General features: G+C 64.4%; 55 protein-coding genes and 1 tRNA gene. 18 read left to right on the forward strand and 38 right to left on the reverse strand.

Going from position 1 to position 56,325, the window contains the following annotated elements; genetic code table 11:
• The first annotated feature begins 433 nt into the window (after positions 1 to 433).
• From WS46_RS03925 to WS46_RS03940, 4 genes are all read left to right on the forward strand, one after another.
• A complete protein-coding gene (locus WS46_RS03925; protein WP_059689367.1) occupies positions 434 to 1,651 on the forward strand; it encodes a DUF2863 family protein in 1,218 nt (405 codons plus the stop codon).
• Between the two features lie 209 nt (positions 1,652 to 1,860).
• Positions 1,861 to 2,697: a response regulator transcription factor gene (locus tag WS46_RS03930; protein WP_059689368.1), complete on the forward strand. Its 837-nt coding sequence runs from the start codon at positions 1,861 to 1,863 to the stop codon at positions 2,695 to 2,697.
• A gap of 75 nt (positions 2,698 to 2,772) precedes the next feature.
• Positions 2,773 to 3,447 carry an energy-coupling factor ABC transporter permease gene (locus WS46_RS03935; protein ID WP_059533167.1) on the forward strand — a complete coding sequence of 225 codons (675 nt, stop codon included), beginning with the start codon at positions 2,773 to 2,775 and terminating at the stop codon, positions 3,445 to 3,447.
• Between the two features lie 135 nt (positions 3,448 to 3,582).
• Positions 3,583 to 4,236 carry a BspC domain-containing protein gene (locus WS46_RS03940; protein ID WP_059689369.1) on the forward strand — a complete coding sequence of 218 codons (654 nt, stop codon included), beginning with the start codon at positions 3,583 to 3,585 and terminating at the stop codon, positions 4,234 to 4,236.
• 82 nt (positions 4,237 to 4,318) lie between these two features.
• Here the strand turns inward: WS46_RS03940 and WS46_RS03945 are convergent, their stop codons facing one another.
• Both WS46_RS03945 and yaaA read right to left on the reverse strand, forming a co-directional pair.
• Positions 4,319 to 5,473, reverse strand: a complete 1,155-nt coding sequence (locus WS46_RS03945; RefSeq protein ID WP_059689370.1) for a M14-type cytosolic carboxypeptidase — start codon at positions 5,471 to 5,473, stop codon at positions 4,319 to 4,321.
• Positions 5,474 to 5,561: 88 nt separating this feature from the next.
• Positions 5,562 to 6,344, reverse strand: coding sequence for a peroxide stress protein YaaA (gene yaaA / locus WS46_RS03950; RefSeq protein ID WP_059689371.1), 783 nt, complete (start codon positions 6,342 to 6,344; stop codon positions 5,562 to 5,564).
• Positions 6,345 to 6,401: 57 nt separating this feature from the next.
• Here yaaA and WS46_RS03955 point away from each other — a divergent pair, with 57 nt between their 5' ends.
• Entirely contained in the window at positions 6,402 to 6,899 is a 498-nt protein-coding gene (locus WS46_RS03955; protein WP_059689372.1) for a putative toxin-antitoxin system toxin component, PIN family, read from the forward strand.
• A gap of 33 nt (positions 6,900 to 6,932) precedes the next feature.
• Positions 6,933 to 8,105: a pyridoxal phosphate-dependent aminotransferase gene (locus WS46_RS03960; protein ID WP_059689373.1), complete on the forward strand. Its 1,173-nt coding sequence runs from the start codon at positions 6,933 to 6,935 to the stop codon at positions 8,103 to 8,105.
• Positions 8,106 to 8,154: 49 nt separating this feature from the next.
• Here the strand turns inward: WS46_RS03960 and WS46_RS03965 are convergent, their stop codons facing one another.
• Positions 8,155 to 8,811 (reverse strand): glutathione S-transferase, encoded by a 657-nt coding sequence (locus WS46_RS03965; protein WP_059689374.1) that lies wholly within the window; start codon positions 8,809 to 8,811, stop codon positions 8,155 to 8,157.
• A gap of 210 nt (positions 8,812 to 9,021) precedes the next feature.
• Between WS46_RS03965 and WS46_RS03970 the strand changes: the two genes are divergently transcribed.
• Complete coding sequence (locus WS46_RS03970; RefSeq protein WP_059689375.1) at positions 9,022 to 9,813, forward strand: oxepin-CoA hydrolase, alternative type; 792 nt, start codon at positions 9,022 to 9,024, stop codon at positions 9,811 to 9,813.
• Between the two features lie 150 nt (positions 9,814 to 9,963).
• Positions 9,964 to 10,656 (forward strand): glutathione binding-like protein, encoded by a 693-nt coding sequence (locus tag WS46_RS03975; RefSeq protein ID WP_059689443.1) that lies wholly within the window; start codon positions 9,964 to 9,966, stop codon positions 10,654 to 10,656.
• Positions 10,657 to 10,707: 51 nt separating this feature from the next.
• Here WS46_RS03975 and WS46_RS03980 read toward each other — a convergent pair whose 3' ends face one another.
• The 28 genes from WS46_RS03980 to WS46_RS04115 all read right to left on the reverse strand — a co-directional run bounded on the left by WS46_RS03980 (position 10,708) and on the right by WS46_RS04115 (position 37,409).
• The gene (locus tag WS46_RS03980; protein WP_059689376.1) at positions 10,708 to 11,184 is read right to left on the reverse strand and encodes a MaoC family dehydratase; all 477 of its coding nucleotides are present in this window, start codon (positions 11,182 to 11,184) and stop codon (positions 10,708 to 10,710) included.
• Entirely contained in the window at positions 11,181 to 11,642 is a 462-nt protein-coding gene (locus WS46_RS03985) for a MaoC family dehydratase (RefSeq protein WP_059533186.1), read from the reverse strand. Before WS46_RS03985 ends, WS46_RS03980 begins: the two co-directional genes overlap by 4 nt.
• A 34-nt stretch (positions 11,643 to 11,676) precedes the next feature.
• Entirely contained in the window at positions 11,677 to 12,810 is a 1,134-nt protein-coding gene (locus WS46_RS03990) for an acyl-CoA dehydrogenase family protein (protein WP_059689377.1), read from the reverse strand.
• Positions 12,811 to 12,829: 19 nt separating this feature from the next.
• Positions 12,830 to 14,026, reverse strand: coding sequence for an acyl-CoA dehydrogenase family protein (locus WS46_RS03995; protein WP_059689378.1), 1,197 nt, complete (start codon positions 14,024 to 14,026; stop codon positions 12,830 to 12,832).
• Between the two features lie 54 nt (positions 14,027 to 14,080).
• Positions 14,081 to 14,503: a DUF1178 family protein gene (locus WS46_RS04000; RefSeq protein ID WP_059689379.1), complete on the reverse strand. Its 423-nt coding sequence runs from the start codon at positions 14,501 to 14,503 to the stop codon at positions 14,081 to 14,083.
• Between the two features lie 136 nt (positions 14,504 to 14,639).
• Positions 14,640 to 15,230, reverse strand: a complete 591-nt coding sequence (locus tag WS46_RS04005) for an NUDIX domain-containing protein (protein ID WP_059533190.1) — start codon at positions 15,228 to 15,230, stop codon at positions 14,640 to 14,642.
• A gap of 41 nt (positions 15,231 to 15,271) precedes the next feature.
• On the reverse strand, positions 15,272 to 15,568 hold the full coding sequence (locus WS46_RS04010; protein WP_059533192.1) for a DUF2818 family protein: 297 nt from the start codon (positions 15,566 to 15,568) through the stop codon (positions 15,272 to 15,274).
• The gene (gene nuoN, locus WS46_RS04015; RefSeq protein WP_179949126.1) at positions 15,568 to 17,022 is read right to left on the reverse strand and encodes an NADH-quinone oxidoreductase subunit NuoN; all 1,455 of its coding nucleotides are present in this window, start codon (positions 17,020 to 17,022) and stop codon (positions 15,568 to 15,570) included. Before nuoN ends, WS46_RS04010 begins: the two co-directional genes overlap by 1 nt.
• A gap of 36 nt (positions 17,023 to 17,058) precedes the next feature.
• Positions 17,059 to 18,549, reverse strand: coding sequence for an NADH-quinone oxidoreductase subunit M (locus WS46_RS04020; RefSeq protein ID WP_059533196.1), 1,491 nt, complete (start codon positions 18,547 to 18,549; stop codon positions 17,059 to 17,061).
• An 18-nt stretch (positions 18,550 to 18,567) separates the two neighbouring features.
• Positions 18,568 to 20,622, reverse strand: a complete 2,055-nt coding sequence (gene nuoL, locus WS46_RS04025) for an NADH-quinone oxidoreductase subunit L (RefSeq protein ID WP_059533198.1) — start codon at positions 20,620 to 20,622, stop codon at positions 18,568 to 18,570.
• Between the two features lie 17 nt (positions 20,623 to 20,639).
• The gene (gene nuoK / locus WS46_RS04030) at positions 20,640 to 20,945 is read right to left on the reverse strand and encodes an NADH-quinone oxidoreductase subunit NuoK (protein ID WP_004185739.1); all 306 of its coding nucleotides are present in this window, start codon (positions 20,943 to 20,945) and stop codon (positions 20,640 to 20,642) included.
• An 18-nt stretch (positions 20,946 to 20,963) separates the two neighbouring features.
• Positions 20,964 to 21,614 (reverse strand): NADH-quinone oxidoreductase subunit J, encoded by a 651-nt coding sequence (locus WS46_RS04035; protein WP_059533200.1) that lies wholly within the window; start codon positions 21,612 to 21,614, stop codon positions 20,964 to 20,966.
• Between the two features lie 114 nt (positions 21,615 to 21,728).
• Complete coding sequence (gene nuoI, locus WS46_RS04040; protein ID WP_011885529.1) at positions 21,729 to 22,217, reverse strand: NADH-quinone oxidoreductase subunit NuoI; 489 nt, start codon at positions 22,215 to 22,217, stop codon at positions 21,729 to 21,731.
• 15 nt (positions 22,218 to 22,232) lie between these two features.
• Positions 22,233 to 23,300 carry an NADH-quinone oxidoreductase subunit NuoH gene (gene nuoH / locus WS46_RS04045; protein WP_059533202.1) on the reverse strand — a complete coding sequence of 356 codons (1,068 nt, stop codon included), beginning with the start codon at positions 23,298 to 23,300 and terminating at the stop codon, positions 22,233 to 22,235.
• Complete coding sequence (nuoG, locus tag WS46_RS04050) at positions 23,301 to 25,631, reverse strand: NADH-quinone oxidoreductase subunit NuoG (protein ID WP_059533204.1); 2,331 nt, start codon at positions 25,629 to 25,631, stop codon at positions 23,301 to 23,303.
• A gap of 84 nt (positions 25,632 to 25,715) precedes the next feature.
• Complete coding sequence (gene nuoF, locus WS46_RS04055; protein WP_006756904.1) at positions 25,716 to 27,026, reverse strand: NADH-quinone oxidoreductase subunit NuoF; 1,311 nt, start codon at positions 27,024 to 27,026, stop codon at positions 25,716 to 25,718.
• Positions 27,023 to 27,508, reverse strand: a complete 486-nt coding sequence (nuoE, locus tag WS46_RS04060; protein WP_006478266.1) for an NADH-quinone oxidoreductase subunit NuoE — start codon at positions 27,506 to 27,508, stop codon at positions 27,023 to 27,025. Before nuoE ends, nuoF begins: the two co-directional genes overlap by 4 nt.
• Before the next feature lie 168 nt (positions 27,509 to 27,676).
• Positions 27,677 to 28,930 (reverse strand): NADH-quinone oxidoreductase subunit D, encoded by a 1,254-nt coding sequence (locus WS46_RS04065; protein WP_012364320.1) that lies wholly within the window; start codon positions 28,928 to 28,930, stop codon positions 27,677 to 27,679.
• 9 nt (positions 28,931 to 28,939) lie between these two features.
• On the reverse strand, positions 28,940 to 29,542 hold the full coding sequence (locus WS46_RS04070) for an NADH-quinone oxidoreductase subunit C (RefSeq protein ID WP_059689381.1): 603 nt from the start codon (positions 29,540 to 29,542) through the stop codon (positions 28,940 to 28,942).
• Positions 29,543 to 29,563: 21 nt separating this feature from the next.
• Positions 29,564 to 30,043 carry an NADH-quinone oxidoreductase subunit B family protein gene (locus WS46_RS04075; protein WP_006398799.1) on the reverse strand — a complete coding sequence of 160 codons (480 nt, stop codon included), beginning with the start codon at positions 30,041 to 30,043 and terminating at the stop codon, positions 29,564 to 29,566.
• A gap of 62 nt (positions 30,044 to 30,105) precedes the next feature.
• Positions 30,106 to 30,465, reverse strand: a complete 360-nt coding sequence (locus WS46_RS04080) for an NADH-quinone oxidoreductase subunit A (RefSeq protein WP_006398798.1) — start codon at positions 30,463 to 30,465, stop codon at positions 30,106 to 30,108.
• A gap of 154 nt (positions 30,466 to 30,619) precedes the next feature.
• Positions 30,620 to 30,704: transfer RNA gene (locus tag WS46_RS04085), tRNA-Leu, on the reverse strand.
• 111 nt (positions 30,705 to 30,815) lie between these two features.
• Entirely contained in the window at positions 30,816 to 31,193 is a 378-nt protein-coding gene (gene secG, locus WS46_RS04090; RefSeq protein WP_059533209.1) for a preprotein translocase subunit SecG, read from the reverse strand.
• A 72-nt stretch (positions 31,194 to 31,265) separates the two neighbouring features.
• Positions 31,266 to 32,021, reverse strand: a complete 756-nt coding sequence (tpiA, locus tag WS46_RS04095; RefSeq protein ID WP_059689382.1) for a triose-phosphate isomerase — start codon at positions 32,019 to 32,021, stop codon at positions 31,266 to 31,268.
• 141 nt (positions 32,022 to 32,162) lie between these two features.
• The gene (locus WS46_RS04100) at positions 32,163 to 33,182 is read right to left on the reverse strand and encodes an NAD(P)H-quinone oxidoreductase (protein ID WP_059689383.1); all 1,020 of its coding nucleotides are present in this window, start codon (positions 33,180 to 33,182) and stop codon (positions 32,163 to 32,165) included.
• A gap of 140 nt (positions 33,183 to 33,322) precedes the next feature.
• A complete protein-coding gene (pnp, locus tag WS46_RS04105; RefSeq protein WP_059533215.1) occupies positions 33,323 to 35,470 on the reverse strand; it encodes a polyribonucleotide nucleotidyltransferase in 2,148 nt (715 codons plus the stop codon).
• Positions 35,471 to 35,760: 290 nt separating this feature from the next.
• Positions 35,761 to 36,030 carry a 30S ribosomal protein S15 gene (rpsO, locus tag WS46_RS04110; protein ID WP_006398792.1) on the reverse strand — a complete coding sequence of 90 codons (270 nt, stop codon included), beginning with the start codon at positions 36,028 to 36,030 and terminating at the stop codon, positions 35,761 to 35,763.
• A 119-nt stretch (positions 36,031 to 36,149) separates the two neighbouring features.
• Positions 36,150 to 37,409 (reverse strand): branched-chain amino acid ABC transporter substrate-binding protein, encoded by a 1,260-nt coding sequence (locus WS46_RS04115; RefSeq protein WP_059689444.1) that lies wholly within the window; start codon positions 37,407 to 37,409, stop codon positions 36,150 to 36,152.
• A gap of 190 nt (positions 37,410 to 37,599) precedes the next feature.
• Here WS46_RS04115 and WS46_RS04120 point away from each other — a divergent pair, with 190 nt between their 5' ends.
• The 3 genes from WS46_RS04120 to WS46_RS04130 all read left to right on the forward strand — a co-directional run bounded on the left by WS46_RS04120 (position 37,600) and on the right by WS46_RS04130 (position 40,726).
• Entirely contained in the window at positions 37,600 to 38,112 is a 513-nt protein-coding gene (locus WS46_RS04120; RefSeq protein WP_059533217.1) for a hypothetical protein, read from the forward strand.
• A gap of 385 nt (positions 38,113 to 38,497) precedes the next feature.
• On the forward strand, positions 38,498 to 39,139 hold the full coding sequence (locus WS46_RS04125; RefSeq protein WP_059689384.1) for a carbonic anhydrase: 642 nt from the start codon (positions 38,498 to 38,500) through the stop codon (positions 39,137 to 39,139).
• Positions 39,140 to 39,175: 36 nt separating this feature from the next.
• Entirely contained in the window at positions 39,176 to 40,726 is a 1,551-nt protein-coding gene (locus WS46_RS04130) for a SulP family inorganic anion transporter (RefSeq protein WP_059689385.1), read from the forward strand.
• Between the two features lie 80 nt (positions 40,727 to 40,806).
• Here the strand turns inward: WS46_RS04130 and WS46_RS04135 are convergent, their stop codons facing one another.
• The 7 genes from WS46_RS04135 to WS46_RS04165 all read right to left on the reverse strand — a co-directional run bounded on the left by WS46_RS04135 (position 40,807) and on the right by WS46_RS04165 (position 50,694).
• Positions 40,807 to 42,351 (reverse strand): 2-isopropylmalate synthase, encoded by a 1,545-nt coding sequence (locus WS46_RS04135; RefSeq protein ID WP_059533224.1) that lies wholly within the window; start codon positions 42,349 to 42,351, stop codon positions 40,807 to 40,809.
• Between the two features lie 323 nt (positions 42,352 to 42,674).
• Positions 42,675 to 43,547 carry a CDP-diacylglycerol--serine O-phosphatidyltransferase gene (pssA, locus tag WS46_RS04140; protein ID WP_059533226.1) on the reverse strand — a complete coding sequence of 291 codons (873 nt, stop codon included), beginning with the start codon at positions 43,545 to 43,547 and terminating at the stop codon, positions 42,675 to 42,677.
• 15 nt (positions 43,548 to 43,562) lie between these two features.
• Positions 43,563 to 44,207 (reverse strand): phosphatidylserine decarboxylase, encoded by a 645-nt coding sequence (locus WS46_RS04145; protein ID WP_059468119.1) that lies wholly within the window; start codon positions 44,205 to 44,207, stop codon positions 43,563 to 43,565.
• Positions 44,208 to 44,323: 116 nt separating this feature from the next.
• Positions 44,324 to 46,036: a group II intron reverse transcriptase/maturase gene (gene ltrA, locus WS46_RS04150; protein ID WP_059689445.1), complete on the reverse strand. Its 1,713-nt coding sequence runs from the start codon at positions 46,034 to 46,036 to the stop codon at positions 44,324 to 44,326.
• A gap of 1,179 nt (positions 46,037 to 47,215) precedes the next feature.
• Positions 47,216 to 48,232, reverse strand: a complete 1,017-nt coding sequence (gene ilvC, locus WS46_RS04155) for a ketol-acid reductoisomerase (RefSeq protein WP_059533228.1) — start codon at positions 48,230 to 48,232, stop codon at positions 47,216 to 47,218.
• Positions 48,233 to 48,327: 95 nt separating this feature from the next.
• On the reverse strand, positions 48,328 to 48,819 hold the full coding sequence (gene ilvN / locus WS46_RS04160) for an acetolactate synthase small subunit (protein WP_034207977.1): 492 nt from the start codon (positions 48,817 to 48,819) through the stop codon (positions 48,328 to 48,330).
• Positions 48,820 to 48,930: 111 nt separating this feature from the next.
• Positions 48,931 to 50,694, reverse strand: a complete 1,764-nt coding sequence (locus tag WS46_RS04165) for an acetolactate synthase 3 catalytic subunit (protein ID WP_059689386.1) — start codon at positions 50,692 to 50,694, stop codon at positions 48,931 to 48,933.
• Between the two features lie 352 nt (positions 50,695 to 51,046).
• Between WS46_RS04165 and WS46_RS04170 the strand changes: the two genes are divergently transcribed.
• The 7 genes from WS46_RS04170 to WS46_RS04200 all read left to right on the forward strand — a co-directional run bounded on the left by WS46_RS04170 (position 51,047) and on the right by WS46_RS04200 (position 56,145).
• A complete protein-coding gene (locus tag WS46_RS04170; protein WP_059468121.1) occupies positions 51,047 to 51,610 on the forward strand; it encodes an RNA polymerase sigma factor in 564 nt (187 codons plus the stop codon).
• Positions 51,607 to 52,032 carry a DUF3619 family protein gene (locus WS46_RS04175; protein WP_059533231.1) on the forward strand — a complete coding sequence of 142 codons (426 nt, stop codon included), beginning with the start codon at positions 51,607 to 51,609 and terminating at the stop codon, positions 52,030 to 52,032. Before WS46_RS04170 ends, WS46_RS04175 begins: the two co-directional genes overlap by 4 nt.
• A 26-nt stretch (positions 52,033 to 52,058) precedes the next feature.
• Entirely contained in the window at positions 52,059 to 52,820 is a 762-nt protein-coding gene (locus tag WS46_RS04180; RefSeq protein WP_059689387.1) for a DUF3106 domain-containing protein, read from the forward strand.
• A 78-nt stretch (positions 52,821 to 52,898) separates the two neighbouring features.
• Positions 52,899 to 53,339 (forward strand): RDD family protein, encoded by a 441-nt coding sequence (locus WS46_RS04185; protein ID WP_373558352.1) that lies wholly within the window; start codon positions 52,899 to 52,901, stop codon positions 53,337 to 53,339.
• Between the two features lie 269 nt (positions 53,340 to 53,608).
• A complete protein-coding gene (locus tag WS46_RS04190; RefSeq protein WP_059533236.1) occupies positions 53,609 to 54,547 on the forward strand; it encodes a UDP-2,3-diacylglucosamine diphosphatase in 939 nt (312 codons plus the stop codon).
• Positions 54,548 to 54,577: 30 nt separating this feature from the next.
• Complete coding sequence (locus WS46_RS04195) at positions 54,578 to 55,612, forward strand: glycosyltransferase family 1 protein (protein WP_059533238.1); 1,035 nt, start codon at positions 54,578 to 54,580, stop codon at positions 55,610 to 55,612.
• Positions 55,609 to 56,145 (forward strand): diacylglycerol kinase, encoded by a 537-nt coding sequence (locus WS46_RS04200; protein WP_059689389.1) that lies wholly within the window; start codon positions 55,609 to 55,611, stop codon positions 56,143 to 56,145. The genes WS46_RS04195 and WS46_RS04200 overlap by 4 nt, the downstream gene beginning before the upstream one ends.
• Positions 56,146 to 56,325 lie beyond the last annotated feature (180 nt).

Here is a 56,325-nt window from a genome sequence, read left to right on the forward strand (position 1 = left end):
TCAGCTCGCGGCCATCAAGCGCCCACACTTATCGGCTGTTAATTTTTAAAGAGCATTTCTGCGAGAAACCTGGAGTTTCTCAGCAGCGCTGCGTTTTCAGCAGCAGAGAAGCGAAATTATGAACCATCTTTTTCAGCTCGTCAACAACTTTCTGAACTACTTCGTTGCGACGACTGGGGTTCAACTTCGTGTGCGCCCGGGCTCTACCACCGCCCTCGACCGCACCGCTTCCCTTCTTCCTCCGCGCTGCGTTTCCGTTAGCGCGAAAGAGGCGTGATTCTAAGCAGCTCCCGGCGATCGCGCAAGGGTTTGGTGGATTTTTCTTCATCCTCGCCGATTCTGCCTTCCGGCCATGCCGGAGCACGAGACCGCTTATGGTGCAAAGAACGGACTAGAATGTGAGGTTCTTCGCCCCTTTCTATACGTATTTAATATGCGCCAGCGAATCGCCAAACGCCTCCCCCCCGACGCCGACAAACTGGTCGGCCTGTCGCTTGCGCTCTTCGCCTCGGGCAGCCGCATCGAGGATCGCTTCTGGGAAGCGAAGCTCGATGCGCTACTCGCCAAGATCGTTCGCAACGGCAACCAGACCACGCTCGACGCAGCACTCGACCATCTGCAGCAGAACCACCCTGATGCCTATGGCGCGCTCGCCGACATGGCCGAGACGCATAGTGAATCGATGGTGGTCGAGCACGACGGCCAGCCGTACGATGCGCTGCTGGTCGCCGTTCCCGTTCTTGCCTGGACGCGCTACATGATTCCGTCGGGCCCGCTGAAAGGCGACGTCGCCGACGCACTGCGCACGCACCTGCAAGCGCACGTGCTCGCCACCGGCACGCTGGTCGGCCTGGCCCCGTTCCTGTACAGCATCGACCAACTGCCGCGCCACCACGTCGAGACTTACCGGCTCGCCCAGCAGCTCGCGCACGCGGCGCTCGGCCAGCACGCCGCCAAGCTCAGCTTCGGCGACTTGCCCGAAACCTCGCCGATCCTGGCAGACCCACGCTTCCTCCTCGCCGTCGTCGCCGCGCCGGCCGGCGCACCGCTGTTCCGCTGGCAGGAAGAAGAGCACGGCAATCGGATCGAACGCGGCCAGTGTCTCGAGCAATGGACCGCGCAGGGCGGTCCGAACCTGTCGATTGCCCTCCCCGGCTGCGAGTTCGAATGCCTGCTCCCGGACGCATACTATTCGGCCTGCCGTGATGCGGACGAGCGCATCCGTCCGCACACGGTCCGAACGGCAATCCGTTATCTTTTCGACACACTTGGTACGGCACCGCAAGAGCTGCGCGCCGTGGTCGCAGGCTTCGGCGAGCGACGGATCGACGAGTATCGCGTCGGCTTCACGCGACGCGCCAGCAACGACGTGATCTATGGCGTCGTGTGGCCGCTCTACGGCCGCGAAAACGGCGACGTGTCGATCGACAGCGCGACGCTCGAAGGCGAAGCACCGATCGAAGGGCCGCTCGAGGAGATAGTGAGTCTGCTGAAGGAATGCGGCGTAACCGACGTCCGCCGGCACGCGGGCCGCTTCGAGCCGGAATATTGCGACGACTGCGGCGTGCCGCTCTATGCGGATCCGCTCGGCGAAATCGTCCACGCGGAAATGCCAGAAGACGCCTCGCCCGCCCAACCGCACTTTCACTGATCGTACATCGCAGGCCCGCAGTGCCTGCCCGACGAAGCCGCTCCCGGTTCCAGCCGGAGCGGCTTTTTTCTCGTCCGCATTTCCGTCATTCGAAATTTCAGATTTCTCCTAAGCCTTTCAGCCAAGCAGACTTCGTGTAAGGTTTTTGTCATTATCGGACCCAACGCATGCCAACGGCAGCTCAATGACTCACCTTACGGAGGTTGAATATGCGGTTCCTGGTGCTGAACTCAGACGCCGAAAGGCGTGACGGACTGAAGGCCCTGCTGCGACAGATCGACCGTCACGCCAGCATCAACGATGCGCCCGATGGCTTCCAGGCGCGCCGGCTGCTGCGCACTCAGCGCTTCGACCTCGTTGTTATCGACTGGCTGGACGTCGGCCGCCTCTGCGAACTCCAGGCGCTCTGCAGCGCCTGCTCGCCGACACCCGTCGCGGTACTGATCGACGAATCCACGCCGGAAGCCATCCAGCGCTTCTACAACTATGGCGTCGCGGGTGTGATCCCGCACTCCACACGGCCGCACCTGATCGTGCGGGCGCTCGAAATGGTTCTGCTGGGCGGCCATTACATCCCGCCCATCGCACTCAGCCTGCTGCCCTCCACTGCCGCGGTACGCCACGACGCCCATTTCCAGACGCTCGCCGGATCGCTGCCGCGCCGCCCGCCAAGTGGTCTCCTGTCGCCCAGACAGGCGCAGATCATGCGGTTCGTCCATATGGGCAGCACCAACAAGATGATCGCTCGCACGCTCGGCATCAGCGAAGGCACCGTAAAGATCCACCTCGCCAGCATCTTCCAGCAGCTGGGCGCGGCAAACCGCGCCGCCGCAGTCGCGATCTACAACGGGTGGCTGTCGCCGCATCTCGAGGTGTTGCTGGCGAACCGCGATCGTGCAAGCAAGCCCGTCATCGGCGAACGCGGCCGGGTTCCGCTGCGCATGCAACGGAACGACCGTCCATACCCGCTGCCCGCCGCGAACACCGATACCCGGGACCTGCCGCTCGCGGCCGAACCGCCAGCTCGGTTTCGGCGCGAGCGCTGATCGGACAGTATCGATATTGCGACGGTCGACATGTGCGGATTCCCACCTTCGATGCTCAACGAGTAATATGGACGCATGGGTTTTCTTTTCACACCGCTTCCGCTCTGGGTTGGCATCGGTGGCTGGATCGCCGCCGTGGCATTGCTCGCGCTCGCGCTCTGGAATCGTCCCTTCGTCCGTCTCCAGGACGCAACGCTCCAGCACGTGTGGCTCGCGCTCGTCACCGCGATCACGGTGCTCTGGGCCTCGAATGCATGGCTCGAGGACGGCATCGTCATGCACCTGCTCGGCGCGACGCTGCTCGTCACGCTGTTCGACTGGACGCTTGCGCTGATCGCGATGGGCGCCGTCACAGCCGTCGCCGCTATCGTCTTCGATGCGCCGTGGCAAGGCATCGGCGTGACCTATCTGATCTACGGTGCGCTACCGGTCGCCGTGTCCGCGTTGCTGCAACGCGCCGCGATCGCGTGGCTCCCGCACAATCTCGCGTCGTTCATCACCGGTCAGGGATTCCTGTCACCGGCCATCGCGATCGTCGCAGTCGCAGCGGCCGCAGCCGGAGTCCAGCTCGCTCTCGCGGACGGCGTGCCCGTCGTCATTCCCGCAGGCTATCTGCTGAACACTGCGCTCCTCGCGCTCGGCGAAGCGTGGTTCACCGGCATGGCCACCGCGCTCATCGCCGTCTATCGTCCGGCGTGGGTCACGACGTTCGACGTTCGGCGCTATCGCCTCGGCGGTCCGCGCGCCTGAACGTGCCGGTCCGGTACGATCGGCGCGCGTGACGATCCGCTTCCGCAGCGCGGGAGAGTGCGACATCTACTGCCGCACAACTTTTTTACGCTAAGATTGAACTCCTGATCTTCATCGGACATCTATACGTGCCCGATGTCTCATTCGCTCCTCACCAATAACCAGATGGACAGCTCACCTGCCTCGCTCCGGATCTTCCGGGCGTTCGGCAAGCTGGCAGCCTGTGTCGCGGGCCTGTCGCTTGCGCTTCCGGCACCGGTATTCGCCGACCTCCTCGACCAGCGCTCCGAACTGATCAACAAATTCGTCAACGAGATGCATGCCGATCCGATCGTCGCCGATTGTGCGGCGCACGGCAGCTTCATCGCCAGCACATCGACGGCCTTCGACCGCGTCGACTTCGCACCGAACGCGTTCGAAAGCGGCAACGCGACAATTACGCCGTGGAACGATTCGTTCGATCAGGGCAAGCAGCGCGTGAAGGTCGACAACATCGTCACCGTGGACGGCCTCGGCGTCCACAGCGACGGCAGCGACCCGACACCGCTGAAATTCCGCTGTGGCTATGTCGGCCAGCAAATGCTGGCGTTCAGCTGGAACGATCCGGTGCCGCCACTGAAGCCGCTTGTCGAACGCCCGTCGTCGTCGACGAAGAAGTTCAAGGGCAAGTCGCACCGCGGCAAGGTCAAAGCCAAGGCATCCGGCCGCACCGGCAAGAAAGCCGTCGCAACGCAGAAATCAAGCGGCCAGAAGAAAGCCGTGAAGAAGAAAACCGCGAAGAAGTCCTGATTCGACAGAGCGGCAACGACAAAAGCAAAAAAGCCGGCGCATCGCACGATGCGCCGGCTTTTTCATATCGACGACGGTACGTTTACGCGAACGTCTCGACGTGCACCAGGATTGCCGCCAGCATCGCCGCGCCAAGCGCGGCGCTCCGCTCGCCGTTCCAGCCGACCCGCTCGTCCGGAAGGTTCGCATTGTCCTTGAACGGCATCTCGAGCGTCAGTGACAAGCAGCCGAACTGATGACCGATGTACTTCGACGCAAGCTTGAGCGCGTCTTCCTTGTACTTGCTCGCCGCATAACCGTGCTCGGTCTGGAAATCCGGGCTCGCGACCTTGAACGCATCGATGAATGCGGTTTGCTCCTTGCCCTGCTGCTCCGTGAAGCTCGGCAGCATTTCCGAACCCGCGACGAACACGTACGGCAGATCCTCGTCACCATGAATGTCGAAGAACATGTCGCAGCCGATCGAATGAATCGCATCGCGCACGGCCAGCACTTCGGGGCTGCGCTCGGCATCGGGCGCCATCCACTCGCGGTTCAGGTTCGCGCCCGCCGCGTTGGTGCGCAGGTTGCCGTGCACGCTGCCGTCCGGATTCATGTTCGGGACGATGTAGAACGTCGCGCGGTCGTACAGCTTGCGCGCCACCGCATCGCCCGCCCAGTCGCCCCACCCGGCCAGCCGCTTGACGAGCCCTTCGACGAACCACTCGGCCATCGTCTCGCCCGGATGCTGGCGTGCGATGATCCACACCTTCTTCTTCGGTGCGCCGTCGACCTCCGGCGTACCGAGCGTCAGCAGCGACATCGGACGGCCTTCAACCGTTCGGCCGAGCTCGACGACGCTCGCCTGCGGCAATTGCTGGACCGCGCCGAGGAACGCGGCATGCCGCTCTTCCGAGTACGGCTCGAAATACGCGTAGTAGATGCTGTCGAACTCGGGCGTGTGGTCGATGGTCATCGTCTTGCCGTCGAACGTCGTCGGCACGCGGAACCAGTCGACCCGGTCGTAGCTCGCGACCGCACTGTAGTTACGCCATCCTGACGGATACGCGCATTCGGCCGCATTCTCGAACGACATCACGCACCGCTCACCGCGTGCGCCCGTCAAACGGAAGTAGAACCATTGGGCGAATTCCGAGCGGTTGTCGCCGCGTACGCGCAGCCGGATCGCGTCGGGGCTGTCGCACGACACGACGTCGATGGCACCCGCGTCGAAATTGCTGGTGATCGAAAGGGTCATCTATCTCTCCAGTGTCGACCGGAACCGGCGGTTTGCCGCGCGTCCGGCCTCATGCATGCGCCGGCCGTCTCGTGAACGGCCGGCTTGGTCACTCGCCGATTCGCCGGCGATATACGTAAGTCGAATCGTTCGACGCAGCGGCGTCGAACGCGTAGTCTTCCACCGCGAAATCCTTCAGCGCCGCCGGTTCGGCGATGCGGTTCTCGACGATGTAGCGCGCCATCAGGCCACGGGCGCGCTTCGCATGGAAGCTGATGATCTTGTAGCGGCCACCCTTCCAGTCCTCGAACACCGGCGTGACGATCGGCGCGGCCAGCAGTTTCGGCTTGACCGACTTGAAGTACTCGGTCGACGCGCAGTTGACCAGCACGCGCGCCGCGCCGCTACGCGTCTCGAGCTGCTCGTTCAGCGCCCGCGTGATCCGGTCGCCCCAGAACGCATACAGATCCTTGCCGCGCGCGTTCGCGAAACGGGTACCCATCTCGAGCCGGTACGGCTGCAGCAGGTCGAGCGGTCGCAGCAGCCCGTACAGGCCCGACAGCACGCGCACGTGCTGCTGCGCATAGTCGAGATCGGCGGCCGACAGCGATTTGGCATCGAACCCTTCGTACACGTCGCCGTTGAAGGCGAGCACCGCCTGCTTCGCGTTGGCCGTCGTGAAGGTCGGCGACCAGTCCGCATAGCGCTGGAAGTTCAGCCGCGCGAGCGGGTCGGAGATATCCATCAGCGTCGAGATGTCCTGCGGCGACAACTTGCGCAGGCCGTCGATCAGTTCCGACGCATCGTCGACGAATGCAGGCTTCGTGTAAGACGGGACGTGGGCGGGCGTATCGTAGTCGAGGGATTTGGCTGGGGAGAGAACGATTATCATAGAGGCTCGCTGGCACGCCGTGCCTTGCGGTCAGACGAAAACCACCGATTGTAACGAATGACCCGCTCTCTCGCCCCGCATGCCGCACATCGCGTCGTGCTCGACTCGAACGTCTGGATCGACATACTCGTATTCGACGACCCTGCCACACGCCCGATCCGGGCGGCGCTCGAACGCGGCACGCTGGCCGCCGTAATCGACGGCCGCTGCCTGAACGAACTCGAGCTCGTGCTCGACTATCCGCAGTTTCAGGCGCGCGCGATCGACAAGGCCGAAGCGCTCGCGACGGTCGCCCGCCTGACGAGCCTCGTCGAGCCGCCGCCCGTCGACGCCGACGCGCCGCCCCTGCCGAAGTGCAAGGACCGCGACGACCAGAAATTTCTCGAGCTCGCGCGCGCCGCGCAGGCCGACTGGCTCGTGTCGAAGGACCGTGCGCTGCTCAAGCTCGCGAAGCGCACCGCGCGCGACTTCGGCTTCCGGATCGCGCAGCCCGCGCCGTTCACCGAAGCCTGCGCGCTCGATGCCGCATTGGCCACCACTCCCACGCCGGCCTGACGGGCCTGGCGCCACCCGCTTGCGACCGTATCGATGAACGCTCCTTCCGACATGCCTACGACTCCCGTTTTCCCCTCGCGCCTGCCGAACGTCGGCACGACGATCTTCACGGTCATGAGCGCGCTCGCCGCCGAGAAAGGCGCCGTGAACCTCGGCCAGGGCTTCCCGGATTTCGACTGCGACCCGCGCATCGTCGACGCGGTCGCGGCCGCGATGCGCAACGGTCACAACCAGTATCCGCCGATGGCCGGCGTCGCGCCGTTGCGCGACGCGATCGCCGACAAGATCGCGCAGGTCTACGGCCGGCGCTACGATCCGGCCACCGAGATCACGGTCACGGCCGGCGCGACGCAGGCCCTGCTGACGGCGATCCTGTGCGCGGTCCATCCGGGTGACGAGGTGATCGTCGTCGAACCGACCTACGACAGCTATCTGCCGTCGATCGAGCTAGCCGGCGGCAAGCCCGTGTTCGTCACGCTGGAAGCGCCCGACTATGCGATCCCGTTCGATCGCCTGGCCGCCGCGATCACGCCGAAAACGCGGATGATCATGATCAACACGCCGCACAACCCGACCGGCACCGTGTGGCGCGAGGCCGACATGCGCAAGCTAGAGGAGATCGTGCGCGGCACCAACGTGCTGATCCTGTCGGATGAAGTGTACGAACACATGGTCTACGACGGTGCGCGGCATGAAAGCGTCGCGCGCTACCCGGAACTGGCCGCGCGCAGCTTCATCGTGTCGAGCTTCGGGAAGACCTACCATGTGACGGGCTGGAAGGTCGGCTATGTCGCGGCGCCCGCCGCGCTGACCGCGGAGTTCCGCAAGGTCCATCAATTCAACGTGTTCACGGTGAACACGCCGATGCAGATCGGGCTTGCCGACTACCTGCGCGATCCGGCACCGTACCTGACGCTGCCCGACTTTTACCAGAAGAAGCGCGACTTCTTCCGCGCCGGCCTCGAGCGCACGCGCTTCAAGCTGCTGCCGTGCCCCGGCACGTACTTCCAGTGCGTCGACTATTCGGCGATCAGCGACCTGTCCGAAGCGGAATTCTCGAAGTGGCTCACGTCGGAGATCGGCGTGGCGGCGATTCCCGTGTCGGCGTTCTATCACGAGCCGCACGAATCGGGCGTCGTGCGCTTCTGCTTCGCGAAACAGGAAAGCACGCTCGCATCCTCACTCGAACGGCTCGCACGCCTGTAAGTCCTGCATGGGCGGCCGGGCACGGTACGACACCGCGCCCGCGCCGCGCTCACGAACGCGCGGCGCTCGTCGCCTCGACATAGGCCTTGCGATCGGCCGCCACGCGCTGCGCGACCGGCCGCTCACCGACCAGCTTCGCGTGCGCCTTCCAGTCGATGCCGGCGTCGAGCAGGAAATCGCGGCCGAAGATGGCCTTCGTCGCCATTCCGATCACCGGCAGATGGATCGCCGCGGCAATGTCCGCCAGCGTGAACGTGTCGCCGAGCACGTAGGGCGAAAACTGCGTCATCCGCTTGAATGCATCGATCGCGCGCGGCAGGCGCTTCTCGACGTGCGCCTTCATCCCGTCGCTGACCTTGCCGCCGAAAAACGCTTCCGTATAGACCTCGCGCGCGGTCCATTCGAGATACAGTTCGAGCGTCTCGACGAGTTCGCGCACCTTCGCGGCCGCGAACGGTGCGACCGGAAAAATGGCCTTGTCGGGATAACGCGCCGCCAGATACTCGATGATCACCTGCGATTCGAACAGCGCGCCCTCTTCCGTCTTCAAGAACGGAATCTTGCCGAGCGGCGAATCGGCGAGCAGTGCCGGATCGCTGATCGGCAGACTGCATGCCGATTCCTCGAACGGGATGTCATGTTCGAGCAGGACGAACTTCACCTTGTTGTAATAGTTGGACAACGGAATACCGCACAGCTGTAGCATCGGAGTCTCCTTCGTTGCTGAAGCGCGCCGCGGCGATGCCGGCGGCATCGGGATACGTCGCGCTGAAAAGCACGTTCGTGCTAGTCTAAAGCAGTTTCGCGTCCGTCATGACAACAATACATCCGCTGCGACAGCGCCCTCACGGGTATGCGTATGCGCCCGCGCAACATGCGGCGCCGCAGCCTCGCCATCCGATGGAGACACCTTCGCATGAGTGCTGAACTGCTGGCCTCGCGTCCACCCGAGAGCGAATCGACGCTCGTCCTCACGCTGTCCAATCCCGGCGCACGCAACGCGCTGCATCCCGACATGTATGCGGCCGGCGTCGAGGTGCTCGCCACCGCCGAGCGCGACCCCGCCATTCGCGCTGTCGTGCTCACGGGTGCCGATCGTTTCTTTTGCGCGGGCGGCAACCTGAACCGGCTGCTCGACAACCGCTCGAAGGATCCGTCCTACCAGGCCGACAGCATCGATCAGCTCGCCGCGTGGATCACGGCGATCCGCGCAACGAGCAAGCCCGTGATCGCGGCAGTCGAAGGCGCGGCGGCCGGCGCGGGCTTTTCGCTCGCGCTCGCATGCGACCTGATCGTTGCCGCGCACGACGCGAAGTTCGTGATGTCGTACGCACGCGTCGGCCTCACGCCCGACGGCGGCGGCTCGTGGTTCCTCACGCGCGCACTGCCGCGTGCGCTCGCCGCCGAAATCCTGTTCGAGGGCAAGCCCGTCGTGGCCGACCGCCTGCATGCGCTCGGCGTCGTCAATCGGCTCGCCGTGCCCGGTGCCGCGCTGTCCGACGCGCTCGCATGGGCCGACTCGCTTGCCGGCATCTCGCCGAACGCGCTCACGCGCATCAAGTCGCTGCTCGACGATGCGACCGCACAGCCGCTCGATGCGCATCTGGGCACCGAGCGCGATCACTTCGTCGCATCGTTGCATCATGCGGATGCATTCGAAGGCATTACCGCGTTCCTCGAGAAACGCCAGCCGCGCTACAAGCGCTGATCCGCACGCCGTCGCTGCGACGACACGCACGCGCAGGCGCGCGGCCGCACGTTTCCGTCGCCTGCAGCCCGCATCGATCCATGCTCTAATGACCGCCTGTTGCGGCGCCCCGCCGGCGCCGTTTTCGCGCATGCCATAAAGGAGTTGACGATGATCGACGTCTACAGCTGGGCGACCCCGAACGGCCACAAGATACACATCATGCTCGAGGAAACGGGCCTCGCGTATCGTGCGCATCCGGTCGATATCGGCGCGGGCGATCAGTTCAAGCCCGAATTCCTGAAGATCAGCCCGAACAACAAGATCCCTGCGATCGTCGACGCGGACGGCCCCCGCGGCAAGCCGATCTCGCTGTTCGAATCGGGCGCGATCCTCGTGTACCTGGCGGAAAAGACCGGCAAGTTTCTGCCGACCGAGCCGGCCGAGCGCTACGCGACGCTCGAATGGCTGATGTTCCAGATGGGCGGCGTCGGCCCGATGCTCGGGCAGGCGCACCACTTCCGGCTGTACGCGCCGGAGAAGATCGACTATGCGATCAATCGCTATACGAACGAAGCGAAGCGCCTGTACAACGTGATGGAAAAGCGTCTCGGCGAATCCGAATATCTCGCCGGCGACACGTACACGATCGCGGACATCGCGACGTTCCCGTGGACGCGCTCATGGCAGAACCAGGGCATCGTGCTCGACGAACTGCCGAACGTGAAGCGCTGGCACGAAACGATTGCCGCGCGTCCGGCCGTGCAGCGCGGCGTCGAAGTCCTCGCATCGCTGCGCAAACCGCTGCAGGACGACAAGGCACGCGAAATGCTGTTCGGCGCGACGCAATACGCAAAGCACTGACGAACCACGCGCCGTGCGACGCGGCGGCATCCGTCGATGCCGCCGCGCGCATCAGAAGTAGTGCAGCGTAATGAATTCCGCCGCGCAAACGAGCAACGGCACGTCCGGACGCTCGACCTGCATCGACACCGACCACGTCACCTGCACACCGCCCCGCGCGGCCTCCGCGGCTTCCTTCACCGCGAACAGCGCGCGCACGCGTGCGCCGACCGGCACCGGCTTCAGGAACCGCACGCGATTCAGTCCGTAGTTCACGCCCATCTTCTGCTCGAAGCACATCGCATCGGTCATCAGCGCGGGAATCAGCGACAGCGTCAGGAATCCGTGCGCGATCGGGCCGCCGAACGGCGACTCGCGCCTCGCCCGCTCGGGATCGACGTGAATCCATTGGTGATCGCCGGTGGCGTCGGCAAAACCATCGACGCGACGCTGATCGATCTCGACCCAGCCGCTCGCGAGCGGCTCCGCGCCGACGCGCTCGTGCAGCGCTTGCGCAGACGCGATCAGCGGCAATGTCACGTCCGTCATGCGCCCGCTCCTTGCGGATGACGCAGTCCGAAGATCACCTTGGTATGCACGGTGATCACCGTGTCGCCGGCGCCGTTGACGCCGATCCACTCCGTCGACACGATGCCGCGATCGGGCTTGCTCTCCGACACGCGCTTGTCGTGGACCTTCTGGTACATCGTGATCGTGTCGCCGGCACGCACGGGCTTGAGCCAGCGGATCGAGTCGATGCCGGGCGAGCCCATGCTGGTCGAATCCGGTCCCAGCTTCTTGATGAGCAGGCTCATGAACACCGAACACGTATGCCAGCCGCTCGCAACGAGTCCGCCGAACGGCGATGCCTTGCCAGCCTCCTCGTCGAGGTGGAACGGTTGCGGATCGTAGCGTTGCGCGAACGCCTTGATGTCGTCCGATTCGAACGTATAGCGGCCGATTTCGGTCGTACTGCCGACTTCCAGATCTTCGTAGCTGATACCCACTGTCTATCTCCTATGGCGCGCTCGCGCGTCGCCGTCATGCCGCGTCGGTCTGCGCGAAATCCGGCAGGGCCGCGATGCGCGCAAGATGATGATCGGTGTCGCCGAGTGTCGTCTCGATGATCGACAGCCGCTTGAACAGGTGTGCGGCGGCAACCTCATTGGTCACGCCCATGCCGCCGTGCAGTTGCACCGCCTGCTGGCCGACGAAGCGTGCGGCCGCGCCGACCCGCGCCTTCGCGGCCGACACCGCCTTGCGACGCGCATCGGCATCGCCGCCCGCGTAACGCACCGCGGCCAGGTAAGTCAGCGAGCGCGCCTGCTCCGCGTGAATCAGCATGTCGACCATGCGGTGCTGCAGTGCCTGGAAACGTGCAATCGGTACGCCGAACTGTTCGCGCGTCTTCGTGTATTCGACCGTCGCGCGGTTCAGCTCGTCGAGTGCGCCGACCGCTTCCGCGCAGAGCAGGAAGGTCGCGTAGTCGGCAACCTGCTCGAGTGCGGCCGCATCGCGTGCGCCGCCCGTCAGCTGCCGCGCGGGGGTGTCATGCAGCTCGATCGTCGCGGCGCGCTGGCCGTCGATCGTCCGGTAGTCGACGAACTTCGCCCCCGCGGCATCGCGCTCGACGACGAACAGGCCGATGCTGCCGCCATCGACACGCGCGGGCACGATCCACGCATGCGCCTGGGCGCCGTGCTGAACGACCGATTTGGTGCCGGTCAGCCGATACGTGCCGCCGTGATCGCGCGCGTGCGTATCGAGTTCGTACAGGTCGTAGCGCGCCCGTGGTTCGTGGAATGCAACGGCCAGGCGCTTCTGCCCTTGCGCGACCGCTTCCAGCAGCGCGGCATCGTCGCCCGTGCCGGACCCGGCGACGCGCAGCGCCTCGACGCCGACCGCCGTCGCCCAGTACGGCTCGACCACGAGTGCACGGCCGAGTTCCTGCATCGCGACCAGCATGTCGACCGGGCCGCCGCCGAAGCCGCCCTGTGCATCCGGCACGGGCAGCGCGGTCAGGCCCAGCTCCGCGAATGCGCTCCATTGCGCGTCCGACACGCCGGCATCGCTTCGCACGATGGCCTGGCGCGCGTCGAAACCGTATTGCTCGCCGAGATAACGGCGCAGCGCGTCGGCAAACTGTTGCTGCTCATCGGTAAAGCTGAAATCCATGGTTGTCTCCGTTCCCTGATCACAGCCCCAGGATCATCTGCGCGATGATGTTCTTCTGAATCTCGTTCGAACCGCCGTAGATCGACGTCTTCCGGTAATTGAAGTAGTAGGCGGCGAGCGGCGCGGCATCGTCGTCGCCCGCGCTGCTGTGTTCGCGTTCGCCCTCGAGGAACGGGACGTCGAACGGCGCGGCGAGCGGGCCAATCGCCTCGAACATCAGCTCGGTAAGCGCCTGCTGCACCTCGGTGCCCTTGATCTTCAACATCGATGCCTCGGGGCCCGGCCCCTTGCCGCTCGTCTCGCGGCTCACGACACGCAGCACCGTCACCTCGAGCGCCATCAGTTCGACTTCGAGCGCCGCGACCTTCGCGGCAAACACCGGATCGGCGAGCAGCGGCTTGCCGTTCTTGCGCTGGTTCGACGCCACGCGTTTCAGGAATGCGAGTTCGCGCTTCGACGCGCCGACGCGTGCGATGCCGGTGCGCTCGTGGCCCAACAGGTATTTCGCGTAAGTCCAGCCGCGGTTTTCATCGCCGACGAGATTCTCGACGGGCACCTTCACGTCCTCGAAGAACACCTCGTTGACTTCGTGATCCTCATCGAGCGTGATGATCGGGCGCACCGTGATGCCGGGCGTCTTCATGTCGATCAGCAGGAACGAGATGCCCTCCTGCTTCTTCGCCGCCGGATCGGTGCGCACGAGACAAAACATCATATCCGCGTACTGGCCCAGCGTCGTCCATGTCTTCTGGCCGTTGACGACGTAGTGGTCGCCGTGACGTTCGGCACGCGTGCGCAGCGATGCGAGATCCGACCCGGAGCCCGGCTCCGAATAACCCTGGCACCACCAGTCGGTGCCGTCCAGGATGCGCGGCAGATAGTGGCGCTTCTGCGCTTCGCTGCCGTATTTCATCAGCACCGGCGCGACCATCGATACGCCGAACGGCAGCACGGTCGGCGCGCCGATGCGTGCGCACTCCTCATCCCAGATGTGGCGCTGCGTCGCGTTCCAGTCCGGACCGCCGTATTCGGCCGGCCATGCGGGCGCGGACCAGCCGCGCTGGCCGAGAATCCGGTGCCAGCCCGCGAAATCCTCGCGGTCGAGTCGTTTGTGATCGAGTACCTTGGCGCGCAGTGCATGAGGCAGGTTGGCCTCGAGCCAGGCGCGAACGTCGACGCGGAACGCGTCGTCGGCGGGGGAATAATCCAGATCCATGCGCAGTGTCTCCTGACCGCGGCCGTCCGGCCCGGCAAGGACACACTGCGTACGTCATTGCAGCGGTTCTTTCAGCGCGGCAGGAATCGGCAGCGGCATCACGTCGATGCCTTCTTCGACCAAGGATTGCGCATCCTCCGGCGTCGTGACGCCACGAATGCTGCGCGCCGGCGCCTCGTTGTAATGAATGCGCCGCGCTTCCTCGGCGAAGCGCTCGCCCACGTTCTCGGTCTTCTCCAGCACCTCGCGCAGCGCGCGCATCACCTGCGCCTGCAGCGCGCGCGGATCGGTCGGCTGTGCCTGCGTCGTGCCCGACAGGTTCAGGCGCGGCGCCGACGGCATCCGGTTGATCTCGGTCGTCCCGCACACTGGACATTCGACCAGCTTGCGGGACAACTGCGCTTCGAACTCATCGGCGGAAGCGAACCAGCCTTCGAACCGATGACCGTGCGGGCACTGTAAATCGAGGACCTTCATGCTGAATCAGGGCGTGTGGCGAGTGTAGCGCAAAACGCGCTTTTGTGAACGATCGTGCTAAACCAGGATCGCGCGGCCGGACAGCGGCCGCGTCACAGGATTGTAACGCGGCGCCCCACCCGCCGCTGACGCGCCGTCAGGGCTTCTCGACCGGGCCGAGCGGCCAGGCGCCGGACAGGACCTTGTCGAGCCACATCGTGCCGATGATCGTCTTCACGTCGGTGATCTGGCCGGTGCGCACCCACTCCTGCAGGTCGGGCAGCGTCGCCGTGAAGGTTTCGAGGAATTCGCCTTCGTCGAGCTTGCGCTCGCCCGCCGTCAGGCCGCGCGCGAGATACAGGTCGATGAATTCGGTCGAATAGGAAATGATCGGGTGAATCCGGGCCAGGAACACATATTCGCGTGCCGTGTAGCCGGTTTCCTCGCGCAGTTCGCGCACCGCGCAGGCAAGCGCGCCCTCGTTCGGATCAAGCTTGCCGGCGGGGAATTCGGCCATGACCTTGCCGATCGGATAGCGATACTGGCTTTCCATCAGCACGCGGCCGTCGTCGAACAGCGGGATCACCATCACCGCGCCGGGGTGCTGGACGTATTCGCGCGTGGCCTGCTTGCCGTCGGGCAAACGAACGGTATCGCGCTTCAGCTTGAGGAACGAGCCGTCGAAAATCGCCTCGCTCTCGAGGCAGGTTTCGGTCAGTGCGGCGTCGTGATTGGGTAGTTCGGCCATCGGCGGGCTCCGGAGGAATGAGCACGCGACGGCCGAAGCCGTCAGCGTCGTTTGACGAGATACTGGAACGTGAAGCCGGGAAACGCGAACACAACGAAGAGACTGAACGTGATCGCGTAGAACTGCCAGCCCTGTTCGAAGCGGTTGCCGGCGCGCGACTCGAGCCAGAAGCCGAGCGCACCGACGACGAAATACAGCACGATCAGCTCGCCGATCCGAACCCACGCGTTCTTCTTCGTCGCACCGATCGGGACGACGGCGAAGAGGCGTTGGTTCAGGAACGGCACGTTGGCGCATACGAGCGCCAACAGCACGATGAACCAGCCAGCTGCCGACATTACAGCGGCAGCGTGTGACGGATCGCCTGCAGGCAGGCCGTCAGCAGCGGGCTCGGGATCAGGCCGAGCACCACCACTGCAATACCGTTTAGCACGAGGATCGTGCGCTTGCAGAAATCGCCGGTAACCGGGGTCGCGTCGTGCGGTGCATCGAAGTACATCAGCTTGACGATGCGCAGATAGTAGAACGCGCCGAACAGCGACGTGATCACAGCCAGCACGGCCAGCCACGTGAGACCCGCGTTGACGGTCGCCTCGAGCACCGCGAGCTTCGCGTAGAAGCCGACGGTCGGCGGGATACCGGCCAGCGAGAACATCATGACCATCATCACGAACGCGAACACCGGGCTGCGCTTGTTGAGGCCCTTGAAGTCGTCGATCGTTTCCGCTTCGAAATCGCGGCGTGCGAGCAGCATCACCACGCCGAACGAGCCGAGCGTCGTGATCAGATAGACGATCGCGTAGAACATCGCGGAGCTGTACGCGTTCGCCGGTGCGGTCGCGTCGCCCTTCACGATGCCGGCGAGCAGGCCGAGCAGCACGAAGCCCATGTTCGAAATCGCCGAGTACGCGAGCATCCGCTTGATGTTGCGCTGGACAATACCGGTGATGTTACCGACGATCAGCGACAGCGCCGCGAGGATCACGAGCGCGGTCTGCCAGTTCTGTGCGAGCGGCAGCAGGCCCATCACCAGGAAACGCAGGCCCCACGCGAACGCGGCAACCTTCGGGCCACCGCCGACGAACAGCGTCATCGCGGTCGGTGCGCCCTGGTAGACGTCCGGCACCCACATGTGGAACGGCACGGCGCCGAGCTTGAACGCGATACCGGCGACGATGAAGACCACGCCGAACATCAGCACGGCCGCGTCGGTGTTGCCGCCGACCGCCTTGTACACCTCGCCCAGCTCGAGCGAGCCGGTCGCGCCGTAGAGCATCGAAATGCCGTACAGCACGAAGCCCGACGCGAGCGCGCCCAGCACGTAGTACTTCATCGCGGCTTCGCTCGACTGCGCGGCATCGCGGCGCAGCGCGATGACGGCGTACAGCGACAGCGACATCAGTTCGAGGCCGAGGTACAGCGTCAGGAAGTTGTTGCCCGACACCATCACCAGCTGACCGAGCAGCGAGAACATGCCCAGCAGGAACACGTCGCCGCGGAACATGTCACGGTCTTCGAGGTACTTGCGCGAATAGACGAGCGAGACCGCGAAGCCGAGCGACACGACGGCCTTCATCATGCTCGCGAACGAGTCGACGACGACCATCCGCGAGAAGAAGTAATACTGCTGCGGGTCCAGCGCCTGCACCGCAAACCACACGCCGGCGACGACCGACGAAACCACCGCGATCAGATAGGTCAGGCGGCGGCCAGCGGCACCGGTAAAGGTGTCGTTCAGCCATGCGACGACGATGGCGACCATCACCAGCGCGTCAGGCAACAGGACATTCATAGGTGCGTTCATGATCTTGATTTCCTCCGCTCGCGATTACTGGGCCAGCGGCAGCTTCGACTGCGCGACGTGGGAGAGGAGGTTTTCCACGGAAACGTGCATCACGTCGGTGAAAGGCTTCGGATACAGACCCATCAGCAGCGTGAACGCGGCGAGCACGGCCAGCATCACGAATTCGCGACGGCCGATATCCTTCAGCTTGGCAACGTGATCGTTCGCGACCGCGCCGAAGTACACGCGCTTGTACATCCACAGCGTGTAGGCGGCGCCGAGGATCAGCGTGAATGCCGCGCCGAATGCGATCCAGAAGTTGTACTGGACAGCCGCGAGAATCACCATGAACTCGCCGACGAAACCCGAGGTGCCCGGCAGGCCGCAGTTGGCCATCGAGAACAGCATCGCGAATGCCGCGAACTTCGGCATCACGTTCACGACGCCGCCGTAATCGGCGATCTGACGCGAGTGCACGCGGTCGTACAGCACGCCGATGCACAGGAACATCGCGCCCGACACGAAGCCGTGCGAGATCATCTGGACGATCGCGCCTTCGACGCCGAGCTGGTTGAAGATGAAGAAGCCGAGCGTGACGAAGCCCATGTGCGCGATCGACGAATACGCGACCAGCTTCTTCATGTCGGCCTGCACCATCGCGACGAGGCCGATGTAGATCACCGCGATCAGCGACAGCGTGATCACGACCGGTGCCAGGAAATGGCTTGCGTCAGGCGTGATCGGCAGCGAGAAACGCAGGAAACCGTACGCACCGAGCTTCAGCATGATCGCCGCCAGCACGACCGAGCCGCCCGTCGGCGCTTCCACGTGCGCATCCGGCAGCCAGGTGTGCACCGGCCACATCGGCACCTTCACCGCGAACGCGAGGAAGAATGCAATGAACAGCAGGATCTGCGGCGTCATCGCGATCTTGGCGTTCTGCCACGTCGCGAGGTCGAACGAATGCGTCTGCGTGTACAGGTAGATCAGCGCGACCAGCATCAGCAGCGAGCCGGCCAGCGTGTACAGGAAGAACTTGAACGCCGCGTACACGCGGTTCGGGCCGCCCCACACACCAATGATGATGTACATCGGGATCAGGGTCGCCTCGAAGAACACGTAGAACAGCAGGCCGTCGGCCGCCGAGAACACGCCGATCATGATCCCGGACAGGATCAGGAAGGCCGCGAGGTACTGCGCGACGTTCTCGGTGATCACCTCCCACGCGGCGATCACGACGATCACCGTGATCAGCGCGGTCAGCACGACGAACCACATCGAGATGCCATCGACGCCGAGGTGGTACGAGATGTCGAAGCGTTCGATCCAGGTCGACTGCTCGACGAACTGCAGCGCAGCCGTGCTCGAGTCGAAGCCCGTGATCAGCGGAATCGTGACCGCGAGACCGAGCAGCGAACCGATCAGCGCGACCCAGCGGGCCGTCCCCGGATTTTTGTCGTTACCCACCGCGAGCACGAGGAGGCCGAAAACGATCGGCAGCCAGATCGCGGTACTGAGAATCGGAAAAGCGTGCATTAGTGTTGTCCCCCCGCCTTATTTGCCGCCGAGCGTTACAAACAGGGTCAGGAGCCCCAGCATGCCGATGATCATGGCGAACGCGTAGTGATAGATGTAACCGGATTGGAGGAAGCGGATCACGCCGGCGAACCAGCCGATGAACCGCGCGCTGCCGTTGACGAGACCGTCGATCACGACGACGTCGCCTTCCTTCCACAGGCCGCGGCCGATCGCCACCGAACCACGGGCGAACACCACTTCGTTGATCTTGTCCATGTAGTACTTGTTGTCCAGCAGCGTGTAGATCGGACCGAACGCGCGGCGGATCGACGCCGGCAGCTCCGGACGCTTCAGGTACAGGAACCACGCAACGACGACACCGGCGAGCGCCAGCCACACCGGCAGGCCCGACACCGAGTGCAGACCCATGCCCACCCAGCCGTGGAACTCTTCGGCCATCTCGGCCAGTGCCGGATGGTTTTCGCCGATGAAGATCACCTTGTCGAACGCGACGCCGTGCTGGAAGAAGTCGCCGAACAGCATCGGGCCGATCGCGATCGCACCGATGATCACCGACGGAATTGCCAGCAGGACCAGCGGCACCCACACGACCCACGGGGTCTCGTGCGGCTCGTGCGCGTGGTCGTCATGACCGTGGCCATGGCCGTGATCGTCGTGGCCGTGCGCGGCCGCCATGCCCATCGGCGATTCCGGATGCTTCGGCTTGCGGAAACGCTCTTCGCCGTGGAACACCAGGAAGTACATGCGGAACGAGTACAGCGCCGTGACGAACACGCTCGCGACGACCGCGAAGTACGCGAAGCCCGAACCCGGCAGATGCGACAGCTTCACCGCGTCGATGATCGAGTCCTTCGAGTAGAAGCCCGAGAAGAACGGCGTACCGATCAGCGCCAGCGAACCGACGAGCGACGTGATCCACGTGATCGGCATGTACTTGCGCAGGCCGCCCATGTTGCGCATGTCCTGGTCGTGGTGCATGCCCATGATCACCGAACCGGCGCCGAGGAACAGCAGCGCCTTGAAGAACGCGTGCGTCATCAGGTGGAACACGGCGACCGGGTAAGCGGACACGCCGAGCGCGACGGTCATGTAGCCGAGCTGCGACAGCGTCGAGTACGCGACGACACGCTTGATGTCGTTCTGGACGATCCCGAGGAAGCCCATGAACAGTGCCGTGATCGCACCGATCACCGTGATGAACGACAGCGCGGTATCCGACAGTTCGAACAGCGGCGACATGCGCGACACCATGAAGATGCCGGCCGTCACCATCGTCGCCGCGTGAATCAGCGCGGAGATCGGGGTCGGGCCTTCCATCGAGTCGGGCAGCCACACGTGCAGCGGGAACTGCGCCGATTTACCCATCGCGCCGATGAACAGGCAGATACAGGCGACGGTCAGCAGGCCCCAGTCGGTGCCCGGGAAGTGCAGGCTTGCGAGCTCGGCGCGCTTCGCGAACACTTCGCCGTAGTTCATCGAACCCGCGAACGCCAGCAGCAGGCCGATGCCCAACAGGAAGCCGAAGTCGCCCACGCGGTTCACGAGGAACGCCTTCATGTTCGCGTAGATCGCGCTCTCACGCGTGAAGTAGAAGCCGATCAGCAGGTACGACACCAGACCCACCGCTTCCCAGCCGAAGAACAGCTGCAGGAAGTTGTTGCTCATCACGAGCATCAGCATCGAGAACGTGAACAGCGAGATGTACGAGAAGAAGCGCTGGTAGCCGTCTTCTTCCGACATGTAGCCGATCGTGTACACGTGCACCATCAGCGAGACGAAGGTCACGACGACCATCATCATCGCGGTCAGCGAATCGACGAGGAAGCCGACTTCGAGTTTCAGCGAGCCGACGTTCATCCATTCGTAGACGGTCGCGTTGAAGCTCGCGCCGCCCATCACGTCGAGGAAGACTTTCGCCGACAGGAGGAACGCGATCAATACGCCGAGGATCGTGATCCGGTGTGCGCCCTTGCGCCCCACTGCGTTCCCGAACAGCCCCGCAATCAGCGAGCCGGCCAGCGGAGCGAGCGGAATCGCCAGCAGCAGGTTTTCATTGAGTGTCGTTGACATAACAGCGTTGCCTGAAATTAACCTTTGAGCTGATCGAGATCCTCGACATTGATCGTGTCGAGCTTACGGAACAGGGTCACCAGAATCGCGAGACCGATCGCGGCTTCCGCTGCGGCGACGGTCAGCACGAAGAACACGAAGATCTGGCCGTGCACGTCGCCGAGGTAGTGCGAAAACGCGACGAAGTTGGTGTTCACCGCCAGCAGCATCAGTTCGATCGCCATCAGGATGATGATGATGTTGCGGCGGTTCAGGAAGATCCCGACGATCGCGATCGCAAAGAGGATCGCGCCGAGCACGAGGTAATGAGCAAGAGTCAGCATGGTTTTCTTTTCCTCCGCTTAGCCGTTGGTGCTCGTACCGGCTTCGCTCTGCGCCGTTTCCGGCTGCGGCTTGTCCGCTTCCATCTTCACGAGGCGCACGCGGTCATTGCGGCGCACCTTGACCTGATCCGACACGCGCTGGCGCTTGCTGTCCTTGCCCTTGCGCTCGGTCAGCCCGATCGCGGCGATGATCGCGACCAGCAGCACCAGGCCGGCGATTTCAAACGCGAAGATGTAGTCGGTGTAGATCACCTTGCCGATCAGGCGCGTGTTCGACCAGTCGGCCATCGCGCCCGTCGCCATTGCGTGCACCGTGTGCGTGTCGCCGTAGCCGCGCCACAGGATCAGCGCGGTCTCGACCACGATGATCGCGCCGACGACGGTCGCCATCGGTACGAAGCGCTTGAAGTCGCGGCGCAGGTAATCGATGTTGATGTCCAGCATCATCACGACGAACAGGAACAGCACCATCACGGCGCCCACGTACACCAGCACCAGCAGGATCGCGAGGAACTCCGCTTCCAGCAGCATCCAGATCGCGGCGGCGTTGAAGAACGCCAGCACAAGGAAAAGCGCAGACGCCACCGGGTTGCGCGAAGTGATCACCTTCAGCCCTGATACCACCAGGAGCAGCGCGAAGATGTAGAACAGTACGGTCGTGAATTCCATGATTACCGGTTCATCGTTAGGCCATAGTCAGGCGCGGCTTGCGGGACACTCTCGCGTGCCGCACCCGTCGCGGCGGCTCGGCCCGTTCATGCCGGGCCGGCACTGCAAACACAATCAACGATACGGCGCGTCGGCGGCCTTCGCCGCAGCGATGTCCTTCTCGTAGCGATCGCCCACCGCGAGCAGCATTTCCTTCGTGAAATACAGGTCGCCGCGCTTTTCGCCGTGATACTCGAGGATCTGCGTCTCGACGATCGAATCGACCGGGCAGCTTTCCTCGCAGAAACCACAGAAGATGCACTTCGTCAGGTCGATGTCGTAGCGCGTCGTGCGGCGCGTGTTGTCCGCGCGCGTTTCCGACTCGATCGTGATCGCCATCGCGGGGCACACGGCCTCGCAGAGCTTGCACGCGATGCAGCGCTCTTCGCCGTTTTCATAGCGGCGCAGCGCATGCAGCCCGCGGAAACGCGGCGAAATCGGGGTCTTCTCTTCCGGGAACTGCACGGTGAACTTGCGCCGGAACGTGTAACGACCGGTCAGCGCGAGCCCCTTCAGCAGTTCCGTCAGGAAGAAGGTCTTAAAGAAGTGTTGGATTGCCGTCATGATTTCGTCCGATCTTTACTTCACCCAGATGTTGAGCGGCGACATCATCCAGAAGCCGACCACGACCACCCAGATCACCGTGACGGGCAGGAACACCTTCCAGCCCAGACGCATGATCTGGTCGTAACGGTAGCGCGGGAACGTCGCGCGCACCCAGATGAACACCGACAGCAGCGCGAATACCTTCAGCACCAGCCAGAAGATGCCCGGAATGAACGACAGGAATTCGAACGGTGCGTCCCAGCCGCCGAGGAACAGCGTCGCGGCCAGCGCCGAGATCACGATCATGTTGATGTACTCGGCGAGGAAGAACAGCGCGAACGCCATGCCCGAGTAATCGATCATGTGACCCGCGACGATCTCCGACTCCCCTTCCACCACGTCGAACGGGTGACGGTTCGTTTCGGCGATGCCGGACACGAAGTAGACGACGAACGCCGGCAGCAGCGGCAGCCAGTTCCACGACAGGAAGTTCACGCCGTGGCCGGCGAAGAAGCCGTGCTGTTGCGAGCCGACGATTTCCGACAGGTTCAGGCTGCCGGCCGTCATCAGCACGAGCACCAGCGCGAAGCCCATCGAGATTTCGTACGAAACCATCTGCGCCGCGGCGCGCATCGCACCGAGGAATGCATACTTCGAGTTCGACGCCCAGCCGGCGAGAATCACCGCGTACACGCCGATCGACGAGATCGCCATCGCATACAGCAGGCCCGCGTTCACGTTCGCGAGCACGGCCTCGGCCTGGAACGGGATCACCGCCCACACGGCAAACGCCGGCACGACGGTCATGACCGGCGCGATCAGGTACAGCCAACGGCTGGCGGCGCTCGGCTGAATCACTTCCTTCAGCAGCAGCTTCAGCACGTCGGCGATCGGCTGCAGCAGGCCGCCGGGGCCGACGCGGTTCGGGCCGAGACGCACGTGCATCCAGCCGATCAGCTTGCGTTCCCACAGAATCAGGTACGCGACGCACAGCAGGATCACGACGGCGACGACGAGGATGCGCACGACGGCCCACACCGTCGGCCACGCGACGCCGAGAAGCTGGGCTCCGCCCGCGTTGATCGTATCGAACAAGCTCATTTACGCCTTCTCCACCACCAGTTCACCGGACAGGCTGCCGAGCGCTGCGCCGGCAGGCGTCGCCGCCGACACGCGAACGACCGTCTCCGCAAGATTCGCGTCGCGCACGGCCGGCAACTGCACCGCACGCTCGCCCTGGCGCACGCGCACCGCGTCGCCTTCCTTCAAGCCCAGCTTGTCGAACAGCGCGGCCGGCAGGGCTGCGGCGTTCGCCATCTTCGCGGCGGCCGTCAGGTGCAGCGCACCGGCGCGGCGCACGAGTGCGTCGGCATGATAGATCGGCACGTCGGCGAGGCGCTCGAAGCCGCCGTTCGCGGCAGCTGCCGCGACGCGTGCCGGCGCGACCGACGCCTGGTTCGACAGACGCTTCGCGACGCCTGCGTCGCCGAGCGCCGCGAGACGCACTTCTTCCGCCGTTTCGTATTCGAAGTTCGGCAGGCCGAGCAGGCTGCCGAGCACGCGCAGCACCTTCCACGCCGGACGCGTATCGCCGAGCGGACGCACGACGCCGTTGAAGCTCTGCACCGAGCCTTCCGCGTTCACGTACGTGCCTGCCGTTTCCGTGAACGGCGCGATCGGCAGCAGCACGTCGGCGTAATCGAGGCCGTGCTTGAACGGCGACATCACGACGACCATTTCGGCCTGGTTCAGCGCGGCAAGTGCCTGCGCCGGATCGGCCGTGTCGAATTCCGGTTCGACGTTCAGCAGCACGTAGCCCTTGCGCGGCTGCGCGAACGCTTCGCGTGCGTTCAGGCCGCCTTCGCCCGGCAGTGCGCCGACGACGTGCGCGCCGACCGTGTTCGCCGCTTCCGTCAGGAAACCGAACGTGGCGCCCGTGTTGTCGGCGATCCACTGTGCGACGGCGTGCAGCTTCGCGAATTGCGGGTGACGGACAGCCGCATTGCCGAGCAGCACCGCGCGGCGCTCGCCGTTCGCGAGCGACTGGGCGACTGCTTGTGCTGCCGGCGATGCGGTGACGCCTGCCAGCGCGTCCGGCAGCGCGACGCCGCGCAGTTGCGCGACGGCGGCGGCGATGCCGGCCAGCTCGTCGAGCCATGCCGACGGCGCGGCGACGATGCGCTTCGCGGTCGGGATCAGCGAGTCGTCGGCGGTCGCGTGCAGGAAGTGCAGCTTCGCGCCGTTCTTCGCGGCCTGGCGCAGGCGCGCGGCGAACAGCGGGTGGTCGCGGCGCAGGAACGAACCGACGACGAACGCGGCATCCACGCTCGACAGATCGGCGATCGGCATGCCGAGCCACGGTGCGCCCTGGACCGGCGCCGAGAAATCTTGCTGACGCAGACGGAAGTCGACGTTCGGCGTTTTCAGTTCGCTGGCGAGCTGCTTCACGAGGAACAGCTCTTCAGCGGTGCTGTGCGCGCTCGCGAGCATCGCCAGCGCGTTCGCGCCGTGATCCGCGGCGATGCCCTTCAGACCCTTCGCGACATATTCGAGCGCGGTCTGCCAGTCGGTCTCGATCCACTGGCCACCCTGCTTCAGCATCGGCTTCGTCAGGCGCTCTTCACTGTTCAGGCCTTCGTACGAGAAACGATCCTTGTCCGAGATCCAGCATTCGTTGATCGCTTCGTTCTCGAACGGCAGCACGCGCATCACGCGGTTGTTCTTCACCTGCACGACGAGGTTCGCGCCGACCGAATCGTGCGGGCTCACCGACTTGCGGCGCGACAGTTCCCACGTACGGGCGCTGTAGCGGAACGGCTTGCTGGTCAGCGCGCCGACCGGGCACAGGTCGATCATGTTGCCCGACAGTTCGGAGTCGACCGTCTTGCCGACGAACGTCGTGATTTCCGAGTGCTCGCCGCGGCCCAGCATGCCGAGCTCCATCACGCCGGCGATTTCCTGGCCGAAGCGGACGCAGCGCGTGCAGTGGATGCAGCGCGACATTTCTTCCATCGAGATCAGCGGGCCCACGTTCTTGTGGAACACCACGCGCTTTTCTTCCGAGTAGCGCGACGACGACTTGCCGTAGCCGACCGCCAGATCCTGCAGCTGGCATTCGCCGCCCTGATCGCAGATCGGGCAGTCGAGCGGGTGGTTGATGAGGAGGAATTCCATCACCGACTGCTGCGCCTTCACGGCCTTGTCGGACTGCGTGCGCACGATCATGCCGGCCGACACGGGCGTCGCGCAGGCAGGCACGGCCTTCGGCATCTTCTCGACTTCGACGAGACACATCCGGCAGTTGGCCGCGACCGACAGTTTCTTGTGATAGCAGAAGTGAGGAATGTACGTATCCGCCTTGTGCGCAGCCTGGATCACCATGCTGCCTTCGGGCACCTCGACCTTCTTGCCGTCTATTTCAAGTTCAACCATGATGGTGAATGGTCCTTAACCTATTTCCGCCCGTTCGCGCCTTCGCCCGACCGTGCGCTCAAATTCCGCAACCGGTGCTTCGCTTCAGGCTGCCGCCGCGTGCGCGTGGCCGCCGACCATGCAGTGCTTGTGCTCGACGTGGTACGCGAATTCGTCCCAGTAATGCTTGAGCATCCCGCGTACCGGCATCGCCGCCGCATCGCCGAGCGCACAGATCGTGCGGCCCATGATGTTCTCGGCAACCGAGTTCAGCAGGTCCAGATCTTCCTGGCGACCTTCGCCGTGCTCGATACGATTCACGACGCGATACAGCCAGCCGGTGCCTTCACGGCACGGCGTGCACTGGCCGCACGATTCCTCGTAGTAGAAGTACGACAGGCGCAGCAGCGAACGCACCATGCAGCGCGTCTCGTCCATCACGATCACCGCGCCGGAGCCGAGCATCGAGCCCGCCTTCGCGATCGAGTCGTAATCGAGATCGGTCTGCATCATGATGTCGCCCGGGATCACCGGTGCCGACGAACCGCCCGGAATCACGGCCTTGATCTTGCGACCGCCGCGCATCCCGCCTGCGAGCTCCATCAGCGTCGCGAACGGCGTGCCGAGCGGCACTTCGTAGTTGCCCGGACGCTCGACGTCGCCCGACACCGAGAAGATCTTCGTGCCGCCGTTGTTCGGCTTGCCGATCTCGAGGTAATTCTGCGGCCCGATGGACAGCAGGAACGGCACTGCGGCAAACGTCTCGGTGTTGTTGATCGTGGTCGGCTTGCCGTACACGCCGAAGCTCGCCGGGAACGGCGGCTTGAAGCGCGGCTGGCCCTTCTTGCCTTCGAGCGACTCGAGCAGCGCCGTTTCCTCGCCGCAGATGTACGCGCCGTAACCGTGGTGCGCGTGCAGCTGGAACGAGAATTCCGAGCCCATGATGTTGTCGCCGAGGAAACCCGCGGCACGCGCTTCATCGAGCGCGGCCTCGAAGCGTCGATACACTTCGAAGATTTCGCCGTGGATGTAGTTGTAGCCGACGGTGATGCCCATCGCGTACGCGCCGATGGCCATGCCTTCGATCAGTGCGTGCGGGTTCCAGCGCAGGATGTCGCGATCCTTGAACGTGCCCGGTTCGCCTTCGTCCGAGTTGCAGACGAGGTACTTCTGCCCCGGGAACTGGCGCGGCATGAAGCTCCACTTCAGGCCGGTCGGGAAGCCCGCACCGCCACGGCCACGCAGGCCCGACGCCTTCACGTCGGCGATCACCTGCTCCGGCGGAATCTTTTCTTCGAGAATGCGGCGCAGCTGCTTGTAGCCGCCGCGCGCAACGTAGTCTTCGAGATGCCAGTTCTCGCCGTTCAGACCAGCGAGGATCAGCGGTTTGATGTGACGGTCGTGGAGGGACGTCATTTCGAGAGCTCCTCAAGCAGCTGGTCGATCTTCTCGCGGCTCATGAAGCTGCACATTCTGTGATTGTTCACCAGCAGCACCGGCGCATCGCCGCACGAGCCCATGCATTCGCCTTCCTTCAGCGTGAACTTGCCGTCGGGCGTGGTCTCGCCGAAGCCGATGCCCAGCTTCTGTTTCAGGTAGTCGGCAGTCGCTTCCGCGCCGCCGTGCGGGCCAAGCTGGCACGGCAGGTTCGTGCAGAGCGTGATCTTGTGCTTGCCGACCGGTTTGAGCTCGTACATCGTGTAGAACGTCGCGACTTCCTGCACGGCGACGGCCGGCATGCCGAGATAGTCCGCGACGAACTGCATCAGTTCGGGCGACAGCCAGCCGTGCTCTTCCTGAGCGACGGCCAACGCCGACATCACGGCGGACTGTTTCTGATCGGCGGGATACTTCGTCAACGCTCGATCGATTTCCTTCAGGCCTTCAGCTGAGATCATTTTCAGACACGACTCTTTCAATTCCTACCGAACGAACAACCTGCCGCACTGCTGTGCAAGGACGGCAGACCTGGCGCTCACTGTTGACAGCTTGCGAAGCCGCGCCGGTTCAGCGCGCATCGCGTGTGACTTACTGCTCGCCGCCCGCTCGCGCGGGCGGCGCGACCATTAGCGATCGATTTCGCCGAACACGATGTCCTGCGTACCGATGATCGTGACGGCGTCGGCAATCATGTGACCGCGCGCCATTTCGTCGAGCGACGCGAGGTGCGCGAAGCCCGGTGCGCGGATCTTGAGGCGATACGGCTTGTTGGCACCATCCGACACGAGGTAGATGCCGAATTCGCCCTTCGGATGCTCGACAGCCGCGTACGCCTCGCCTTCCGGCACGTGAAAACCTTCGGTGAAGAGCTTGAAGTGGTGAATCAAGTCTTCCATGTTGGTCTTCATGCCGACGCGCGACGGCGGCGCAACCTTGTGATTGTCGGTCATCACCGGGCCCGGATTCTTGCGGAGCCACTCAATACACTGTTTCGCGATGCGGATCGACTGGCGCATTTCCTCGACGCGCACCAGATAGCGGTCGTAGCAATCGCCGTTCACGCCGACCGGCACGTCGAAATCCATGCGGTCGTACACTTCGTACGGCTGCTTCTTGCGCAGGTCCCACGCGATACCCGAGCCGCGCAGCATCGGGCCCGTCAGGCCCATCTGCAGCGCACGCTCCGGGCTGACGACGCCGATCCCGACCAGACGCTGTTTCCAGATCCGGTTGTCGGTCAGCAGCGTTTCGTATTCGTCGACGCACTTCGGGAAGCGCGTGAAGAAATCGTCGATGAAGTCGAGCACCGAGCCGCTGCGCGCTTCGTTCATCTTCGCGAGCGCCTTCTCGTTGCGAATCTTCGACGCCTTGTATTGCGGCATTGCGTCAGGCAGGTCGCGGTAGACGCCGCCCGGACGGTAGTACGCCGCGTGCATCCGGGCACCGGACACCGCTTCGTACACGTCCATCAGGTCTTCGCGCTCGCGGAATGCGTACAGGAACACCGCCATCGCGCCGACGTCGAGTGCGTGCGCGCCGATCCACATCAGGTGGTTCAGCACGCGCGTGATCTCGTCGAACAGCACGCGGATGTACTGCGCGCGCTCCGGCACGTCGATGCCGAGCAGACGCTCGATCGCGAGCACGTAGCCGTGCTCGTTGACCATCATCGACACGTAGTCGAGACGGTCCATGTACGGCACGGACTGGATGAAGGTCTTGTTTTCCGCGAGCTTTTCAGTCGCGCGATGCAGCAGGCCGATGTGCGGATCGGCACGCTGGATGACTTCGCCGTCGAGCTCGAGCACGAGGCGCAGCACGCCGTGCGCTGCCGGGTGCTGCGGACCGAAGTTGAGGGTGTAGTTCTTGATTTCTGCCATGACGCCCCCTTAATGTTTCAGACCGCCATAGCGATCCTCGCGGATCACGCGCGGCGTGATTTCGCGCGGCTCGATCGTCACCGGCTGGTAGACGACCCGCTTCTCTTCCGGGTCGTAACGCATTTCGACATAGCCCGACACCGGGAAGTCCTTGCGGAACGGATGGCCGATGAAGCCGTAGTCGGTGAGGATGCGGCGCAGATCGGGGTGACCCTCGAACACGAGGCCGTACAGGTCGAACGCTTCGCGCTCGTACCAGTTTGCGGAGGTCCAGACGTCGACGAGCGATGCCACGATCGGCAGATCATCGTCCGGCGCGAACACGCGCAGGCGCAGGCGCCAGTTGTTCGTGACCGACAGCAGCTGCGACACGGCCGCGAAACGCGGGCCGTCGTAGGCGCCGTCGCCGTAGGTCTGGTAGTCGACGCCGCAGAGGTCGATCAGTTGCTCGAAACGGAGCTTCGGATCGTCGCGCAGCATCTTTGCGACTTCGAGGTAATCGCTCGCCTTCACGACGAGCGTCAGTTCACCGATCGCTTCGGTGAGGCTCACCACGCGCGCGCCGAGCGCGGCTTCGAGGTTTGCCTTGAGGGTCTCGATTTTGCTTGCCATATTGAGGGGACGCTCGGGGCTTTATTGACGGGCGATGGTATTGGTGCGGCGGATCTTCGCCTGAAGCTGGATCACGCCGTAGACCAGCGCCTCGGCCGTGGGCGGACAGCCCGGCACGTAGACGTCGACCGGCACGATCCGGTCGCAACCGCGGACCACCGAGTACGAGTAGTGGTAGTAACCGCCACCGTTCGCGCACGACCCCATCGAGATCACCCAGCGCGGCTCGGCCATCTGGTCGTACACACGGCGCAGCGCGGGCGCCATCTTGTTGCACAGCGTGCCGGCGACGATCATCACGTCCGACTGACGCGGGCTCGGACGGAACACGACACCGAACCGGTCCAGGTCATAGCGGGCCGCGCCCGCATGCATCATCTCGACGGCGCAACACGCGAGCCCGAACGTCATCGGCCACAGCGAGCCGGTACGCGTCCAGTTGATCAGCTTGTCAGCCGTCGTGGTGACAAACCCTTCCTTCAAGACCCCTTCGATACTCATTTGCTTTCCACTCCAGACGAGCGGCCCAGCGTGGCCGCCCATGCAAACCGGCGATTAACCCATCACTCCCAGTCGAGGCCGCCTTTCTTCCAGATATAGGCAAAGCCCAGCAGGAATTCGAGCAGAAAAATCATCATTGCGATGAAACCCGGCCAGCCGATGTCCCGGAGCGCGACGCCCCACGGAAACAGGAATGCGGTTTCGAGATCGAAGATGATGAACAGGATGGCGACGAGGTAGTACCGGACGTCGAATTTCATCCGGGCGTCTTCAAAGGCCTCGAAGCCGCACTCATACGGTGCGTTCTTCTCGACGTCCGGCTTATTGGGACCAAGGAGCTTGCCGATGCTGACCAGCGCTATACCTAAACCAGTGCCCACGAGGAGGAACAACAAGACGGGGTAATAGGCTGCGAGGTTCAAGGCAATCCTCTATCGGTTGGTTCTGAGCGTCCGGAGAATACCACTTCCGGCGGAAGGAATCATTTCGGAGTGCGTGCGATCACAAGACAATCGCAAGGCACACCCCAGAAATGAAAAATGCCAGCCACTAGAAGCGGCTGGCATTGAGTAACTTTGGTGCCGACGGCGAGACTCGAACTCGCACAGCTTTCGCCACTACCCCCTCAAGATAGCGTGTCTACCAATTTCACCACGTCGGCACTGCATGCAACTCGGGTTGTGCTGCTTGTTTCCCGCGAATCGCTTCAAGAATTAAATTCTAACCTGAGTTCCAGATTTGTTCAACGCACAAACGCAAAAAATTCGACTTTTTATTTCGGGACATCCTGGCCCGGAGCGCTCGCCGCCGAACCCGCGGCAGCAGACGCGGCGACGGCCGGCGCCGACGCTGCGGGTGCCGATGCCGGCGCGGTCGCGGCGGTGCCGAGCACGCCAGCCGACGGCGTCGACTTGTACGAACCGAGGTACGTCAGCGCGAGCGTCGCGACGAAGAAGATCGTGGCGAGAATGCCCGTCGTGCGCGACAGGAAGTTGGCGGAGCCCGTTGCACCGAACAAGCTGCCCGACGCGCCGCTGCCGAATGCCGCGCCCATGTCGGCGCCCTTGCCGTGCTGCAGCAGCACGAGTCCGATCACACCGAGTGCAGACAGCACCTGCACGACAATAATCAGCGTCTTGAATAACAGCATCACACCCACCCGATTGGATCAGGCAACCGGACCAACCGGCCGCCATCATGGTTCAATTCGATCCCGGACCGCTCAACGTGCGGCCCGGCAGATCGCCAGGAAATCTTCCGCCTTCAGCGACGCGCCGCCGATCAGGCCGCCGTCGATGTCAGGCTGCGCGAACAGCTCTTCCGCGTTGTCCGGCTTCACGCTGCCGCCGTACAGCACCGATACGTCCGCCGCCCCCTTCGCCGCGAGACGCGCACGCAGGAATGCGTGCACGTCCTGCGCCTGCGCCGACGTCGCGCTCTTGCCCGTGCCGATCGCCCAGACCGGCTCGTATGCGACGACGATGCGTGCGGCCTCGTCAGCCGTCAGCACGGCCAGCACGGCGTCGAGCTGCGCACCGACTACCTGCTCGGTCGCGCCCGCTTCGCGCTCGTCGAGCGTTTCGCCGACGCACACGACGGGCGTGAGGCCCGCCGCAAGCGCGCGCTGCGTCTTGGCGGCGACGGTTTCGTTGCGCTCGCCGTGGTACGCGCGACGTTCCGAATGACCGACGATCGCATACTGCGCGCCAAACTCCGCCACCATCGCGGCCGCCACTTCACCGGTGAACGCGCCCTGCTCGTGCGCGGACACGTCCTGCGCGCCGAACGCGACACGGCCGCCGGCGAGCTGCGCCTGAACCTGCGCGAGATACGGGAACGGCACGCACACGCCGATCGACGTCTCGGCCGCCACCGCGCCCGCGCCCTGCACCACTTCGTTCAGCAATGCCTGGTTGCCGGCCAGCCGGCCGTGCATCTTCCAGTTGCCGATCACTCGCTTCGTTCGTTGTTTCGACATCGTGTCTGTCTCGTCACTATCTTGTCATTAACGCACCGGAAACCGGCCCGTCAGGTTGAATCTGGCGAAGCAAACCCGCGATTTTACTGCGCGCGGCTTGAACCGGTCAAACCGCGCATGTCAAGCCCGCCGCACGGGCCGTCACGCGTTCGCGCCCCAATCAAGCACGATCTTGCCGATGTGCTCGCCGCTTTCCATCAGCGCATGCGCCTGCGCGGCCTCCCCTGCCGGCAGCACGCGGTAGATGACGGGCTTGATGCGACCGTCCGCGAGCAGCGGCCAGACGCGCGCCTTCAGCTGCGCGGCGATGCGCGCCTTGAATTCGACCGGACGCGGACGCAGCGTCGAGCCCGTCACCGTCAGCCGGCGGCGCAGGATTTCATTCAGGTTGACCTCGGCCTTCGCGCCGCCGAGCAACGCGATCAGCACGAGGCGGCCGCCATCCGCGAGCGCGGACAGTTCACGCGGCACGTACGAGCCCGCGACCATGTCGAGGATCACGTCGACGCCGCGATCGTGCGTCAGCGACTTGACGACCTCGACGAAGTCCTCGGTCTTGTAGTTGATCGCACGCTCGGCGCCGAGCGCCTCGCATGCGCGGCATTTGTCGGCATTCCCGGCCGTCGCGAACACGCGAAAGCCGAGCGCGTGCGCGATCTGGATCGCCGTCACGCCAATCCCGCTCGAACCGCCCTGCACGAGCAGCGTTTCCTGCTCGCCGCCCTCGCCCGCGCCGAGCAGCGCACGGTCGAACACGTTGCTCCACACCGTGAAGAAGGTTTCAGGGAGCGATGCGGCCTCGATGTCGGTCAGCCCGTCTGGCACCGGCAGGCATTGCGGCAGCGGCGCAACCGCATATTCGGCATAGCCGCCGCCCGCGAGCAGCGCGCAGACGCGATCGCCCAGCTTCAGGCCGAACGGGTTCAGCGCCGCATCCGACAGGTCGCCGCCGACGATCTCGCCCGCGACCTCGAGGCCCGGCAGATCCGACGCCCCCGGCGGCGGCGCATACGCGCCCTTGCGCTGGAATACGTCCGGCCGGTTCACGCCGGAAGCCGTCACCTTGATCAACACTTCGCCGCGCTTCGGTTCGGGGCGCGGGCGCTCCGCCAGCCTCAGCACGTCGGGGGCGCCGAATTCGGTGATTTCGATGGCTTTCATGGTGGTCGCTCCAGGATCAGTCGGGGGCGCACCCGTGCGCGGCACGGGCGCCTCGCCGGCGCTGCTGCGCCGCACAACGATGCTACAGAAAAAACGGCCGGCACGCTTTCGCACTGCCGGCCGTTCTCACGCCTGTCCGCTTACTGCTGCGGCGGCGTATCCGACTGCGACGCTGCCGCTGCTTCGTTCAGCAGCGCCTTCGCCGACAGACGCACGCGACCCTTCTCGTCCGTCTGGATCACCTTGACCTTCACCTGCTGGCCTTCCTTCAGGTAGTCGTTGATGTCCTTCACGCGCTCGTTGACGATTTCCGAGATGTGCAGCAGGCCGTCCTTGCCCGGCAGCAGGTTCACGATCGCGCCGAAATCGAGCAGCTTGAGCACCGTGCCTTCGTACACCTGGCCGACTTCGATCTCGGCCGTGATTTGCTCGATGCGCTTCTTCGCTTCGGCCATGCCTTCGCTGTTCGTGCTCGCGATCGTCACGACGCCGTCATCCGAGATGTCGATGGTCGTGCCGGTTTCTTCCGTCAGCGCACGGATCACCGAACCGCCCTTGCCGATCACGTCGCGGATCTTTTCCGGGTTGATCTTGATCGTGATCATGCGCGGCGCGAATTCCGACAGTTGCGTGTTCGCACCCGAGACCGCCGACGTCATCTTGCCGAGGATGTGCATGCGGCCTTCCTTCGCCTGCGCGAGCGCGACCTGCATGATTTCCTTCGTGATGCCCTGGATCTTGATGTCCATCTGCAGCGCCGTCACGCCTTGCTCCGTGCCGGCCACCTTGAAGTCCATGTCGCCGAGGTGATCCTCGTCGCCGAGGATGTCGGTCAGCACCGCGAACTTGTTGCCTTCGAGGATCAGGCCCATCGCGATACCCGCGACGTGCGCCTTCATCGGCACGCCGGCGTCCATCAGCGCGAGGCAGCCGCCGCACACCGACGCCATCGACGACGAACCGTTCGACTCGGTGATTTCCGACACGACGCGAATCGAGTAGCCGAATTCGTCGGCGCTCGGCAGGCACTTGACCAGCGCGCGCTTCGCGAGACGGCCGTGGCCGATTTCACGACGCTTCGGCGAGCCGACGCGACCCGTTTCGCCGGTCGCGAACGGGGGCATGTTGTAGTGGAGCATGAAGCGCTCGCGGTATTCGCCTTCGAGCGCGTCGATGATCTGCTCGTCACCTTTCGTGCCGAGCGTCGCGACGACGAGCGCCTGCGTTTCGCCACGCGTGAACAGCGCCGAACCGTGGGTGCGCGGCAGCACGCCGGTGCGGATCTCGATCGGACGCACGGTGCGCGTGTCGCGACCGTCGATGCGCGGCTCGCCGTTCAGGATCTGCGAACGGACGATCTTCGCTTCGATGTCGAACAGGATGTTGCCGACGGTAGCCTTGTCGGCCGCGACCGTGCCGGCCGCCAGCGCGTCTTCCTCGAGCTTCGCCGAGGTCGCCGCGTAGACTTCCTTCAGCTTCGTCGAACGCGCTTGCTTGTCGCGCAGCTGGTAAGCGGCGAGCAGGTCGCCGTGCGCCAGTTCCGTCACGCGCGCGATCAGCGCCTCGTTCTTCGGTGCCGGCTGCCAGTCCCACTCGGGCTTGCCACCTTCGCGCACGAGTTCGTGGATCGCATCGATCGCCGTCTGCATCTGCTCGTGGCCGAACACGACCGCGCCCAGCATCACGTCTTCCGGCAGCTGGTCGGCTTCCGATTCGACCATCAGCACCGCACGCTCCGTACCGGCGACGACGAGGTCGAGGCTCGATGCCTTGATCTGGTCACGCGTCGGGTTCAGCACGTATGCGTTGTCGATGTACGCGACGCGCGCGGCACCGACCGGACCGTTGAACGGCAGGCCCGACACGGCGAGCGCAGCCGATGCACCGATCAGCGCGGGGATGTCCGCCGGGATTTCCGGGTTCACGGACAGCACGTGGATCACGACCTGCACTTCGTTGTAGAAACCTTCCGGGAACAGCGGGCGCAGCGGACGGTCGATCAGGCGCGACGTCAGCGTCTCGTGTTCCGACGGACGGCCTTCGCGACGGAAGAAGCCGCCCGGGATCTTGCCGGCCGAGTAGGTCTTTTCGAGGTAGTCGACGGTCAGCGGGAAGAAATCCTGGCCCGGCTTCGCCGACTTCGCGCCGACGACGGTTGCCAGCACGACGGTGTCTTCCACGTCGACGATCACGGCACCGCTCGCCTGGCGAGCGACTTCACCGGTTTCGAGGCGCACCTTGTGCTGGCCCCACTGGAATTCCTTCACGACCTTGTTGAACATGGACATGGTTGCTCCTTTGAATTCATTCATTTCATTCGCCGCCCGGGCCATCCCGTGCGGCGGCGTCCCGACCGAATCACCCGGAGCAAGGTGTGTTTTTTATGCCATTCCAGCGCGGCGCTCGTCGAGCGGCGCGCTGGAATGACACAAATCCCGACCCCGGTATCAGCCGTTCCGGCAGCCGGCACTCACGTGCCGGACAACCCGCGGTGCGCGTGACGCTACGCACCGCGCAAAAACAAAATGCCTGCATCAGCGGACTGACACAGGCATCTTGCTGGCGGCAATCGCCTCGATTACTTACGCAGACCCAGCTTCTCGATCAGTGCGCGGTAACGGTCGGCATCCTTGCCCTTGAGGTAGTCGAGCAGCTTGCGGCGGCGGCTCACCATGCGCAGCAGGCCGCGGCGGCTGTGGTGATCCTTCGCGTGGGTCTTGAAGTGACCCGTCAGTTCGACGATACGTGCGGTCAGCAGTGCGACCTGGACTTCGGGCGAGCCCGTGTCGTTGGTACCGCGGGCGAACTGAGCAACGACTTCCGACTTCTTGATATCTGCAACAGACATGTGATTTCCTTTGTTTCCTACTTGCTAACTGAACAGGCGGACACGGAAGAATGGCCGTGCCGTGACTTACAACCGGCGGGCATTGTAGCACAACTGCACGCCGTTCCTACCGCCCCCTGTCACGGGCGCGTCATCGAGCAGGTCGATGGCGTCTGGGTGCGCTGCGCAGGCACCGCGAGGATCGTCCGGAAGCCATATCCCGAGCCCTCGTTGTCGAAGCGCACGCCCGGCATGCCGGCCTTGTCCATCTCCATCACGTAAAGGGGCTGGATCAACTGATGATCCTGCGCGCGCATCGTGGACGCGTGGAAGCCGTCGTCGAACGACAGCCCCTCCAGCGCACGCGCCACCGCCACGGGGTCGGTCGAGCCGGCCCGAGTCATCGCCGCCGCGAGCATCTCGATCATCAGGCTCATGCGTCGCACCGGGTAGTCGTCCTGAGCGGCGGGAAAACGGGTCCGGAACGCGCGGTAAAACGCGTCCGACTTCGCGCCGCCTGCGTTCGGATGCCAGTCCGCAACGGCCACCACCCGCCCGACGCCCGCATCGCCCAGCGCGGCGGGCGCGCCGAGGCTGTTGCCGTAGAACGTATAGAACTTCGCGTTCAGCCCCTGCTCGCGTGCCGCCTTCACGAGCAGCGTGAGGTCGTTGCCCCAGTTGCCGGTCACGACCGCGTCCGCACCGCTCGCCCGGATCTTCGCGATATACGGCGAGAAATCCTTGATGCGGCCGATCGGATGAAATTCGTCGCCGGCAATCGTCACGTCGGGACGCCGCTCGGCCAGCGCCTGCCGGGCCAGACCGCTGACGTCGTGACCGAAGCTGTAGTCCTGGTTCAGCAGGTAGACCTTGCGCAGCGCGCGGTCGCGCGCCATCACGTCGGCCAGCGCGGCCATCCGCATCCCCGCGTGCGCGTCGAAGCGGAAATGCCAGAAGCTGCAGCGCGCACCGGTCAGCGCCGGATCGTCGGCCGAATAGTTGAGGAACAGCATCCGGCTGTCCGGATTGCGCGTGTTCAGCTTGTCGAGCGCCGCGACGAGCGCGGCAGCGACTGCCGAGCTGTTGCCCTGCGCAACGAAGCCGATGTGCCGGTCCGCCGCCGCGCGCAACTGCACGAGCGCCTCCTCCGGGCTGCCCTTGCTGTCGAGCACGACGAGTTCGAGCGGGTGCGCGCCATCGCGCAGTTTCACGCCGCCCGCCGCATTGACCTGTTCGATGCCGAAGCGCAGGTTGCGCTCGACCGCCGCGCCCGCGTTCGCGAACGGACCCGACATCCCTTCTATCAGCGCGATCCGCACCGGCTCGCCTGCCGCGAACGCGCACGACGCCAGCGTCCACCCCGCGCTCAATGCGAGCGCGCATCGTTTCCACAGCTGCATCGGCTCCCTGCCCTTCGATCTGTCCGAGAAGCGCGGATCATAGGCCGCAGACACTGCCGGCCGCAAGCGCGGCGCGATGCGACGCCCCGACGACGCGCCTGCCGCGATCCGCACCGATTTTTTCGGCATGATGCGCCGGCGCGCGCCGTCCGTGATACAACTGAACAGTTAGAAAGCCTTGGAGAATCCCATGCCCATTCGCCTTCCCGTGCGCCTGCCGGCGCTGGTCGCCTGCGCGGCGGCGCTGCTTGCCGGTTGTGCACAGCCGTGGCAGCAATACCAGGCCGGCCAGGACGAGTCGGCGATCGTCGCGCGCATGGGCCCGCCGCGCGAGATCTACGACCTGCCCGGCGGCGGCAAGCGTCTGATGTGGCCGACCCAGCCGATGGGCGAAATCACCGTCGCGGCCGACGTCGACGCGGCCCATCGGATCGTCAACGTCCGCCAGGTGCTGCAGCCGAGCGAGTTCTATCGCGCGGAAATCGGCAAGTGGACCAAGACCGACGTGCTCGTCAATTTCGGCCGCCCGGTCGAGACGTCCTACTTCCCGCTGATGAAGCGCGAGGTGTGGACCTACCGCTATCTCGAAGACAACGTCTGGTACATGATGTACAGCTTCTACTTCGACCCGCAAGGCATTCTGCGCACCACGCAAAAAACGCCGGACCCGCTGCACGACCCCGACCGTCGCAACCTGTTCTGATCGGATCGATTGCGTATTTACACGCAATTTTCACAATGGCCATTCACGAATTATTGCGTGAGTGGCCATTTCTTTTTTTCCGTCATATTCGATTAATTTCCAATTCAACGCGGCAATCCTTTCCGATCGAAGCTGTGCCGACCGCATTATGCGAAGCCCCGTGCCATGGGCGCCAGCGGGAAACAGGCATGCACGATACATGTCATGCGTTGGATTGGTGCATTCGATGCACCTCTCCAGATCCAGTTGAAACAATTTGTATCATTAGCACCGGACGTTAGGGCATACCCCTAATATCGGACGAAATTGAACCTTTCAATCTAGAAAGCATCCTATTGCTCCACTTCGTCCGGTATCTGCTTGTCCTTATCACAAAGGAGTCCTCATGAATCGCCCCAAGAGCATGCTGGTTGCCAACATCGCCTGGGCCCGCGAAACGCACGAACACACGCCCGGCTTCTTCGATGCGCTCGCGCGCGGCCAGAACCCTCGGGTGCTGTGGATCGGCTGCGCCGACAGCCGGGTGCCCGCCGAAACCATCACGCACTGCGTGCCCGGCGAGCTGTTCGTCCATCGCAACATCGCGAACCTGTTCCATCCCGACGACGACAATTCGGCGAGCGTGCTCGAGTACGCCGTGCGCGTGCTCGAAGTCGACCACGTGATCGTGTGCGGCCACTACGGATGCGGCGGCGTGCGCGCGTCGCTGCTGCCGCCGCCCGCCGACCTGCCGCACGTCGCGCGCCGCATCGCGCCGCTGTGTGCGCTCGCACGGCGCCATCGCGACACGCTCGACGGACTCGACGACACGGCGGCGGCCGACCGCCTGGCCGAGCTCAACGTGCTCGAACAAGTGCGGCTGCTGCGCGCGTCGCCGATCGTGCATGGCCGGCAGCGGCCGCCCCTCGTTCACGGCTGGATCTTTTCACTCGCGGACGGCCGCCTGAAGGAACTCGACTCCGGCTATATGGCACCACCGGCCGAAGCCGAGCCGGAGCATGCCGCCACGGCCGCCGCGCTCGGCTGATCCGCCTCCCCCTACGCCAATGAAATCACCCCAACCATGAAACTGAACGAGCGCCTGTCCACCCTGCCGCGCGACATCGTCGCCGGCATCGTCGTTTTCCTCGTCGCGCTGCCGTTGTGTCTCGGCATCGCCAATGCGTCCGGCGTCGAGCCGTTCGCCGGGCTCGTGTCCGGCATCGTCGGCGGCATCATCGTCGCGCTGTTGAGCGGCTCGTCGCTGTCGGTCAGCGGACCGGCCGCCGGCCTCGTCGTGATCGTCGTCGAAGGGATCGCGCAACTCGGCAGCTTTTCCGCGTTCCTGCTCGCGGTGCTGTTGTCCGGCGTGCTGCAGTTCGGCTTCGGCATGCTCCGCGCCGGCCGCTTCGCCGCGTACGTGCCGTCGCCCGTCATCAAGGGCATGCTCGCGGCGATCGGCCTGCTGCTGATCGTGAAGCAGATTCCGTTCGCATTCGGCATCGGCGGGCCGGCCGCGCAATCGTTTGCGTCATGGCCGAGCCTGCCGACCGCCTGGGCCGCGACGGCCATCGCACTTGTCTCGCTCGCGCTGCTGATCGCCTGGGACACACCGGCGGTCAAGCGCTTCGGCCGGGTGCGCTCGGTGCCCGCGCCGCTCGCGGTCGTCGTGTTTGGCATCGGCGCGACGCTGGTGCTCGGCGTCATTGCGCCGTCGGTCGCGCCGGGCGCCGCGCATCGCGTCACGCTGCCGGAACTCGAATCGTTCGCGGCGCTCACGGCATCGCTGAAGCACGCCGAGCTCGGCCCGAACTTCGCGCAGCTCGTCAATCCGGACGTGTGGCGCGTCGCGATCACGCTCGCGGTCGTCGCGAGCCTCGAGACGCTGCTGAGCCTCGAGGCGGTCGAACAGATCGACCCGAAGCGCCGCCCGACGCAGCCGGACCGCGAGTTGAAGGCCCAGGGCGTCGGCAATCTCGTCGCCGGTGCGTTCGGCGGGCTGCCGATCACGTCGGTGATCGTGCGCAGTTCGGTGAACGTGAACGCGGGTGCGCAAAGCCGGATGTCGGCGATCGTGCACGGAATCCTGCTGCTTGCCAGCGTGTTCGCGCTCACCGGGCTGATCAACCTGATCCCGCTCGCGAGCCTCGCGGCGATCCTGATCCACACCGGCTTCAAGCTCGCGAAACCGGCGCTGTTCCGCTCGGTGCTGAAGCAGGGCCCGGCCGCGTTCGTGCCGTTCGCCGCGACGATCGCGGGCGTGCTGGCGGTCGACCTGCTGTTCGGCATTGCCGTCGGCCTCGCGTGCAGCGTGCTGGCGGTCGCGGTCGCGAACCTGAAAAGCCCCGTCACGCTCGCGCAGCACGACGACCACTTCCTGCTGTCGTTCCGCAAGGACGTGTCGTTCCTCGGCAAGGTGCAGGTCAAGCATCATCTGCGGCACATTCCCGACCGCGCGGCCGTGATCATCGACGCGACGCGCGCCGACTACATCGATCACGACGTGCTCGAACTGCTCGACGCGTTCGTCGCCGATGCGCCGCGGCGCGGGATCGCGGTCGAATTCCGCCGCCGCAGCCCGGCGCCTCGCGCGGCCGCGCGCCGCTGGCTGTTCCGCGCGCCGGCGGCCGAATGAGCGGCGCATGAAAAAACGCCCCGGGCGGCGCAAGGCCGCACGGGGCGTTTCGTATGCGTCGAGCGCTCGACGCGCAGCGCTTACGAGCGCTGCGGGTTGACCTTGTCGTCCTTCGAATGCAGCTTGTTCAGCGCCGAAATGTACGCCTTCGCGGACGCCGCGACGATGTCCGGATCGGTGCCGACGCCGTTGACGATCCGCCCGCTCTTCGACAGCCGGACGGTCACTTCGCCCTGCGCCTGCGTGCCGGTCGTGATCGCATTCACCGAATACAGCAGCAGTTCGGAACCGCTGCCGACTTCGCCCTCGATCGCGTTGAACGTCGCGTCGACCGGCCCATTGCCGCGCGCCTCGCCGGTCACTTCCTTGCCTTCGACCGCGAACACGATCTTCGCTTGCGGCTGCTCGCCCGTCTCCGAACGCTGCGACAGCGACACGAACTTGAAGTGCTCCTGCTCCTGCGCGAGCGCCGATTCTTCGGAGACGATCGCGATGATGTCTTCGTCGAAGATCTCGGCCTTGCGATCGGCGAGGTCCTTGAAGCGCATGAACGCGGCGTTCAGTTCGGCTTCGCTGTCGAGCGACACGCCGAGTTCCTGCAGGCGCTGCTTGAACGCGTTGCGGCCCGACAGCTTGCCGAGCACGATCTTGTTCGCGGTCCAGCCCACGTCTTCCGCGCGCATGATCTCGTAGGTGTCGCGCGCCTTCAGCACGCCGTCCTGGTGGATGCCCGACGCGTGCGCGAATGCGTTCGCACCGACCACGGCCTTGTTCGGCTGCACGACGAAACCGGTGATCTGCGACACGAGCTTCGACGTCGGCACGATCTGCGTCGTGTCGATGCCGACGTCGAGGCCGAAGTAGTCCTTGCGGGTCTTCACGGCCATCACGATTTCCTCGAGCGACGTGTTGCCCGCGCGCTCGCCGAGACCGTTGATCGTGCACTCGACCTGCCGCGCACCGCCGATCTTCACGCCGGCGAGCGAGTTCGCCACCGCCATCCCGAGGTCGTTGTGGCAATGCACGGAGAAAATCGCCTTGTCCGAGTTCGGAATGCGTTCGCGCAGCGTCTTCACGAGGTTGCCGTAGAGCTCCGGTACGCCGTAGCCGACCGTGTCGGCGATGTTGATCGTCGTCGCCCCCTCGGCGATCACGGCCTCCAGCACGCGACACAGGAAGTCGAGATCCGAACGGCTGCCGTCTTCCGGCGAGAATTCGACGTTGTCGGTGAACTTGCGCGCGAAGCGCACCGCGAGGCGCGCCTGCTCGAACACCTGGTCCGGCGTCATCCGCAGCTTCTTCTCCATGTGCAGCGGGGACGTCGCGATGAACGTGTGGATCCGCGAGCTGTTGGCCGGCTTCAGTGCGTCGGCCGCACGCTGGATGTCCTTGTCGTTGGCGCGCGCCAGCGAGCAGATCGTGCTGTCCTTCACCAGGCCGGCGATCGTGTGGATCGCGTCGAAGTCGCCGTTCGAGCTGGCCGCGAAGCCGGCCTCGATCACGTCGACCTTCATCCGCTCGAGATGCTTCGCGATGCGGACTTTCTCTTCCTTCGTCATCGACGCGCCGGGCGATTGTTCACCGTCACGCAACGTCGTATCGAAAATGATCAGCTTGTCTGTCATGGGGGCTCCAGGGCTCTTTATACGGGAATCAAACGTAATGAGATCGCGCCACCGCTGGCGACGCTCAACAACAGACGAGGCTTGACGGAGGGCGAGAACGGTCAGCGCGGCAGGCGCGCCAAAGCTAGCGCGCGTAGCGGCGCACCGGCTAGAAGGAGGGAGAGGCGGGAAAATGCAGTCATGCCGAAGACTATAGCGGCATTCCGCTGGGTGCGCAATCGGACGGCACCCGGGATGCCGGGCAGTGCCGTGCGAAAAAGGGGCAAATGAAAACGGCGGCCCGGAATCACATCCGAGGCCGCCGTTGCCGGGCAGGTTGCGCGTCAGTGATCGCGCTGCGACGAGCGCGCGGGGTTCGCCCGTCCGCGCACGGCCATGTAGGCCCAAAACACGTAGCCGGACAGCCCGTACAGCACGAACAGGCAGAACAGCATCAACGGCGGATCGGACGACACGAGCACGAACGCGACGACGACCAGCAGGATCGCCGCGAACGGCACGCGGTGCCGCACGTCCAGCGCCTTGCCGCTGTAGAACGGCGCGTTCGACACCATCGTCACGCCTGCATAGATCGTCAGTGCGAACGCGACCCACGGCAGCCAGCCGAGCTTCATCGGCACGCGGTTGTCGGTCGCGAGCCAGACGAAACCGGCGATCAGCGCGGCCGCGGCCGGGCTCGGCAGCCCCTGGAAGAAGCGCTTGTCGACGACGCCGATGTTCGTGTTGAAGCGCGCGAGACGCAGCGCGGCGCCCGAACAGTAGACGAACGCGGCGAGCCAGCCCCAGCGGCCGAGATCCTTCAGCACCCACTCGTACATCACGAGCGCCGGCGCGACGCCGAACGACACCATGTCCGACAGGCTGTCGAACTGTTCGCCGAACGCGCTTTGCGTATGCGTCATTCGCGCGACGCGCCCGTCCATCCCGTCGAGCACCATCGCGACGAAGATCGCGATCGCGGCGATCTCGAAGCGCACGTTCATCGCCTGCACGACCGCGAAGAAGCCGCAGAACAGCGCGGCGGTCGTGAACGCGTTCGGCAGCAGGTAGATGCCGCGCGTCTTCAGGAACCGCTGGCGCGCGGCGCGGCGGCTCTCGATGGGCGCCGGGTCCTGCGCCATCACCTTGTTGCGGCGGAACGGGCGTGGCGCCTGGCCGGAGCCGTTGCGCGGACGACGCGGTTTGAATGCGGCCATCGTGCGTCCCGCCGCTTACTGTTCGAGCTCGGCGAGGATCGTCGACGACGCGTAGACCTTCTCGCCGATCGACACCTTCGCGCGGCTGCCGAGCGGCAGGTACACGTCGACGCGCGAACCGAAGCGGATGAACCCGTAGCGCTGACCGCGCGACAGCGGCTCGCCGGCACGCACGTAGCAGAGGATCCGGCGGGCGACGAGGCCGGCGATCTGCACGGCGGTGACGGTCTTGCCGCTCGCCGTCTGGATCACGACCGCATTGCGCTCGTTCTCGGTCGACGCCTTGTCGATCGCCGCGTTCAGGAACGCGCCGGGGAAGTATTCGACCTTGGTGACCGCGCCGTCGACCGGCGAACGCTGCGAATGAACGTTGAAGACATTCATGAACACGCTGATCTTCAGCGCTTCGCGATTCGCGTACGGATCCTGGGTGGTCTCGACCGCGACGATGCGGCCGTCCGCCGGGCACAGCACCGCGTTCGGCTGCGCCGGGATCGGGCGCTGCGGATCGCGGAAGAACTGGACGACGAAGACGAGCAGCAGCCAGAACGGCCACGCGAAGCCGAAGCCCCCGACGGCGTGGATCAACAACGCGATGACGGCTGCAATCGCGATGAACGGCCAGCCTTCGCGCGCGATGATCGGATGAGGATAGTTCATGGGTTCGTTCGGTGTTCGGTGAATTGGTAGGGTAGCCCCCTCTCCTTGCGGAGAAGGGGCCCCCTAGGAACCGTACGTGCGAGTTTCCCCGCATACGGCTCGAGCCTACATGTAGATCAAAGTCCGACCTGGGGTCGGACCGGCTTAGTTACCGCAATTTTACCGGCGTGCACCTGCCGGTGACAGTCGGGGTGAAGCAAAACCCGGTTGGACAGAGCATCGGTGCCGCCATTCATCCGGTATTCCAGATGATGGTCATGCCATCCCGTCTCGTCCGACAGGGCACAGCCACAGTGAGCACACAACCCGCCCTGCGACATGTACAGGCTCGCCCATTGTTTTCGGTAGCGCATGGTGTCTCCCATCCGCCCCTGCCGCAATAGCTCGCCGTACTGCTCCCACTCCGGATCAAAGGGGTTGTAGCCGCCCTTGATCTTCTTGTGCCGTTTGATTTCCGTACCACTGAGGTGGTACAGCTCATTCAGCCCCTGACTACCGTCTTCGCGAACCGCTCGGACAGCGAATACCCAGTGTCGAGTTCCAACCGTGTGGAAATATTTCTTTCTCACCCAGTCAACCCTCTTCTTCGGATGCCGCCTCCTCGCCCACCGCCAGAGCCTCTGAAAGACCAAAGACTCCATGCGGCTGTACGCCTGCTTTGCCACCACGGGGCGGTGATACTGCGCCCACCCTCGTAGCATCGGACTCAGCAATCGAATCAAGTCCGACTGCTTTGCCGCCTTGTTGCCGCCGATCGTTTCCGCAACCTTGCGATAGAACGTCTGCACGTTCTTCTTGCTCGGTTTGATGAGTAGCGTTCCCGAGTACTTCCGGAAATTCCACCCAAGGAAATCGAAGCCTTCGTCAATGTGCACGATGCGCGTCTTTTCCTCGGAAAGTTGCAGACCTCGCTGCGCAAGGAATGCTTCAACCCAAGGCTTGACCTCGCTCGCCAGTATCTCTTGCGAGTCACCGGTGATCACGAAGTCGTCTGCGTATCGCACCGCATTTACTTTCAACTTCTTGGCTTTCGCGATCCCGAATCTCGCACGCAAGTGCTCAATCAGTTCACGCTCCAGCCCGTTCAGCGTCACGTTGGCCAGCGTCGGGGAAATGATGCCTCCCTGTGGCGTACCGGCCTCGGTTGCCTGTAGCTGCCCCTTGTAAATCAGGCCAGCCTTCAACCACTTGCGGAGGATCTCCTTGTCCATCGGGACATGGTTCACCAGCCAGTCATGGTTGATGTAGTCGAAGCAGCCTTTGATGTCTGCCTCCAAGACCCATTGGGCCGAAGCCTTCTGAGACAGCGAGACAAACAACTGCGACATAGCGTCGGCCGTTGAGCGGTTGGCCCGAAACCCATATGAGTTCGGGTCGCTCGTCGATTCCGACACCGGCTCCAAAGCCAGCAAGTACAGGGCTTGCATCGCCCTGTCCCGCATGGTCGGTATGCCCAGAGGGCGTAACTTCCCATTGGCCTTGGGGATAAAGACTCTCCGTAATGGCCGAGGCTTGTATCCGCGCCGCTTCAACTTGCCGACAGCTTCCCATCGGCTCTCAGGCGTGTCCCATAGTTCGCGGTCGACTCCAGCCGTTCGCGCACCTTGGTTTTGCGTAACACGTCGTACCGCGTACAACTTTGCGGACAACGTGCGGGTCAGCATCCGTTGCAGGGCTTTCACCCTGCGCCAGTCACCTTCCCGCGTTGCCTTCGCAATTCGAATCTGCATCCCTCTCACGTTCCGTTCCACGCGACGCCAATCGACGTCGTGCCAGTGGTCCAGCGCGTGGGAGAGCGCAGACCCACCCTCACGGGCAGATACTTTCATGCTGCTCTCCTGCTCAAAGAAGTGAATCCCTTCGCGGAAAGCAACACGCCCCTTGCGGGAGCGTTTTGCTCCCACAAGGGAAAAGAACAACACTGATGGCTAAGAAGCCAGCAGCAATCACAATTTCAGCTTGAGGGTTAGTCAGCCGTCTTGCGACGGTAGACCAGACGGAAGTCTGCCCGCTTTCGCGTGAGGTGATGTTTCAACCTCTATCCGGACCATTACAGCCCGGCGTTCGCTTTCTCCGTCCTCCCATACCCGCACTGCCAACAGCGTTCCTCACGGTTCGCCTGCCAGCGCTCACGCGTTGGCAGCAATACGGGCTTACCACGTTCCCGGCATGTCACACGACCGATTTAGGTTCTGCCTCTCCCCCGGCGGTCCAGCGACGACGTAACCCGAGCTTTGAACGGGTTATCCGACCGCACACCTTTTGGTTCATGCCTGACAGCAGCTTAGGCACTTCCACTACTTACGAGGTTTATCAGCAGTTCACTTACGTTAACCATGTCGGTCAGCCTAGCTCCTTGACCCCATCGCTGCTGGGAGTCTCCACGCACGTGTCTCGCGACTCATGCGTGCCCGAAACTTCCGGAGGCTACATTGTCAGAAGAGCTTCACACCCCACCGTTACCAGTGACGCATGTCTTCCTAGGCTACTGCTGGTCGTACAGCAGGTTCCCTTCACTCACCCTTGCTGCTGGTGAGGCCGAACAATGACACACCGAGCTATCGCTCGTATCGCGCAACGAATCCGTAGCCCGAAGGCGCGGGATTTGCATACTCCAATCCGCTTGGTCAGCGGAGATGAAGCCGCTGACTGGGCGGAACCTGACGGTAATCAGGTCAATGCAATGCGAAGTCCGGCGTAGTTCAGCACACCGGACATCGCCTATGGCGATACCCGGCATACCCATACCGGGTTCGTCTCGTTACCAGAAGTGCAAAGACTGCCGGGCTTCGTGAGGCCCACATTGCACTTTTCGCGGCTGGTAAGGCTCGTACTGACGCCTCCTTAACACCGCTAGTCGATGTCCCTTACGTTGGGACTGCCCGGACACGAGCGTGCGTGTCGCACCAAAGCCCGTAGGATAGCAAAAGCCGCCCGGGGCACTGCTGCCTTCGGACGGCTTTTTGATACCGACCCTCCACTCGAAGGGCCGGAACAGCACGCGGTGCTTAGTTCTTCGTCTGGTCGACGAGCTTGTTCTTCGCGATCCACGGCATCATCGCGCGCAGCTTCGAGCCGACCTGCTCGATCTGGTGCTCGGCCGTCAGGCGGCGGCGCGACTGCAGCGTCGGCGCACCTGCCTTGTTCTCGAGAATGAAGCTCTTCGCGTATTCGCCCGTCTGGATGTCGGTCAGGCACTGCTTCATCGCCTTCTTCGTCTCTTCCGTGACGACGCGCGGGCCCGTCACGTACTCGCCGTATTCGGCGTTGTTCGAGATCGAGTAGTTCATGTTCGCGATGCCGCCTTCGTAGATCAGGTCGACGATCAGCTTCAGCTCGTGCAGGCACTCGAAGTACGCCATTTCCGGCGCGTAGCCGGCTTCGACCAGCGTCTCGAAACCTGCCTTGATCAGCTCGACGGTACCGCCGCACAGCACGGCCTGCTCGCCGAACAGGTCGGTTTCGGTTTCTTCACGGAAGTTCGTCTCGATGATGCCGGCACGGCCGCCGCCGTTCGCTGCCGCGTACGACAGCGCGATGTCGCGTGCCGCGCCCGACTTGTTCTGCGCAACCGCGATCAGGTGCGGCACGCCGCCACCTTGCGAGTACGTGCCGCGCACGGTGTGGCCCGGAGCCTTCGGCGCGATCATGATCACGTCGAGGTCGGCGCGCGGGATCACCTGGCCGTAGTGGACGTTGAAGCCGTGTGCGAATGCCAGTGCGGCGCCCTGCTTGATGTTCGCGTGCACTTCCTTCGCGTACACGTCGGCGATCTGCTCGTCCGGCAGCAGCATCATGACGACGTCCGCGCCCTTCACCGCTTCCGCGACTTCCTTGACCGACAGGCCTGCGTTTTCGGCCTTGCTCCACGACGCGCCGCCCTTGCGAAGGCCGACCGTCACGTTCACGCCGCTGTCCTTCAGGTTCAGTGCGTGCGCATGGCCTTGCGAGCCGTAGCCGATGATCGTGACTTGCTTGCCCTTGATGAGGGAGAGGTCAGCGTCTTTATCGTAGAAAACGTTCATGATGGTTCCTTCGCCAATTCAAAAATTCAACAATTCGTTCAGATGGAGTACTGCGGGCCGGGACATGACGGCGCACCCGGCGTGCCTGTCCGGCATCACACCTTCAGGATGCGCTCGCCGCGTCCGATGCCGGAGCTGCCGGTACGCACGGTCTCTAGGATCGCGGTCGCGTCCAGCCCCTGGATGAATGCGTCGAGCTTGTCGCTCGCGCCCGTCAATTCGATCGTGTAGGTCTTTTCGGTCACGTCGATGATGCGGCCGCGGAAAATATCCGACATCCGCTTCATTTCTTCGCGCTCCTTGCCTACTGCACGTACCTTGATCAGCATCAGCTCGCGTTCGATGTGTGCACCGTCGGTCAGGTCCACCACTTTCACCACCTCGATCAGGCGGTTCAGATGCTTCGTGATCTGTTCGATCACGTCGTCCGAGCCAATGGAAACGATGGTCAGCCGCGACAGCGATTGGTCTTCGGTCGGCGCCACCGTCAAGGTTTCGATGTTGTAGCCGCGTGCGGAAAACAGACCGACCACGCGCGACAGCGCGCCCGGTTCGTTTTCCAGCAGGACGGAAATGATGTGTCTCATGTTCGCTTCTTCCAGAATGTGTCCGTGTCGATTCACTCGCGCCGCGCGCCGCCCGGTGCCGCACCGCCCTTCGTGAAGGCGGCCGCTCCGGCCCCGGCGCGCGTCGCGCCGTTACAGATCTTCCGATCCGAGCAGCATCTCGGTGATGCCCTTGCCGGCCTGTACCATCGGCCAGACGTTTTCGGTCGGATCGGTCTGGAAGTCGAGAAACACGGTGCGGTCCTTCAGGCGCAGCGCTTCCTTCAGCGCCGGCTCCACATCCGAGGTCTTTTCGATCCGCATGCCGACATGGCCGTACGCTTCGGCGAGCTTCACGAAATCGGGCAGCGCATCCATGTACGAATGCGAATAGCGCTTGCTGTATTCGATCTGCTGCCACTGGCGGACCATGCCGAGATAGCGGTTGTTCAGCGAAATGATCTTCACGGGCGTGTCGTACTGCAGGCAGGTCGACAGTTCCTGGATGCACATCTGGATCGAGCCTTCGCCCGTGATGCACAGCACGTCGTCGTCCGGGTGCGCCATCTTGACGCCCATCGCTGCCGGCAGGCCGAAGCCCATCGTGCCGAGGCCGCCGGAATTGATCCAGCGACGCGGCTTGTTGAAACGGTAGAACTGCGCGGCCCACATCTGGTGCTGGCCGACGTCCGAGCACACGAACGCGTTGCCGTCCGTCAGCTCCCAGGCTTTCTCGACCACGTATTGCGGCTTGATGATCTCGCTGTCGCGGTCGAACTTCAGGCAGTCCTTCGAACGCCAGCCCTCGATGTCCTTCCACCATTGCGCGAGCGCCTCGGTGTCGGGGCCGTGCTCGGCCGTCTGCAGTTGCTCGATCAGCTCCTTCAGCACTTCCTTCACGTCGCCGACGATCGGGATGTCGACCTTCACGCGCTTCGAGATCGACGACGGGTCGATGTCGATGTGGATGATCTTGCGCGGACGCGACGCGAAGTGCGCCGGGTCGCCGATCACGCGGTCGTCGAAGCGGGCACCGATCGCGATCAGCACGTCGCAGTGCTGCATCGCCATGTTCGCTTCGTACGTGCCGTGCATGCCGAGCATGCCGAGGAATTTCTTGTCCGACGCGCGATAGCCGCCGAGGCCCATCAGCGTGTTCGTGACCGGGTAGCCGAGCAGGTCGGCGAACTGGTTCAGTTCGCGCGCGGCGTCGGCGAGGATGATGCCGCCGCCCGTATAGATATAGGGACGCTTCGCCGACAGCAGCAGCGACACGGCCTTGCGGATCTGGCCCGAATGGCCCTTCGTGACGGGGTTGTACGAGCGCAGCGACACGCTCTTGACCGGCTCGTACTGGCACGGCGTCTTCGAGATGTCCTTCGGGATGTCGATCAGCACCGGGCCCGGACGGCCGGTGCGGGCGATGTAGAACGCCTTCTTGACGGTTTCCGCGAGGTCGCGCACGTCCTTCACGAGGAAGTTGTGCTTCACGCACGGACGCGTGATGCCGACCGTGTCGCATTCCTGGAACGCGTCCTGGCCGATCGCGGCAGTCGGCACCTGGCCGCTGATCACGACCATCGGGATCGAATCCATGTAGGCCGTTGCAATGCCGGTCACCGCATTGGTGACACCGGGGCCGGACGTCACGAGACAGACGCCGACATTGCCGGTGGAACGCGCATACGCATCGGCTGCGTGCACGGCCGCCTGTTCGTGGCGCACCAGCACGTGCTGAATCTTGTCTTGCTTGTAGAGCTCGTCGTAGATGTAGAGTACCGAGCCGCCGGGATAGCCCCAGATGAATTCGACGTTCTCGTCGGCCAGTGCCTTCATGAGCACGGTGGCGCCGATGGAGTCGCTATCGGGAGGGGAAAGGGGTTCCGACGTGGAGAATTCCGCGCTGGGCATGTTCATTTTGACCTTTCGAATTTTCGGCAAAAAATTGATCGGGTGCTCTCTGCCGGGCTTGTGGCTCGGGTTCAAGCGGCGCGTCCAGTTTGAAGGGCGGGCTTCTTGGGCCAGCCTCAAATGAGACCATCACTTCATGTTGCGAATCGCTGACGATAGCGGGTCATGATTGGGTCGTCAAGCAAAATATCCCGCAGCGCATCATGCGCCCCGCCCGGCGGCCCGCGGACGCTGCTCGCGCGCAACGTACCGAGCCATCGACGGTGCCAAGTCGCGCGAAAATTTGTTAGCATCCGCGGGTTTTACGAAATTTTTCGACCTTTCACACGCCGCAGTCCGCAGCGCATACCTTTACGGAATGGCATCAGACAAGGAACTCGCCGACTTTCTGGCGGGCGTCGAAAGGCGCGCGTTCAAGCAGGCTGCGTACGCCGTGCGCGACGACGATGCGTCGCTCGACATCGTGCAGGACGCGATGATCAAGCTGGCGGAGAAGTACGGCGACCGGCCGGCGGCCGAGCTGCCGCTGCTGTTCCAGCGGATCCTGCAGAACGCGATCCACGACTGGTTCCGCCGGCAGAAGGTCCGCAATACCTGGGTGACGCTCTTCTCGTCGCTCAACAACACGGACGACGAAGACTTCGATCCGCTGGAAACGCTCGAGTCCGCAGACGACAACGCGGGCGTCGAGAGCACCGAGCACCGCCTCGAGCGGGAGCAGGTTCTGGCCCTGATCGACGAAGAAATCCAGAAACTTCCAACGCGTCAACGGGAAGCGTTCCTGATGCGTTATTGGGAAGATATGGATGTCGCCGAGACTGCCGCCGCAATGGGGTGCTCCGAAGGCAGCGTCAAGACGCACTGCTCGCGAGCCACCCACACCCTGGCGCAAGCGCTCAAGGCCAAAGGAATCACGCTATGAGCTCCGCTCCCGTAAATCGAGAACACGAATTCGCGCTGAAGGTCCGCCGCGCGCTGGACGAACGTGCCGCGGCGCTGCCTGCCGCGACCGCCGACCGTCTGGCCGTCGCGCGCCGGGCCGCGCTCGCGCGCAAGAAGCCGGAAGCCGCGACCGCGCCGGTGTTCGTGCCCGCCTTCGCCGGTGCCGCCGCCGCATACGGCACGCCGCCCGCGAGTCGCCCGCAGACGTCGTTCGCGCGCCGCCTGCTGCGCGCCTGGCCGCTCGCGCTGCTGCTCGCGGGGCTCGTCGGCATCGCGTACTGGGAAGACATGCAGCGCACTGCCGAACTCGCCGACATCGACGCGGCGATGCTCAGCGACGACCTGCCGCTCAACGCGTATCTCGATCACGGGTTCAACGCGTATCTTTCGCACGCACGCTAACAGAGAATGACGAGGGGATCGCACGGGTGAGTCAGAAACGCGGCCTGGCCGTATTTTTCGGATGCGTGATCGCGATCGCCGTTTCCTACGTCGCCACCTATTCCCGATTCAACCCGCCCGCCGCGACGGTCTCCGCCGCGGCCAGCAGCGCGCCCGCGCCGACTTCGGCCGCCGCCGGGCTGACCACCGAACTCGCCCCGCTGCCGCTGCCGCTGCCGGCCGCCAACGGCCCGCTGTCGTGGGCGCGCCTGACACCGGCGCAACGCGCGGCACTCGCGCCGTTCGCCGATCAATGGGACGGCTTCAGCGATGCACGCAAGCGCAAATGGCTGAAGATCGCGTCACGTTTCGCGAAATTGACGCCCGATGAGCAGAAGCACCTGCAGGACAGGATGTCCGAGTGGGCGCGGATGACGCCCGAGCAGCGCCGCGTCGCGCGCGAGAATTACCAGAGCGCGAAGGAACTGTCCGCGCAGGCGCGCGAGCGTGCGTGGAAGGCCTACCAGCAACTTCCCGAAGAACAGAAGGAGCGCCTCGCCGCGACCGAGCGCCGTCGCCGGCCGAGCGTCGTCAGCGCGCCGCCGACGGTCGCCGACCGCGATGTGCGCCGCCTCGTCAATTCGCACGAGCATCCGGCGAGCAACGCCGCGCCGGCATCGGCGCCCGCGACGTCCGGCGGCGGCACGCCGCCCGTCGCGGCATCATCCACGCCGGGCACCGCACCCGCGCCTGCGACGGTCACGCCCGTCTCGCCGGCCGACGCGCCGTCGATGTTCAAGGGATCCTGACCCGACGTGGCGAGCGCCCCCGCACCCCAGGCCCAGGCCGTCGTCGCCGCGCCGTCCGTGCGGCGACGCCTCGCCGCGATGCTGTACGAAGCCGTGCTGCTGTTCGGCATCGTGTTCTTCGCCGGCCTCGCATTCAGCCTCGCGACGCAGCAGCGCAACGGCCTCGTTCACCACAATCTCCTCGCCGCGTGGATCGCGCTCGTCGTCGGCGCGTACTTCGTCTGGTTCTGGACCCATGGCGGCCAAACGCTGCCGATGAAGACCTGGCGGCTGCGGCTCGAATCGTCGACCGGCCGTCCGCTGAGCGCCGGCCACGCGCTCGTCCGCTACGCGCTCGGGTGGCTGTGGTTTTTGCCCCCGCTCGCGCTGCATCCGCTCCTCGGCCTGCCGGTGCCCGTCACGCTCGCACTGGCGGCCGCGTGGATCGTCGCATGGGCCGCCGCCGCCCGCCTGCACGCCGATCGCCAGTTCCCGCACGACCGCATCGCCCGCACGCGCGTCGTCGCGATTCCGCGCTGACGCGGTGACGCGACGTGCGGTCCGCGCGACCGCTCCCATTCCGCGCGTCGGCGCATCCATCAGACGAAACCCCTCGAAGGCGCAATTACGGCCACCGCTCACGGCTTGCCCGATCGCCGCGAGGCGGTCGGTTCGGCAGATTGCGCAACGCCGCCGCATTCACTGCTAAACACGCCGGAACGACAGTAATAAGAACGTCTCGTGACTGTCACGGCATGGTCACGCCCGCATGGCGCAATGCCGGTAATGTCAACCGGCGCGAGTCATGCATGGGCCAGAAAACGTCCGCGACCTCCCTGTTCCGTCAACCGCTCGGCGCCCGCGCCGTCACCGCCTTCCTGTCCGGCTCGGCCGCAACCGATGCCCTTTCGTCGCATGAGCCGACGGCCGCGCACGCCAGGCAGCACGACGACCCCGAGCCGTCCACCCATCGCTACCGCACGATCTGGCTGTCCGACATCCATCTCGGCTCGAGCGGCTGCCAGGCGCCGTACCTGCTCGACTTCCTGCGCCACAACGATTCGGAATACCTGTACCTCGTCGGCGACATCATCGACGGCTGGCAGCTGAAGAAGGGCTGGTACTGGCCGCAGGCGCACAACGACGTCGTGCAGAAGGTCCTGCGCAAGGCGCGCAAGGGCACGCAGGTGGTCTACATCCCGGGCAACCACGACGAAGGCGCGCGGCAGTTCTGCGACCTCGCGTTCGGCGACATCCAGGTGCGCGGCGAGGCATTTCACACGACGCTCGCGGGCAAGCGCCTGTGGATCGTCCACGGCGACCTGTTCGACGGCGTGATCCAGCACGCGAAATGGCTCGCGTATCTCGGCGACACGCTCTACACGCTGATCCTCGTGCTGAACCGCTGGTTCAACCGGATCCGCAGCCGGCTGGGCTTCCAGTACTGGTCGCTGTCGCAGTACCTGAAGCATCAGGTGAAGAACGCCGTGAACTTCATCTCGCAGTTCGAGACCGTGATGACCGACGAGGCGCGCCGCCGCGGCTGCGACGGCGTCGTGTGCGGGCACATCCACAAGGCGGAGATCCGCGACATCGACGGCGTGCTGTACTGCAACGACGGCGACTGGGTCGAGAGCCTGTCCGCGCTCGTCGAAACGATGGAAGGCGAGCTGAAGATCATCTACTGGACGGCGATGCGCGCCGCGCCGTCCGCAGCCCCGTCGCGCAAGGCCAAGGCCACCGCCTGACACAACTCCACTTACAGGACACATGCCGCGATGAAGATCATGATCGTCACCGACGCGTGGGAGCCGCAGGTCAACGGCGTCGTGCGCACGCTGAAGAGCACCTCCCGCGAACTCACCGCGCTCGGCCACCGGGTCGAAATGCTGACGCCGCTGGAATTCCGCACGGTGCCCTGCCCGACCTACCCCGAGATCCGCCTGTCGATCCTGCCGTACCGCAAGCTGCGCGCCCGGATCGATGCGTTCGCCCCCGATGCGCTGCACATCGCGACCGAAGGCCCGCTCGGCCTCGCCGCGCGACGCTATGCGCGCGCGCGCAAGCTGCCGTACACGACCGCGTATCACACGCGCTTTCCGGAATACGTGCAGGCGCGCTTCGGCATTCCGCTGTCGGCGACCTACAAGTTCCTGCACTGGTTCCACGGGCCGTCGCTCGCGGTGATGGCGCCGACCCCGGTCGTGAAGCAGGACCTCGAGAAGTTCGGCTTCACGAACGTCGTGCTGTGGACGCGCGGCGTCGACCTCGACATCTTCCGGCCGATGGAGTCGAAGGTGCTCAATACCGCGCGGCCGATCTTCCTGTACGTCGGCCGCGTCGCGATCGAGAAGAACGTCGAGGCGTTCCTGCGCCTCGACCTGCCCGGCTCGAAGTGGGTCGCGGGCGAAGGTCCCGCGCTCGCCGAACTGAAATCGCGCTATCCGGAAGCGAACTATCTCGGCGTCCTGTCGCAAGCCGAGCTCGCCAAGGTGTATGCTGCGGCCGACGTGTTCGTGTTCCCGAGTCGCACCGACACGTTCGGCCTCGTGCTGCTGGAGGCCCTCGCGTGTGGCACGCCGGTCGCCGCGTACCCGGTCACGGGCCCGATCGACGTGCTCGGCGGGGGCGATGCCGGCGCGATGCACGAAGACCTGCAGGAAGCCTGCCTCGAGGCGCTCAAGATCGAACGCGAGACTGCCCGCGCATGGGCCGAGCGCTTCTCGTGGCGCGCGGCGTCCGAGCAGTTTGCGTCGCATCTGAAACCGCTGCCGAAGACTGCGTACTCGCCCGCCGAAGGTGCCGCCGTTTGAAACGAGACCTGAACGACAAGACCCCGCCCCCTGCCGCGACGGCGCAACCGCATCGTCCGTTCGACGAAGAAGAGCCGCACGCCGACGCGGACGTGCACACGCACGAACCGCTCGGCCCCGACGATCGGCTCGCGCCGCTGCCGCCGAATCCGTACAAGCGCCACCGCGGCATCACGCGCGCGTGGTACGCGCTCAAGCATTCGCTGAACGGGTTTCGCGTCGCGATCCGCGAGGAGAGCGCGTTTCGCCAGGAGCTCACGCTCGCCGCGCTGATGCTGCCGATCGGTGCGTTCTCGCCGGTCCCCGCCGCATCGCGCGCGCTGCTGATCGCGTCGGTGCTGCTCGTGCTGATCGTCGAGCTGCTGAACTCGAGCGTCGAGGCCGCGATCGATCGCATCTCGCTCGAGCGCCACGAATTGTCGAAGCGCGCGAAGGATCTCGGCAGCGCGGCGGTCACGGTCGCGCTGTTCGCGTGCGTGACGACATGGGGCTTCGTGCTCGGCCCGGTGATCGCACGCTGGTTCGGCTTCTGACGGCACCTGCGGCACCGCCTGCGTGCGGCGCTGCACCATGCGCCGAACGCATCGCGATCACGAAATGCGCCCGTTGTAAGGAAAGCGCGGTTTATAATCGTCCGCCAGACTTAGAACAGCAACCCGCGCCGGACGAATCTCGCAGCATCGATTGCAGCGCCCGCCAGTCCGGCACACACA

This window comes from Burkholderia sp. RF4-BP95 (assembly GCF_001521985.1).
GTDB classification, from domain to species: domain Bacteria; phylum Pseudomonadota; class Gammaproteobacteria; order Burkholderiales; family Burkholderiaceae; genus Burkholderia; species Burkholderia diffusa.

What these genes read in the sequence shown, in the direction of transcription:
- WS46_RS03980 (WP_059689376.1), bottom strand. Translation starts at nt 11,184, where the DNA reads ATGACGGACGTGACATTGCCGCTGATCGCGTCTGCGCAAGCGCTGCAC.
- nuoL (WP_059533198.1), bottom strand. Translation starts at nt 20,622, where the DNA reads ATGTCAACGACACTCAATGAAAACCTGCTGCTGGCGATTCCGCTCGCT.
- secG (WP_059533209.1), bottom strand. Translation starts at nt 31,193, where the DNA reads ATGCTGTTATTCAAGACGCTGATTATTGTCGTGCAGGTGCTGTCTGCA.
- WS46_RS04165 (WP_059689386.1), bottom strand. Translation starts at nt 50,694, where the DNA reads ATGAACATGCCCAGCGCGGAATTCTCCACGTCGGAACCCCTTTCCCCT.
- WS46_RS04170 (WP_059468121.1), top strand. Translation starts at nt 51,047, where the DNA reads ATGGCATCAGACAAGGAACTCGCCGACTTTCTGGCGGGCGTCGAAAGG.
- WS46_RS04190 (WP_059533236.1), top strand. Translation starts at nt 53,609, where the DNA reads ATGGGCCAGAAAACGTCCGCGACCTCCCTGTTCCGTCAACCGCTCGGC.
- WS46_RS03935 (WP_059533167.1), top strand. Translation starts at nt 2,773, where the DNA reads ATGGGTTTTCTTTTCACACCGCTTCCGCTCTGGGTTGGCATCGGTGGC.
- nuoH (WP_059533202.1), bottom strand. Translation starts at nt 23,300, where the DNA reads ATGAGCTTGTTCGATACGATCAACGCGGGCGGAGCCCAGCTTCTCGGC.
- ilvN (WP_034207977.1), bottom strand. Translation starts at nt 48,819, where the DNA reads ATGAGACACATCATTTCCGTCCTGCTGGAAAACGAACCGGGCGCGCTG.
- WS46_RS04100 (WP_059689383.1), bottom strand. Translation starts at nt 33,182, where the DNA reads ATGAAAGCCATCGAAATCACCGAATTCGGCGCCCCCGACGTGCTGAGG.
- WS46_RS04075 (WP_006398799.1), bottom strand. Translation starts at nt 30,043, where the DNA reads ATGAGTATCGAAGGGGTCTTGAAGGAAGGGTTTGTCACCACGACGGCT.
- tpiA (WP_059689382.1), bottom strand. Translation starts at nt 32,021, where the DNA reads ATGTCGAAACAACGAACGAAGCGAGTGATCGGCAACTGGAAGATGCAC.
- nuoN (WP_179949126.1), bottom strand. Translation starts at nt 17,022, where the DNA reads ATGAATGTCCTGTTGCCTGACGCGCTGGTGATGGTCGCCATCGTCGTC.
- WS46_RS03925 (WP_059689367.1), top strand. Translation starts at nt 434, where the DNA reads ATGCGCCAGCGAATCGCCAAACGCCTCCCCCCCGACGCCGACAAACTG.
- WS46_RS04125 (WP_059689384.1), top strand. Translation starts at nt 38,498, where the DNA reads ATGAATCGCCCCAAGAGCATGCTGGTTGCCAACATCGCCTGGGCCCGC.
- nuoK (WP_004185739.1), bottom strand. Translation starts at nt 20,945, where the DNA reads ATGCTGACTCTTGCTCATTACCTCGTGCTCGGCGCGATCCTCTTTGCG.
- nuoI (WP_011885529.1), bottom strand. Translation starts at nt 22,217, where the DNA reads ATGACGGCAATCCAACACTTCTTTAAGACCTTCTTCCTGACGGAACTG.
- WS46_RS04175 (WP_059533231.1), top strand. Translation starts at nt 51,607, where the DNA reads ATGAGCTCCGCTCCCGTAAATCGAGAACACGAATTCGCGCTGAAGGTC.
- WS46_RS04010 (WP_059533192.1), bottom strand. Translation starts at nt 15,568, where the DNA reads ATGTCGGCAGCTGGCTGGTTCATCGTGCTGTTGGCGCTCGTATGCGCC.
- WS46_RS03960 (WP_059689373.1), top strand. Translation starts at nt 6,933, where the DNA reads ATGAACGCTCCTTCCGACATGCCTACGACTCCCGTTTTCCCCTCGCGC.
- pnp (WP_059533215.1), bottom strand. Translation starts at nt 35,470, where the DNA reads ATGTCCATGTTCAACAAGGTCGTGAAGGAATTCCAGTGGGGCCAGCAC.
- ltrA (WP_059689445.1), bottom strand. Translation starts at nt 46,036, where the DNA reads ATGAAAGTATCTGCCCGTGAGGGTGGGTCTGCGCTCTCCCACGCGCTG.
- nuoG (WP_059533204.1), bottom strand. Translation starts at nt 25,631, where the DNA reads ATGGTTGAACTTGAAATAGACGGCAAGAAGGTCGAGGTGCCCGAAGGC.
- WS46_RS03995 (WP_059689378.1), bottom strand. Translation starts at nt 14,026, where the DNA reads ATGGATCTGGATTATTCCCCCGCCGACGACGCGTTCCGCGTCGACGTT.
- WS46_RS03955 (WP_059689372.1), top strand. Translation starts at nt 6,402, where the DNA reads ATGACCCGCTCTCTCGCCCCGCATGCCGCACATCGCGTCGTGCTCGAC.
- WS46_RS03945 (WP_059689370.1), bottom strand. Translation starts at nt 5,473, where the DNA reads ATGACCCTTTCGATCACCAGCAATTTCGACGCGGGTGCCATCGACGTC.
- WS46_RS04115 (WP_059689444.1), bottom strand. Translation starts at nt 37,409, where the DNA reads ATGCAGCTGTGGAAACGATGCGCGCTCGCATTGAGCGCGGGGTGGACG.
- WS46_RS04195 (WP_059533238.1), top strand. Translation starts at nt 54,578, where the DNA reads ATGAAGATCATGATCGTCACCGACGCGTGGGAGCCGCAGGTCAACGGC.
- WS46_RS03930 (WP_059689368.1), top strand. Translation starts at nt 1,861, where the DNA reads ATGCGGTTCCTGGTGCTGAACTCAGACGCCGAAAGGCGTGACGGACTG.
- WS46_RS04130 (WP_059689385.1), top strand. Translation starts at nt 39,176, where the DNA reads ATGAAACTGAACGAGCGCCTGTCCACCCTGCCGCGCGACATCGTCGCC.
- WS46_RS04185 (WP_373558352.1), top strand. Translation starts at nt 52,899, where the DNA reads ATGCTGTACGAAGCCGTGCTGCTGTTCGGCATCGTGTTCTTCGCCGGC.
- WS46_RS04005 (WP_059533190.1), bottom strand. Translation starts at nt 15,230, where the DNA reads ATGGCCGAACTACCCAATCACGACGCCGCACTGACCGAAACCTGCCTC.
- WS46_RS04035 (WP_059533200.1), bottom strand. Translation starts at nt 21,614, where the DNA reads ATGGAATTCACGACCGTACTGTTCTACATCTTCGCGCTGCTCCTGGTG.
- rpsO (WP_006398792.1), bottom strand. Translation starts at nt 36,030, where the DNA reads ATGTCTGTTGCAGATATCAAGAAGTCGGAAGTCGTTGCTCAGTTCGCC.
- nuoE (WP_006478266.1), bottom strand. Translation starts at nt 27,508, where the DNA reads ATGATCTCAGCTGAAGGCCTGAAGGAAATCGATCGAGCGTTGACGAAG.
- WS46_RS03990 (WP_059689377.1), bottom strand. Translation starts at nt 12,810, where the DNA reads ATGGATTTCAGCTTTACCGATGAGCAGCAACAGTTTGCCGACGCGCTG.
- yaaA (WP_059689371.1), bottom strand. Translation starts at nt 6,344, where the DNA reads ATGATAATCGTTCTCTCCCCAGCCAAATCCCTCGACTACGATACGCCC.
- WS46_RS03965 (WP_059689374.1), bottom strand. Translation starts at nt 8,811, where the DNA reads ATGCTACAGCTGTGCGGTATTCCGTTGTCCAACTATTACAACAAGGTG.
- WS46_RS04070 (WP_059689381.1), bottom strand. Translation starts at nt 29,542, where the DNA reads ATGGCAAGCAAAATCGAGACCCTCAAGGCAAACCTCGAAGCCGCGCTC.
- WS46_RS04065 (WP_012364320.1), bottom strand. Translation starts at nt 28,930, where the DNA reads ATGGCAGAAATCAAGAACTACACCCTCAACTTCGGTCCGCAGCACCCG.
- ilvC (WP_059533228.1), bottom strand. Translation starts at nt 48,232, where the DNA reads ATGAACGTTTTCTACGATAAAGACGCTGACCTCTCCCTCATCAAGGGC.
- WS46_RS04135 (WP_059533224.1), bottom strand. Translation starts at nt 42,351, where the DNA reads ATGACAGACAAGCTGATCATTTTCGATACGACGTTGCGTGACGGTGAA.
- WS46_RS04000 (WP_059689379.1), bottom strand. Translation starts at nt 14,503, where the DNA reads ATGAAGGTCCTCGATTTACAGTGCCCGCACGGTCATCGGTTCGAAGGC.
- WS46_RS04120 (WP_059533217.1), top strand. Translation starts at nt 37,600, where the DNA reads ATGCCCATTCGCCTTCCCGTGCGCCTGCCGGCGCTGGTCGCCTGCGCG.
- pssA (WP_059533226.1), bottom strand. Translation starts at nt 43,547, where the DNA reads ATGGCCGCATTCAAACCGCGTCGTCCGCGCAACGGCTCCGGCCAGGCG.
- WS46_RS04020 (WP_059533196.1), bottom strand. Translation starts at nt 18,549, where the DNA reads ATGCACGCTTTTCCGATTCTCAGTACCGCGATCTGGCTGCCGATCGTT.
- WS46_RS03975 (WP_059689443.1), top strand. Translation starts at nt 9,964, where the DNA reads ATGATCGACGTCTACAGCTGGGCGACCCCGAACGGCCACAAGATACAC.
- nuoF (WP_006756904.1), bottom strand. Translation starts at nt 27,026, where the DNA reads ATGACGTCCCTCCACGACCGTCACATCAAACCGCTGATCCTCGCTGGT.
- WS46_RS03940 (WP_059689369.1), top strand. Translation starts at nt 3,583, where the DNA reads ATGTCTCATTCGCTCCTCACCAATAACCAGATGGACAGCTCACCTGCC.
- WS46_RS03970 (WP_059689375.1), top strand. Translation starts at nt 9,022, where the DNA reads ATGAGTGCTGAACTGCTGGCCTCGCGTCCACCCGAGAGCGAATCGACG.
- WS46_RS04145 (WP_059468119.1), bottom strand. Translation starts at nt 44,207, where the DNA reads ATGAACTATCCTCATCCGATCATCGCGCGCGAAGGCTGGCCGTTCATC.